Here is a 54,171-nt window from a genome sequence, read left to right on the forward strand (position 1 = left end):
CTTGCCGCGCCGGCTGGAGAGCATCCGGGCGTTGCCGGCCGCGACCGCGCGGGAGAGCGTGACCAGGCAGGCCACCGTGAGCGGCACGCCGACGACCGCGAACGCGACCGAGGCGCCGCCGCCGGCGCCGGCCAGTACGGCGCCGGTCACCAGCACCAGGTTGACCAGTGGCCCGGGCCCGATCAGCGCGGCCAGCAGGGTGCCCCGCAGCAGCGGACCGGGCCGCAGCGGCAGCATGGTGAGCCGGGTCGGGTCGGCGCTCTCGTCGCTGGAGAACAGGAACAGCGGCAGCGCGGCCCAGCCCAGGGTCAGCACGCCGAGCAGCATCACCCCGGCGTCCCCGGAGCCCGCGAAGCGGCCGTTCAGCGCGGCCATGGCGATGGCGACGCCGGACGCGAAGGCGAGGCCGGCGAGACCGCCGATCACGTAGACGGCGGTCCGGCCGGGGCTGCGCCGAAGGCCGTTGCGCAGCAGTCGCAGCTTGAGCGCCACCAGGGCCCGCACCACCGTCCGCCCGTCGGGGACGGCGTGGCCGAGGGCCGTACTCACTGTCCGCTCCCGAGCTGCTCGCCGACCGGCCCGCTCCCGCGCTGCCCGCCGACCCCTCCGCCGCCGAGCCAGCCGAGCGCCTGCCCGTCGTCCTCGCGGACGCCGATCAGGTCGAGGAAGGCCTCGTGCAGGCTGCGCCCGCCCCGCACCGTGTCCAGCGGCCCCTGGGCGATCACCCGGCCCGCGTTGACGACCGCCACCCAGTCGCAGAGCTGCTCGACCAGTTCCATCACGTGGCTGGAGAAGACGACGGTGGAGCCGGCCGCCGCGTACCGCTTGAGCACGCCGCGGATGGTCTGGGCGGAGACCGGGTCGACGCCCTCGAAGGGCTCGTCCAGGAACAGCACGTCGGGGTTGTGCAGCAGCGCCGCGGCCAGGCCGATCTTCTTGCGCATGCCGGTGGAGTAGTCGGCGACCAGCTTGTCGGCGTCCCGGCCGAGGTCCAGCACGGCCAGCAGCTCCTCGGCCCGGCGGTCCACCTCGGCGCCCGGCAGGCCGCGGAGCCGGCCGGTGTACTGCAGCAGCTCGCGCCCGCTGAGCCGCTCGAACATCCGCAGCCCCTCGGGCAGGATGCCGATCCGCGCCTTGACCGTGACCGGGTCGGCCCACACGTCGGTGCCGTGCACCAGGACGGCCCCCTGGTCGGGCCGCAGCAGCCCGGTGGCCATCGACAGCGTGGTGGTCTTGCCGGCGCCGTTGGGGCCGACCAGTCCGATGAAGGCGCCGGCCGGCAGCTCCAGGCTCAGCCCGGCCACGGCGGCCTGGGTGCCGAAGTGCTTCCACAGCCCTTGGATGCTGACGGCGGACGGGGTGCCCGGCCCGGGGAGGTCGGTGGACGGCGGTTCTGACGCCTGCATCGAGGCCTTCTCTGCTCGTGGTGGACGGATCGTGGCGGACGGATCGTGGCGGACGGAACGTCTCGGATCTCAGCCTGGCACTGCCCGGGCGGGCTGTCGCCCGAGTTGAGGATCCTCTGAGCGTGTGCGCCGTACGGGTGGGGCACGCCGTGCGGGATCCGCTTCCTGACGGCTGCTGGGCCGGATCGGCAACTACTCGGCCCGGCCGTTCGTCCTGCACTATGAGGAGCAGCGAGCGTGCGCGGGGGTGCCGCGGTACCGGGAGGTGGCGGATGTCCGTTCGACCGTGGGGCGAACCCGGTCCCGGCGACGGGTACGGGCGGGGCCACGGCCACCGGCCGCCCGTCGGCTGGCAGCCCGCCTCGGCGGTGTCCGCGCAGGCCGCGATGCGGGCGGGCCACGCGGACCGGGACCGGACGGTCGACGTGCTGAAGGCCGCGTTCGCCGAGGGCCGGCTCTCCGCCGAGGAGTTCGAGCAGCGTCACGAGGCCGTGGCCGCGGCGCAGACCTACGGTCAGTTGGCGGCGCTGGTGGTGGACCTGCCCGTCGGCCCGATGGCGACGCCGGCCCTCGCCCCGCTGGCCCCGCCGGTTCCGGTCACCTTCCTGCCCGCCCCGCCGCCCCCGCAGGTCCGCCCCACCAACGTGCTGGCCGTGGTCTCCCTGATGTGCGGCCTGACCGGGCTCTCCCTCCCGGCGGTGGTCACCGGACACGTCGCCCGCGCGCAGATCCGCCGCGACAACTCGGCCGGCGACTCGGCGGCCGTCCTCGGCCTGGTCATCGGCTACCTGGGCAGCGCGTTCTGGACCCTGATGCTCCTTCTCGGCTTGTTCTAGCGGGGGCGCACGGGACCGGGCCGGTTCGTGGCCGAAGCCGCCCGGCACGCCTTCACAAGATGAAGGACCTATGATGCCCGGGGCTGCCCCCGCGCACCTGAATCCCGTAGTTTCCGCGTCCGTCGGCGAAGTGGTGCCGGGCGGGCCGGGTGAGCAACCACGAGTCGAGGACCGTTCCAGTGACAGTCAGTGCCCAGGAGGGCTCCAGAGTTTCGCCGGCCCGGGGATCGGAGCGCCCGTCCGCCGCCCGGTTCTGGGCCTCCTCCCCGGTGCTGCTCGCGGGTGAGGCGCTGGTCGCCTTCCTGGCCGCGCTGGTCCTGCCCCTGCTGGCCCGTGGTTTCAAGCTCGACCCGCTGGACCGGATCGCCCAGGTGAGCGGGCTCGCCGCGCTGCAGCTGCGGTTCGCCCTGATCGGCCTGTTGCTGCTCGCCGCGGTCGTGGTCGCCATGCGCGTCCGGTCCGGACGGCACTTCGGCCTGGTCGCCCGCTTCTCCTCCGCCGGTCTGGCGGGCCTCGCCAGCGGCTTCGTCGCGGCCGGCGCGGTCATCGCCCTGCTCGGCACGCCCTGGCCGATGTTCGGCCTCAACGGCGACAGCGGACGCATCGTCGAGTGGGCCCACGCGGTGGCGAACGGTCAGCCCTCGGGTTCGCCGGTCTACCCGCCGGCGCCGCTGTACACCCTGGGCTACTACGCCGAGTGGTTCCACGGCGGCAACACCGCGTACGCCTTCAAGGACCTGCAGATCCTCGGCGCCGCCGCGTTCGGCCCGCTGGTCTACCTCTCCTGGCGGATGCTGCTCAGCCCGGTCCGCGCGCTGGCCTTCGGCGTGCTGCCGGCCTTCGCCCTGATCGACGCCTACAAGCCGTACAGCCAGACCGTGCTGGTCGTGCTGGTGCCGGTCCTGGTGGCGCTGGTGGTGCAGCTGCGGCGGAGCGGGACGGCGGCCTGGCGGTCGCTGCTGTCGAAGGCGGCCGGCTTCGGGGCGCTGCTCGGGCTGCTGTTCCTGACCTACTCCGGCTGGTTCCTGTGGAGCGCGGCGGGCGTGCTGGTCGCGGTGCTGATGTACTTCCCCTGGCGGGCCGACCGGCGCAAGGGCCTGGCCTTCCTCGCCACCACCGGCGCCGCCTTCCTGCTGGTCGGCGGCAGCTACCTGGTGACCATGCTGACGGAGGGCCAGGAGACCAAGGACTCCACCTTCCGGTTCGACAACCTCACCGACCCGGCGTACTTCCTGATGTGGCGCACGGACATGCCCGGCAAGGTCGGGGAGTGGCCGCTGCCGGGCGAGTTCGGCGGCATGGACCTGTTCGCCGTGGTGATGTTCGTCGCACTCGGTGCCGCGCTCTGGCTCGGCATCCGCAAGCCGCTGGTCGTCACCATCTGCTGCATGTTCGCGAGTGCCTGGGTGATGCGGATGTACATCGCCTCGCACATGTACGAGACCCAGACCGTGCAGCTCTACACCCGTACCAACAACCAGATGCTCTACTGCGGTCTGCTGCTCTGCGCCCTGGTGGCCCACCTGGTGTCGCTGCGGATCGCGGAGCGCCGACGGGCCGCCGAGGCCGGAGCGGGGGCCGCCGAGGGCGGCGGCCTGCCCGGGCCGCACGCCGCCGTGGTCGGTACGCTGTTCGCGCTGCTCTTCCTGTTCGGCACGGTCTCCTCGTCGATGTCGGACCGCTACATGCCGGCGAAGGAGAACACGTACCGCATCCTCCCCTGGGTGTCGCACACCGTTCGGAACCTCGACGGCAGCTGCCCGAAGTTCGCGCCGGGCGGGCAGTGTTCGAAGGACGGCGACCAGTCGTGGCTCAGCATGATCAAGTAGTGCCAGTTCCCGCCCGTGAGCTCGGACTGACCCCGAAGGCCCATTCCAGATGATGATCACCGCCGTCAAGTCCCTCGCCGACCGGCTCGCGTCCTCGCCGAGGCGGCTGTGGGCCGTGGCGTTCGCGATCCTGTTCGCCCTGAGCGCGTCCTGGTCGCTCAGCACGCCGATCGGCGGCTCGCCGGACGAGCACGCGCACCTCGTGCGGGCGGCAGCCGTCGCCCGCGGCCAGGTCGAGGGCCGGGAGGTGATGGTCCCGCACGTGGTCGGGGGCATCGAGGGCAGGTTCGCCGAGACCGGCGTCGAGCTGCCGCGCATCTACCAGGACCTGAAGGACGTCAACACCTGCTACGTCTTCAAGTCCGAGAAGTCCGCCTCCTGCGCCCCGACGCTGAAGGAGACCCCGGGGACGACCCTGGTGACCACGGCGGCGGGCCGCTACCACCCCGCGTACTACTTCGCGGTGGGCTGGCCCAGCCTCCTGGTCCACGGCGAGGCGGCCTTCTACCTGATGCGCCTGATGTCGGCGCTGATCTGCTCCGCCCTGGTGGCGAGCGCGGTGGTCTCGGCGGCGGAGTGGCGGCGGCGTTCCTTCACCCTGCTCGGCGTGACCACCGCGACCACGCCGATGGCCCTGTTCACCTTCGGCGTGGTCAACCCGAGCGGCCCGGAGATCGCGGCGGGCATCCTGGTCTGGAGCGCCGGCCTCCCGATGCTGATGAGCCCGGACCCGCACCTGCTGAACCGCCGGCTGGCCCGGCTGGGCGTCGGCGCCCTGGTGCTGATCAGCATCCGCCCGCTGGGGCTGATCTGGTTCGCCGGAGCGCTCTTCTTCGGGCTGCTGCTGGCGCGCAAGGGCGCGCTGGCGGGGGTGCTCGGCCGCAAGGCGACCTGGCTCTGGGGCGCACTGGCGGTCGTGGCGGCCGGGGCGGCCCTGCTCTGGTCGTCCGGCCACCCGGACAACTCGGTCATCGACACCCCGAGCGACCTCACCCCGCTGACGGCGGCCCGGAAGACCTTCGACAACGGCCTGCTGTACATGAAGCAGATGGTCGGCTACTTCGGCTGGCTGGACGCGGAGCCGCCGGCCGCGACCCTGCTGGTCTGGTGCGGCGTGGTGATCGCCCTGATGCTGTTCGCGCTCTGCTACGCGCGGTTGCGGGACACCCTGGCCATCGTCGGGGTGCTGGTCGGCATCGTCGTGATACCGATAGCGGCCCAGGCCATGCAGGCACGCCAGCTCGGCATGATCTGGCAGGGCCGCTACCTGCTGCCGTTCGCCGTCGGCCTGCCGATCATGGCCGCCGCGATCTGCCACGAGCGCCTGCCGTGGGGCGGCTTCGCCTGGCGCCGGCTGCTGGTGCTCTCGGGCTTCTCGCTCAGTGTGGTCAACGCCGCGGCGTTCCTCTGGGCGCTGCGCCGCAACGCGGTCGGGGTCGACGGCCCGCTGCTGATCAGCCCGGCCCACTGGTCGCCGCCCGGCGGCTGGGCGGTCTGGCTCGTCCTGTACTCGGTGGCCTCGCTCACAATGGGGCTGTTCATGGCCGTCTCCGACAACCGGGAGCGCGCCGTGCCGCAGTCGTCCGGGGTGTCCGGGAACGAGGGCCCGCAGGGCCTCGCCCGGCTCGCCGGGGCCCAGCTGGAGGCGTAGGGTTTCGCGGTGCGGGGGGTGTCCGGTTGTGGTAGGGGGCCCGGTTCCGGGCCGGCCCGGCCCCCGCTTCCGGTGCGGGCCCCGCGACCTGCGGCGTTGCATTTGTTTTGACCGAGCCCGATGCGCTAGGTACGCTCTGACCTTGTGCCTGGGGTGTCCCCGGGTCCTTGTGCGTGCATGCACACCGGTCGCCGCGCCGAGCCGGAGCGCTTCCCAGCGCGCCGCGCGTAGAGCGCCGTCGCTGTACATCAGCCATGGGATTCCGTGTCGTAACAAGCCCAACACACCCGACCGCGTGGGTCGACCACGGGGTTGTGTGTGAGGGAGACACCGCAGGTTAGTTCCACCAAGCCTTGGCACACAGAAAACGGAGAAACGGTGCCTACGATCCAGCAGCTGGTCCGAAAGGGCCGGCAGGACAAGGTCGAGAAGAACAAGACTCCCGCGCTGAAGGGCTCCCCGCAGCGCCGTGGGGTCTGCACGCGTGTGTACACGACCACCCCGAAGAAGCCGAACTCGGCGCTTCGTAAGGTCGCCCGTGTGCGCCTCACCAGCGGGATCGAGGTCACCGCTTACATTCCGGGCGAGGGCCACAACCTGCAGGAGCACTCCATCGTGCTGGTGCGCGGTGGTCGTGTGAAGGACCTTCCTGGTGTCCGCTACAAGATCATCCGCGGTTCGCTCGACACCCAGGGTGTCAAGAACCGCAAGCAGGCCCGCAGCCGCTACGGCGCCAAGAAGGAGAAGTAAGAATGCCTCGTAAGGGCCCCGCCCCGAAGCGCCCGGTCATCATCGACCCGGTTTACGGCTCCCCGGTCGTCACCCAGCTGGTCAACAAGATCCTGCTGCACGGCAAGCGCTCCACCGCCGAGCGGATCGTCTACGGCGCCCTCGAGGGCGTCCGCGACAAGACCGGCTCGGACCCGGTCGTGACGCTGAAGCGCGCGCTGGAGAACGTCAAGCCGGCCCTCGAGGTCAAGTCCCGCCGTGTCGGTGGCGCGACCTACCAGGTTCCGGTCGAGGTCCGTCCGGGCCGCGCCAGCACCCTGGCGCTGCGCTGGATGGTCGGTTACTCCCGCGCCCGTCGCGAGAAGACCATGACCGAGCGCCTGATGAACGAGATCCTCGACGCCAGCAACGGTCTGGGCGCTTCCGTGAAGCGTCGCGAGGACACCCACAAGATGGCCGAGTCCAACAAGGCCTTCGCGCACTACCGCTGGTAGTCCGTACCCCGTCACTAGACAGAGAGAGAACGAGCCACCATGGCTGCAACCTCCCTTGACCTCGCCAAGGTCCGCAACATCGGGATCATGGCGCACATCGACGCGGGCAAGACCACCACCACTGAGCGGATCCTGTTCTACACCGGTGTCTCGTACAAGATCGGTGAGGTCCACGATGGCGCTGCCACCATGGACTGGATGGAGCAGGAGCAGGAGCGCGGCATCACGATCACGTCGGCCGCGACGACCTGTCACTGGACGGTCGACGACGCCGACCACACCATCAACATCATCGACACCCCGGGTCACGTCGACTTCACCGTCGAGGTGGAGCGTTCGCTGCGCGTCCTCGACGGTGCCGTGACGGTGTTCGACGGTGTCGCCGGTGTCGAGCCCCAGTCCGAGACCGTGTGGCGGCAGGCTGACCGCTACGGCGTCCCGCGCATCTGCTTCATCAACAAGCTGGACCGCACGGGCGCCAACTTCTTCTTCTGCGTGCAGACCATCGTGGACCGCCTCGGCGCCACCCCGCTGGTCATGCAGCTCCCGATCGGTGCCGAGTCGGACTTCCAGGGCGTCGTCGACCTGGTCCGCATGAAGGCGCTGGTCTGGTCCGCCGAGGCGGCCAAGGGCGAGATGTACGACATCGTCGACATCCCGGCCGAGCTGCAGGAGCAGGCGGACGAGTACCGCGAGCAGCTGATCGACACCGTCTCGAACATCAGCGACGAGATCATGGAGCTCGCCCTGGAGGGCGAGGAGATCCCGGTCGAGCTGCTGCAGGACGCGATCCGCAAGGGCACCCTGAACTCGGACTTCACCCCGATCTTCTGCGGTACCGCCTTCAAGAACAAGGGCGTTCAGCCCCTGCTCGACGCGGTCGTCAAGTACCTGCCGTCGCCGCTGGACATCGAGTCGATCGAGGGCACCAAGCCCAACGACCCGGAGACCAAGATCTCCCGCAAGGCCTCGGACGACGAGCCCCTGGCCGCGCTGGCGTTCAAGATCATGTCCGACCCGCACCTGGGCAAGCTCACCTTCGTCCGGATCTACTCCGGCCGCCTGGAGTCCGGCACCTCGGTGCTGAACGCCGTGAAGGGCAAGAAGGAGCGCATCGGCAAGATCTACCGCATGCACGCGAACAAGCGTGAGGAGATCGAGTCGGTGGGCGCCGGCGACATCGTCGCCGTCATGGGCCTGAAGCAGACCACCACCGGTGAGACGCTGGCCGACGAGAAGAACCCGGTCATCCTGGAGTCCATGGACTTCCCGGCCCCGGTCATCCGCGTCGCCATCGAGCCCAAGTCCAAGGGTGACCAGGAGAAGCTGGGTGTCGCCATCCAGCGTCTCGCCGAGGAGGACCCGTCCTTCCAGGTCAACACGGACGACGAGACCGGCCAGACCATCATCGCGGGTATGGGCGAGCTGCACCTCGAGGTGCTGGTCGACCGTATGAAGCGTGAGTTCAAGGTCGAGGCCAACGTCGGCAAGCCGCAGGTCGCGTACCGCGAGACGATCCGTCAGGCCGTCGAGCGCATCGACTACACCCACAAGAAGCAGACCGGTGGTTCCGGTCAGTTCGCCAAGGTGCAGATCGCGATCGAGCCGCTCGAGCAGGCCGAGGGCTACGAGTTCGTCAACCAGGTCACCGGTGGTCGTGTGCCGCGGGAGTACATCCCGTCGGTCGACGCCGGCTGCCAGGAGGCCATGGAGTTCGGTATTCTCGCCGGCTACCCGCTGCAGGGTGTCCGCGTGAAGCTGCTCGACGGCCAGGCGCACGACGTCGACTCCTCCGAGCTCGCGTTCAAGATCGCCGGTTCGATGGCCTTCAAGGAAGGCGCGAGGAAGGCCAAGCCGGTCCTCCTCGAGCCGATGATGGCCGTCGAGGTCACCACGCCCGAGGACTACATGGGCGACGTGATCGGCGACATCAACTCTCGCCGTGGCCAGATCCGGTCCATGGACGAGCGTCACGGTGCCCGCGTCGTCTCGGCGCTGGTGCCCCTCTCCGAGATGTTCGGCTACGTCGGTGACCTGCGCAGCAAGACCTCTGGTCGCGCCAGCTACTCGATGCAGTTCGACTCGTACGCCGAGGTCCCCAAGGCCGTGGCTGAGGAGATCATCGCCAAGTCCAAGGGCGAGTAGGTCCGGCTCTGCCGGCCTCGGAACCAGTCCGACATTCGGGATGATTCCGACCCCTTAGGCTATTAGGAGGCGACCCGGGAGGATCCGGACGGATTCTCCCGGGGCCTCCGGCCCCTACCCCGCGGGACGGTGCGAGGTGCTTCCGGCACCACGGACCAAGCCCGATCAAGACCAACTGACGTCAGCACGGCGTACAGGATCTGTCCTCAGGAGGACTCAGTGGCGAAGGCGAAGTTCGAGCGGACGAAGCCCCACGTCAACATCGGCACCATCGGTCACATCGACCACGGCAAGACCACGCTGACCGCGGCCATCACCAAGGTGCTGCACGACGCGTACCCGGACCTGAACCCCTTCACGCCGTTCGACCAGATCGACAAGGCCCCGGAGGAGCGTCAGCGCGGTATCACCATCTCGATCGCGCACGTCGAGTACCAGACCGAGGACCGTCACTACGCGCACGTCGACTGCCCGGGTCACGCTGACTACATCAAGAACATGATCACCGGTGCCGCCCAGATGGACGGCGCCATCCTGGTGGTCGCCGCCACCGACGGCCCGATGCCGCAGACCAAGGAGCACGTCCTCCTGGCCCGCCAGGTCGGCGTTCCGTACATCGTCGTCGCCCTGAACAAGGCCGACATGGTGGACGACGAGGAGATCCTGGAGCTCGTCGAGCTCGAGGTCCGCGAGCTCCTCAGCGAGTACGAGTTCCCGGGCGACGACCTGCCGGTCGTCCGCGTCTCCGCGCTGAAGGCGCTGGAGGGCGACAAGGAGTGGGGCGAGAAGCTCCTCGGCCTGATGAAGGCTGTCGACGAGAGCATCCCGACCCCGGCCCGCGCCGTGGACCAGCCGTTCCTGATGCCGATCGAGGACGTCTTCACGATCACCGGTCGTGGCACCGTCGTCACCGGTCGTATCGAGCGTGGCATCCTCAAGGTCAACGAGACTGTCGACATCATCGGCATCAAGGAGACCAAGACCACCACCACGGTCACCGGCATCGAGATGTTCCGCAAGCTGCTCGACGAGGGCCAGGCCGGTGAGAACGTCGGTCTGCTCCTCCGTGGCATCAAGCGCGAGGACGTCGAGCGCGGCCAGGTCATCATCAAGCCGGGTTCGGTCACGCCGCACACCGACTTCGAGGCCCAGTCCTACATCCTGTCGAAGGACGAGGGTGGCCGCCACACCCCGTTCTTCAACAACTACCGCCCGCAGTTCTACTTCCGTACCACGGACGTGACCGGCGTCGTGACCCTCCCCGAGGGCACCGAGATGGTCATGCCGGGCGACAACACCGCCATGACGGTCGCGCTGATCCAGCCGATCGCCATGGAGGAGGGCCTGAAGTTCGCCATCCGTGAGGGTGGCCGCACCGTCGGCGCCGGCCAGGTCACCAAGATCATCAAGTAATTGGTGCTCTGACCTGCCTGCCCGTACAGGCTGAGTCCGAAGGGCCCCGCGCACCGCACGGTGCGCGGGGCCCTTCGGCGTCCACCGGCGACCCGTTCACGGGGCGCTCACCTGGGCACGTCGCCTTTCACCGCCCGCTCATGGCCGACTGTTATGGTCGGGCCACCAGCAAGCCCCGCCGTCGCGGAAAGTGGGACCAACGCATGTCAACGGCACCGCTGTTGTCGATCGTGATGCCGATCTACAACGAGCAGGAGGCGCTCCCGTTGACCGTCGAGCGGCTGCGGCCCCTCCTCGACGGGCTCGACGTGACCTACGAGGTGGTCGGCGTCGACGACGGCAGCACCGACGCGACGCCGGTGCTGATGCGGAAGATCCGTCAGGACTGGCCCGAGTTCCGCATCGTCCGCTTCGCCCGCAACTCCGGGCACCAGGCGGCCCTCAGCGCCGGCCTCCACCGCGCCTTCGGCGACTACGTCGTCTCGATCGACGCCGACCTGCAGGACCCGCCGGAGAAGATCCCCGAGATGCTGGCGCTCGCCCGCGAGCAGGGCCTCGACATCGTCTACGGCGTCCGCGGCGACCGCGGCACCGACACCTTCTTCAAGCGGCACACCGCCGGGGCGTACTACTGGCTGATGCGCAAGCTGGTCGGCAAGCGGATGCCCAGCCAGGCCGGTGACTACCGGCTGCTCAGCCGCGCGGCGGTGGACGCGCTCAAGGCGATGCCCGAGCACCAGCCGGTCTACCGGCTGCTGGTGCCGTGGCTGGGCTTCCCCAGCGGCGAGGTGGTCTACGTGCGGGAGGAGCGGGTCGCGGGCAGCACCCACTACCCGCTGTCCAAGATGGTCCGGCTCGCGCTGGACAGCGTCACCAACTTCTCCGCGTCGCCGCTGCGGCTGGCCACCTGGCTCGGGCTGACCAGCTTCCTGGTCTGCATCGCGCTCGCGGTCTACACCACGGTCGCGTACGCGGTCGGCTCCACCGTGCCCGGCTGGTCCTCGCTGTTCATAGGGATGCTGTTCATCGGGGCCGTCCAACTGGTCTGCGTCGGACTGCTCGGCGAGTACGTCGGCCGGATCTACTCGGCCGTCCAGGCGAGGCCGGCCTACTTCGTCGGCTACGACTCCGCCGAGGAGCAGGACCGGTACGGGACGGGCGAGTGAACGAGATCCTCTCCGCGGACCGGAACGAGCACGACGAGCCGGCCGCCCCGGCGTCCGGGATGCGGCGGCAACTGCCGGCCTTCCTGGCCATCGGGGTGCTGAGCACCCTCTTCTACCTGGCGCTGTTCGTCGTCCTGCGCCTGGTCGCGTCCTCGCAGGTGGCCAACCTGGTCGCCCTGGCCGTCAGCGCGGTGGCCAACACCGCGGCCAACCGCCGCTTCACCTTCGGCATCACCGGCTCGGTCGGCGCGGTGCGCCACCAGCTCCAGGGCGCGGTCGCGTTCCTGATCGGGCTCGGCCTCAGCAGCGGCGCCCTGGCGCTGCTCGGCGTGGCGGTGCCGCACGCGTCCCGGGTGGTCGAGGTGGCCGGGCTCGTCGTGGCGAACGGTCTCGCCACCGTGGCCCGGTTCGTGCTCCTCAAGCTCTGGGTGTTCAAGAAGCGCTGAGGCCCCCGGCCGCGGGGGCCGACGACGGAGGGGACGCGCGCCGCGGCACGCGTCCCCTCCGTCGTCGCGGCGCCGCCGCTACTGCTTCCGCAGCGACTCCGTGTAGGCCTTGCAGGCCTCGTAGTCCGGCAGCAGGCCGGTCGCGAGGGCCTCCGCGAGCGACGGCGCGACGGCGTCGCGGTCCGACAGCTGCGGGACGTCGGCCGGCCACTCGATGCCGAGGTCCGGGTCCAGCGGGTGCACGCCGTGCTCGCCGGTCGGGTTGTACGTCGCCGAGCAGAGGTAGGTCAGCGTGGCGTCGTCGGTGAGCGCGCAGAAGCCGTGGCCGAGGCCCTCGGAGATGTAGACGGCCTTGCGCTCCGTGTCGTCCAGCCGCACGCCCTCCCACCGGCCGAAGGTCGGCGAGCCGACCCGCAGGTCGACGATGACGTCCAGCACGGCGCCGCGGGTGCAGGCCACGTACTTGGCCTGGCCGGGCGGGACGTCGGCGAAGTGGATCCCGCGGACGACGTCCTTGGCGGACAGCGACAGGTTGGCCTGCGCCAGGTTCAGGGGGTGGCCGACGACCTCGGCGAGCCGGTCGAAGCGGTACCACTCGGTGAAGTGGCCCCGCGCGTCGCCGTGCACCTGCGGGGTGATCTCGAAGGCGCCCTCGATGGAGAGCTCGCGGAACTTCACCGGGCCGCCGCCTCGTCGAGCAGGCCCAGCAGGTACTGGCCGTAGCCGCTCTTCAGCAGCGGCTCGGCGAGCTCGCGCAGCTGCGCGTCGTCGATCAGGCCGGCCCGCCAGACCGCCTCCTCGATGCAGCCGATCTTGAAGCCCTGGCGCTCCTCGATGACCCGGACGAACTCCGAGGCCTGGACCATCGACACGAACGTGCCGGTGTCCAGCCAGGCGGTGCCGCGGTCGAGGATCGTGACGTGCAGGTCGCCGGTGCGCAGGTAGGCGTCGTTGACGGCGGTGATCTCCAGCTCGCCGCGGGCGCTCGGCTTCAGGTCGCGGGCGATCCCGACGACCCGGTTGTCGTAGAAGTACAGACCGGGGACGGCGTAACGGGACTTGGGCTCGGTCGGCTTCTCCTCGATCGAGATGACCTGGCCGCTCTCGTCGAACTCCACCACGCCGTACGCGGTCGGGTCCGCCACCGGGTAGGCGAACACCCGGCCGCCCTTGATGTCGGAGTGCTCCGTCAGCCGGGTGCCGAGGCCGCTGCCGTGGAAGATGTTGTCGCCGAGGATCAGGGCCACCGGCTCGTCGCCGATGAAGTCGGCGCCGAGGACGAAGGCCTGGGCGATGCCCTCGGGCTTCTCCTGGACGGCGTACTGGAGCTTCAGGCCGAACTGGGAACCGTCGCCCAGCAGCCGTTCGAACTGGTCCCGGTCGTTCGGGGTGGTGATGATCAGGATTTCGCTTATCCCGGCCATCACCAGGGTCGAGAGGGGGTAATAGATCATCGGCTTGTCGAAGACCGGGAGGAGTTGCTTCGACACCGCACGGGTCAGGGGCCACAGCCGCGAGCCGGTGCCGCCGGCCAGGAGGATTCCACGCATGGGTGCACCCTATTCGAGAACGCAGGGGCCGGTGGGGGGCGGGGCGGGGGGCCGCTCGGGCGGCGGTAGACTACGCGCATTATGCGCATCCTCGTGACCGGCGGCGCCGGATTCATTGGTTCGGAGTTCGTCCGTCAGCTCCTCGGAGCGGACGAGAGCGCCCGGATCACCGTCTTTGACAAACTCACCTACTCGGGCGTCCTGGAGAACCTGGCCCCGGTGGCGGACCACCCGGGCTACGCCTTCGTCCAGGGCGACATCTGCGACGCGGACGCCGTGGACCAGGTCATGCCGGGCCACGACGTGGTGGTGCACTTCGCCGCCGAGTCCCACGTGGACCGCTCGATCGCCGGCGCGGGCCCCTTCGTCCTCACCAACGTCGTCGGCACCCAGGTGCTGCTCGACGCGGCCCGCAAGCACGGCGTCGGCCGCTTCGTGCACATCTCCACCGACGAGGTGTACGGCTCGATCAGCGAGGGCTCCTGGACCGAGACCTGGCCGCTGGAGCCGAACTCCCCGTACTCGGCCTCCAAGGCCTCCTCCGACCTGCTGGCGCTGGCCTACCACCGCACCCACGGCATGGACGTCGTGGTGACCCGCTGCTCCAACAACTACGGGCACTACCAGTTCCCGGAGAAGGTCATCCCGCTGTTCACCACCAACCTGATCGACGGCAAGAAGGTGCCGCTGTACGGCGACGGCGGCAACGTCCGCGACTGGCTGCACGTCTCGGACCACTGCCGGGGCATCGAGCTGGTCATGCGCGGCGGCCGCGCGGGTGAGGTCTACAACATCGGCGGCGGCACCGAGGCCACCAACAAGGAGCTGACCGGTCTGCTGCTGGAGGCCGCCGGCGCCGGCTGGGACATGGTCGAGCACGTCGAGGACCGCAAGGGCCACGACCTGCGCTACTCGATCGACATCAGCAAGATCCGCGAGGAACTCGGCTACGAACCGCAGGTCCGCTTCGAGGACGGCCTCGCCGCGACCATCGCCTGGTACCGCGAGAACCGCGCCTGGTGGGAGCCGCTGAAGCAGAAGGCGGCCCTGGCCAAGTGACCGCGAACGCCGCCGGCCGGGTGCGCTGGCTGGTCACCGGCGCGGCCGGGATGCTCGGACGGGACCTGCTGTCGGTGCTCGCCGCCGACCCGACCGCCGAAGTCACCGCGCTGCGCCGGGCGGACCTCGACATCACCGACGCCGCGGCCGTGCAGGCCGCGGTCGAGGGCCACGACCTCGTGGTCAACTGCGCCGCGTGGACCGACGTCGACGGTGCGGAGACCGAGGAGGAGGCCGCCACCGCCGTCAACGGCACCGGCGTGCGCCACCTGGCCGCGGCCTGCGCCAAGACCGGCGCCCGGCTGCTGCACGTCTCCACCGACTACGTCCTGCCGGGCGACGCCACCGAGCCCTGCCCGGAGGACGCCGCGACCGTGCCGGTCAACGCGTACGGCCGCAGCAAGCTGGTCGGCGAGCGCGCCGTCGCCGAGCTCCTCCCCGAGCACGGCTACGTCGTGCGCACCGCCTGGCTGTACGGCGAGCACGGGCCGAACTTCGTGGCCACCATGCTCAAGCTGGCCGCCCAGCGGGACACCCTGGACGTGGTCGACGACCAGCACGGCCAGCCGACCTGGTCGTACGCGCTGGCCGGCCGCCTGGTCGAGCTGGGCCGCGCCGCGCTCGCCGGACAGGCCCCGGCCGGGGTCTACCACGGCACCGCGAGCGGCCGGACCACCTGGTTCGGGCTGGCCCGCGAGACCTACGCGCTGAGCGGGCTCGACCCCGAGCGGATCCGCCCCACCACCTCGGAGGCGTTCGTCCGCCCGGCCGTCCGCCCGGCCTTCAGCGTGCTGGCCCACGACCGCTGGGCCGCCGCCGGGCTGGCACCGCTGCCCGAGTGGCGGGCCATGCTGGCCGCGGCCCTGGACAAGCCCGTCTTCGCCGAACTGGCCGCCACGGCCCGGACCACCGAGAGCGACAGATCTCAGTGAAGAACGCACTGACGAAGGTGACGGCCGCGCTACCGCCGGGAACCCTGGCGGTGGCCGGCGGCACCGTCGTCCTGGGCGCCGCCTCCTACATCCACCTCGGAGTGGCGGGCCACAGCCTGTCCGTCGACGACATGGCGAACGTCTCCCTGCTGTGGACGATCGTGATGTCCGTCGGCATCGGCGTCTTCTTCCCGATCGAGCAGGAGCTCACCCGGATCGTCGCGGCCCGTGCGGCGCTCGGCCACGGGGCCGCGCCGGTGCTGCGCCGGGCGACCCTGCTCACCGGCGGGATCCTCGGCGCGACCCTGCTCGTCCTCGGCGCCGCGTCCGGCCCGATCGCCCGGACGATGTTCCACGGCGACCGCTCGCTGGTTCTGGCACTCGGCGGGGCGTTCACCGGCATGGCCGTCTGCTACCTCACCCGCGGCGTCCTGGCCGGCCTCGGCCGGTTCGGCGCGTACGGCACCCAGCTCGGCCTCGACGGCGGGCTGCGGATCGGCCTGGCGTTCGCCTTCGGCGCGGCCGGGGTGCACTCGGCGCTCGCGTTCAGCCTGATCCTGGCCGTCGCGCCGGTCCTCGCCGCGATCGCCACGCTGCCGCCGCTGCTGCGGGCGGTCAAGCCCGGCGAGCAGGTCGCCTGGTCGGAGCTCTGCTCCGGCCTGGGCCTGCTGATCTGTTCCACGCTGCTCTCGCAGGTCGTGGTCAACGCCGCGGTGGTCAGCACCAAGCTGCTCGCGCCGTCCGACTCCGCGTTGATCGCCGCCCTGCTCAACGCGCTGGTGCTGGCCCGGGTGCCGCTGTTCGTCTTCGGCTCGCTGCAGGCCTCGCTGCTGAACGGCCTCTCCGCGGCGATCGCGGTCGGCGACCGGGCCGCGTTTACCGGTATGCTCCGCCGGATCGGCGCGGTGGTGGGCCTGCTCGGGCTGCTCGGCGGGATCCCGGCGGTCGTCCTCGGCCCCCGGCTGATCCAGGTGCTGTTCGGTGCCAAGCCGGTGCTCGGCTGTCTCGACTTCTTCTGGTTGTCCGCCGGAACCGTGGCGTACATGTTCGCGATGGTGCTCGGCCAGGCGCTGATGGTATTCAAGCGGCACAACCTCCAACTGCTCTGCTGGGCGGTCGGCACCGCGGTCCTCGCGGGGGTGACCTTCCTGCCGGGCGAGGTGTCCACCCGCGTGATCCTGGCCTACACGGCCGGTTCCGTGGCCACCGTCGTCGGTATGCTGGCGGTCCTGAGGCAGAGCTTCGGCCGTTCGGCGACGAACTCGGCCGGTCTCGTCCAGCAGTCGGACGACTCGGGCACCGCGGTGTTGAGCAGCCGGACGGCCGGTGAGTGACCGTGTCCGCCCCCCATCTTCAGATCGCCGCGCAGCAGCGCGGGCCAGACCCCATTCATGGAGCCTCCGTGTCCCAGTACGACGATGTTTGGCTGGTGATCCCGGCCTACAACGAGGGCCAGGTGATCGCCGACGTTGTGGAGGGGGCGCGAAAGACGTTCCCGAACATCGTCGTGGTCGATGACGGCAGCGGCGACGACTCGGCGAAGCACATCATGCGGACGGGCGCCCACCTGGTGCGCCACCCGGTCAACCTCGGCCAGGGCGCGGCCCTGCAGACCGGCCTCGCGTACGCGCTGGCCCAGCCCGGGGCCAAGTACTTCGCCACCTTCGACGCGGACGGCCAGCACCAGACCGCGGACGTCGAGAAGATGGTGGCGCTGCTGCGCGAGGGCGAGACCGACGTGGTCCTCGGCTCGCGCTTCATCGAGCAGAACGGCCAGGTGCCGTGGATCAAGCGGGTCGTCCTGCGGACCGCGGCCACCGTGAGCCCGACGGCGCGCAAGCTCAAGCTGACCGATGCCCACAACGGTCTGCGCGTGCTGAACCGTGAGGCCGCGGGCCGCCTGCGGATCACCATGAACGGCATGGCGCACGCCTCGGAGATCGTCAGCTTCCTCGCCGGCTCCGACCTTCGGGTCGCCGAGCTGCCGGTGGACATCCTGTACACCGACTACTCACGCGCCAAGGGTCAGTCCCTGATCAACGGCGTCAACATCATCTTCGACATCTCGCTGCGGGAGCGTAGCCGCCGATGAAATTCTTCTGGATCCAGCTGGTTCTCATTCTCGGCTCGGTCACTCTCGCCTTCATGTTCATCCGGCGATGGGACCGTGCCAACACCCGCGCCTGGAAGCGGATCGCGTTCTCGGTCTTCGTGGTCGTGAACATCTACGCGGTGCTGCGCCCCACCGACGTCACCTGGCTCGCCCACCAGCTGGGCGTCGGCCGGGGCACCGACCTGGTGCTGTACGTCATGGTGCTGGCGATGGGCTTCCTGACCCTCAACACCTTCCTGCGGTTCCGCTCGCTGGAGAAGAAGCTCACCGACCTGGCGCGCACCGTGGCGATCAACGAGGGCGCCCGGCTGAACGAGGAGCGCTTCGACCTGGACCTCCCGGTCTCGGCGCCGGTCGACCGCAGCAAGGCCTGAGCCCGTGGCGACCTTCGAGTTCATGCTGCCGTACTACGGCGACGTGGCACTGATGCAGGCGGCGGTCCGCAGCATCCTCGCGCAGACCGACGGGGACTTCCGGCTGACCGTCATCGACGACGGCAAGGAGCCGGAGGTCCCGGGCTGGTTCGCCGGACTCGGCGACGACCGGGTGCACTACCAGCGCAACGAGCAGAACCTCGGCATCACCAAGAACTTCCAGAAGTGCGTGGAGCTGTCCCGGGCCGACCACGTGGTCATCATGGGCTGCGACGACCTGCTGCACCCGCACTACCTGGAGACCGTCCGGGCGATCCTGCGCGCCAACCCCGACGTGGGCATGGTGCAGCCGGGCGTCGAGGTGATCGACGGCAACGGCGCGCTCAGCGCCGGCCTGGCCGACAACGTGAAGGAGCGCATCTACGCCCCGACCGTCAAGGGCCGGCGCCTGATGGGCGGCGAGGAGCTGGCGGCGAGCGTGCTGCGCGGCAACTGGCTCTACTTCCCGTCGATCTGCTGGCGGGGCGAGGCGCTGCGCGCGGTCAACTTCCGTGACGAGTACTCGGTGATCCAGGACCTGGCCCTGGTCGTCGACCTGCTGGAGCGCGGCGAGCAGATGATCGTGGACAACACCACGGTCGTCTTCCAGTACCGTCGGCACGCGGTGAGCGAGTCCTCGGTGCAGGCCTTCTCCGGCACCCGCTTCTCCGAGGCGGAGCGCTACTTCAACGCCGTGGCGGAGCGGATGGACGCCCGCGGCTGGCCCAAGGCCGCCCGCGCGGCCCGGTTCCGCAGCGCCTCCCGCCTGCACGCGCTGACCATGCTGCCGGGCGCGCTGCGCCGGGGGCAGCGGGACGGCGCCAAGGTGCTGGTCCGGCACGCCCTGACGGCCGGGAAGCGGCACGAGGGCTGAGCCGTACGACCGGCTCCGGGCGCGGCACCGCAGGGTGAACCGCCGCCCCGGAGCCGGTCGTTGTCGTCTGTGGAGGACGGCCGGCGCTGGCTCCGCCGGAACGGCGCGTGGCAGACTTCCGGTGCGATCCGACGTGCGGTGGGGCGAGCCGGAGCTCGCGGCGCCACCCGGGTCGGCCATGACGAGAACGTCAACTCACACAAGGTAGGGATGTGTCCCGGTGCAGCCGCTGATCGACTCTGCCCAAGCGCCCGACGGGCGGAGGCCGGGGGAGGACGACGGCGAGAACGCGCCCGCCACCCCGCCTCCGGCCGCGCTGGTCCGCCTGCGGGCGCTCGCCGCCCACCGGTGGTTCTGGCCGGCGGCGCTGCTGCTCGGCTACCTCGGACAGACCGCGTTCCGGCTGGTGCTGTCGGTCCACAACTACTTCCCCTCGGTGCACGCGGACGAGGACTCGTACCTCGTGATAGCGAGGGTCCTGGCCGGCCGCCCGACCACCGAGATGCCGGTCGGCGTGGTCATCCCCGGCGGGTACCCGCTGCTGATCTCGCCGGCGCTGCGGATCGCCGAGAACCCGGCGACCGCGTACCACCTGATCATGGGCATCAACGCGGTGCTGAACGCCCTGGTCTTCCCGCTGGTCTTCCTGGCGGCGCGCCGACTGGGCCTGTCCCGGCCGCACGCGTACCTGTCGGCGACGGCCGTGGCGCTGGTGCCGCCGGTGGTCTTCTACTCCCAGTTCGTCATGTCGGACACCGTTCTCCCGGTGCTCCTGCTGGCCTGGCTGGTCACCATGCACGGCTGGCTCTCGCCCGGCTCGACGCGCCGTCGCTCGCTCTACGCGGCGGGTACGGGCCTGGCGGCCGGCTACGCGATGGCCACCCACGACCGCGGCGGCGTGGTGGTGGCGCTGACCGCCCTCGTCCTGGTGGTGGTGCTGGCCTTCGGGTGGGCGCCGAGGCTCTCCGCGCTGGCCGGGATCGGCGCGCTCGGGGTCTCCGTGCTGGGCGCCAAGCTGCTGGCGGGCTTCGTCGAGAACCAGTTCAAGGACGTGCCGCCGAGCACCGTCGGCAACAAGGTCTTCGAGAACCTCGAGAACAGCAAGTACATCGGCACGATCATCGCCCGCACCTTCGGGCAGCTCTGGTACTTCATGACCTCCACGTACGGCTTCGGGGCGGTCGCCTTCGTGCTGTGCGTGGTGGCCGTGTTCCGCCGGGGGTTCTCGGTGGCCGAGCGCGTGGTGGCGTTCTGCATGATCGCCATGCTGTTCGGCACCGCCCTGGCCTCCGCGGCCGGTCTGGCGGACACCGACCGCGTGGACAACTGGGTGTACGCCCGGTACTGCGCCGTGCTGGTGCCGCTGTTCCTGGTGGTCGGCCTGGCCGCGCTGTTCCGGGCCGGGACGCGCTCGCTGCTGCGGCTGGCCCTGGTCGGCGTGGTGGTGATCGGGGTCATCCAGGTGTCCGTCACCGCGTACGCGGGCTCGGCGCTGAAGGAATGGGCCCTCCCGTGGACCGTGCCGGACGCGATGTTCCTCGCCTCGACCTGGGACAACCTGCACATGGGCCGTACGACGGTCGGTGCGCTGGCGGTGCTGGCCGCCTGCCTGCTGCTGCGGGTGGCGGGTGGTCGCCGGGTGGTCGCGGCCGTGGTGGGCTGCGTGACGCTCTTCGCCGCCTACGCGACCGTGGCGATCACCGACAACATCGCCGAGCCGCACGCCAGGACCCGTACGTACGAGGCCGTCGGCCTGGCCAAGGAGGCCGGCCTGCGCAAGGGCGACAGCGTGGTCCTGGACTGGGACTTCGACTGGGGCGCCCGGATGGCGCTGGCCTACGAGGTCTACTGGGGCCGGGTCTGGACGGACAACGTGAAGGCCGGCAACACCCCGCCGGAGAAGGCCACCGCCGTGCTGCTGTCGGCCGTCAAGGGCGCCGCGCCGGAGGCCAGCTGGCCGAAGCCGCAGCCGGGCTGGCACGTCGCGAAGTACAGCAAGGACCACGGCTGGGTGCTCTGGCGCAAGGGCTGATCCGCGCGATCACCCCATCGGGGCCGGTGAGGAGGACCTCACCGGCCCCGATTGGCATCCGGGCTGCTCCATGTGGCAGTATGTCCAAGTTGCTCGGTTGAGTGCCGATGCTGCGCGCCTCCCGCCGGGAGGACCGGAAGCGAGTCCCACGTACTCGTCGTTCCCGTGATGGCCGTCAAGCGTGAGTTCTACGCCACGGCAGCTGCGGGGCGAAAGTACGGGAATCTTCCGGGAAGCGTGAGCGGGGTCTCGGCCCGGCACCCCCCACCCCGAAGTTCGAAACCGACGAGTTTCTTCGCCGGTTTTTTGCAAGCGCGAAGGCGACACGCCCGAGCGCGGGGGTCGGAGGGGAAGTCGTGAAGTAACTAAGGACAAAGGACTACTGAGTAGCCATGGCGGGACAGAAGATCCGCATCCGGCTCAAGGCCTACGACCACGAGGTCATCGACTCCTCGGCGAAGAAGATCGTCGAGACGGTGATCCGTACTGGTGCGCAGGTCGCAGGCCCGGTGCCGCTGCCCACTGAGAAGAACGTGTACTGCGTCATCCGCTCGCCGCACAAGTACAAGGACTCGCGCGAGCACTTCGAGATGCGTACTCACAAGCGTCTGATCGACATCCTCGACCCCACGCCGAAGACGGTTGACTCGCTCATGCGTCTCGACCTGCCGGCTGGCGTCGACATCGAGATCAAGCTCTGAGAGGCGCACCGAAGATGGCTAAGCAGATTAAGGGCATCCTGGGCGAGAAGCTCGGCATGACCCAGGTCTGGGACGAGAACAACCGGATCGTTCCGGTGACCGTCGTCAAGGCTGGGCCCAATGTCGTGACCCAGGTCCACACCGCCGACAGCCCGGCCGGCTACAGCGCCGTCCAGCTCGGCTTCGGCGAGATCGACCCCCGCAAGGTGAACAAGCCCCTCGCGGGCCACTTCGCCAAGGCCGGTGTCACCCCCCGCCGCCACCTGGTCGAGCTGCGTACCTCGGACGCGTCCGAGTACACCCTGGGCCAGGAGATCACCGCCGAGCTGTTCGAGGCGGGTGTCAAGGTCGACGTGACCGGCACCTCCAAGGGCAAGGGCTTCGCCGGTGTCATGAAGCGTCACAACTTCAAGGGCCTCGGCGCCGGCCACGGCACCCAGCGCAAGCACCGCTCGCCCGGTTCCATCGGTGGCTGCGCCACCCCGGGCCGCGTGTTCAAGGGCCTGCGCATGGCGGGTCGGATGGGCCACGAGCGTGTGACCACCCAGAACCTGACCGTGCACGCGGTCGACGCGGAGAAGGGCCTGCTCCTCATCAAGGGCGCCGTCCCGGGCCCGAACGGCGGCCTCGTCCTCGTCCGCACCGCGGCGAAGGGGCTGTGAAAATGAGTACCATTGACATCCTGTCGCCGGCTGGCGACAAGACCGGCAGCATCGAGCTGCCGGCCGAGATCTTCGACGCGAAGGTCAGCGTTCCGCTGATGCACCAGGTCGTCGTGGCGCAGCTCGCTGCGGCCCGTCAGGGCACCCACAAGACCAAGACTCGTGGCGAGGTCCGCGGTGGCGGCAAGAAGCCGTACCGCCAGAAGGGCACCGGCCGCGCCCGTCAGGGCTCGACCCGTGCGCCGCAGTTCGCCGGCGGTGGCGTCGTGCACGGTCCCGTGCCGCGCGACTACTCGCAGCGGACCCCGAAGAAGATGATCGCCGCCGCCCTGCGCGGTGCGCTCACCGACCGGGCCCGCCACAACCGCATCCACGTCATCACCGACGTGACCGCGACCGAGGCGCCGTCGACCAAGGCCGCCAAGAGCCTGTTCGGCAAGATCACCGAGCGCAAGAACGTCCTCCTGGTCGTCGAGCGCGAGGACGAGCTGGGCCTGAAGTCCGCTCGCAACCTGCCGCACGTGCACATCCTGGACGCCGGTCAGCTGAACACCTACGACGTGCTCGTCTCCGACGATGTGGTCTTCACCCAGGCTGCCTTCGAGCGTTTCGTGGCCGGTCCGGCCGCGTCCGCCAAGGCTGTGGCTGCTGAGGGCGAGCTCGAAGGGAGCGCCGCCTGATGGCTGCAGAGATCACGAGCAAGACGTTCACGGACCCCCGTGACGTCCTGGTGAAGCCGGTTATCTCGGAGAAGAGCTACTCGCTCCTCGACGAGAACAAGTACACGTTCATCGTGTCGCCGGGCGCCAACAAGACCCAGATCAAGCAGGCCGTCGAGGCGGTCTTCTCGGTCAAGGTCGAGGCTGTCAACACGATCAACCGTCAGGGCAAGCGCAAGCGCTCCAAGACGGGCATGGGCAAGCGCAAGGACACCAAGCGCGCCATCGTGACGCTGGCCGAGGGCAACCGCATCGACATCTTCGGTGGTCCGGTCTCCTGAACAAGGAGATCGTGATCGTCGATTAGGACGAGGACGAGAGAGCCAAATGGGCATCCGCAAGTACAAGCCGACTACGCCGGGCCGTCGCGGCTCCAGCGTGGCCGACTTCGTAGAAATCACGCGGTCCACGCCGGAGAAGTCGCTGGTTCGCCCCCTGCACAGCAAGGGCGGCCGTAACAACGCCGGTCGTGTCACTGCTCGCCACCAGGGTGGCGGTCACAAGCGCGCCTACCGCGTGATCGACTTCCGTCGTCACGACAAGGACGGCGTGCCGGCCAAGGTCGCGCACATCGAGTACGACCCGAACCGCACCGCGCGCATCGCGCTCCTGCACTACGCGGACGGCGAGAAGCGCTACATCATCGCGCCGCGCGGCATCGCGCAGGGTGACCGGATCGAGAACGGCGCTGGCGCCGACATCAAGCCGGGCAACAACCTGCCGCTGCGCAACATCCCGGTTGGTACCACCATCCACGCGGTGGAGCTGCGTCCCGGCGGCGGGGCCAAGCTGGCCCGCTCGGCCGGCTCCGGCATCCAGCTGCTGGCGCGTGAGGGCAAGATGGCGCACCTGCGCATGCCCTCCGGTGAGATCCGCCTGGTGGACGCGCGCTGCCGCGCGACCGTCGGCGAGGTCGGCAACGCCGAGCAGTCGAACATCAACTGGGGCAAGGCCGGCCGTATGCGCTGGAAGGGCGTCCGCCCGACCGTGCGTGGTGTCGCCATGAACCCGATCGACCACCCGCACGGTGGTGGTGAGGGTAAGACCTCCGGTGGTCGCCACCCGGTCTCGCCGTGGGGTAAGCCCGAGGGCCGCACCCGTCGCCCGAACAAGGCGTCGGACAAGCTCATCGTGCGCCGCCGCAAGACCAACAAGAAGCGCTAGGAGCAGGTCAGATGCCGCGCAGTCTTAAGAAGGGCCCCTTCATCGACGGCCACCTCATCAAGAAGGTGGACGTTCAGAACGAGGCGGGTACCCAGAACGTCATCAAGACCTGGTCCCGTCGTTCCGTGATCAGCCCGAGCATGCTCGGTCACACGATCGCGGTGCACGATGGCCGCAAGCACGTCCCGGTGTTCGTCACCGAGTCGATGGTCGGCCACAAGCTCGGCGAGTTCGCTCCGACCCGCACGTTCCGCGGTCACGTCAAGGACGACCGCAAGTCGAAGCGTCGCTAAGTCGCCTGAGCTTCAGCGCCAGAACGACTCAATGACTTACTCCATTAAGGGGACAACCATGGAAGCCAGGGCCCAGGCGCGGTACATCCGCGTCACGCCCATGAAGGCCCGCCGCGTGGTGGACCTCATCCGTGGCCTGAACGCCACGGAGGCCCAGGCCGTCCTGCGTTTCGCTCCGCAGGCCGCCACCGTGCCGGTCGGCAAGGTGCTCGACAGCGCCATTGCCAACGCCGCGCACAACTACAACCACTCCAACGTGGACGACCTCTACATCTCCGAGGCGTACGTTGACGAGGGCCCGACCCTGAAGCGGTTCCGTCCGCGTGCCCAGGGCCGCGCCTACCGGATCCGCAAGCGGACCAGCCACATCACCGTGGTCGTCAGCAGCAAGGAAGGGACCCGGTAATGGGCCAGAAGGTTAACCCGCACGGGTTCCGCCTCGGCATCAGCACGGACTTCAAGTCCCGCTGGTACGCCGACAAGCTGTACAAGGACTACGTCAAGGAAGACGTTGCCATTCGTCGCATGATGACGAAGGGCATGGAGCGCGCCGGCATCTCCAAGGTCGAGATCGAGCGCACCCGCGACCGCGTCCGCGTCGACATCCACACCGCCCGCCCCGGCATCGTCATCGGTCGCCGTGGCACCGAGGCCGACCGCATCCGCGGCGACCTGGAGAAGCTGACCGGCAAGCAGGTCCAGCTGAACATCCTCGAGGTCAAGAACCCCGAGCTGGACGCCCAGCTCGTGGCTCAGGGCGTCGCGGAGCAGCTGTCCTCCCGCGTCTCCTTCCGCCGTGCCATGCGCAAGTCGATGCAGGGCACCATGAAGTCCGGCGCCAAGGGCATCAAGGTCCAGTGCTCCGGTCGTCTCGGCGGCGCCGAGATGAGCCGTTCGGAGTTCTACCGCGAGGGCCGTGTGCCGCTGCACACCCTGCGCGCGAACGTCGACTACGGCTTCTTCGAGGCCAAGACGACCTTCGGCCGCATCGGCGTGAAGGTCTGGATCTACAAGGGCGACGTCAAGAACATCGCCGAGGTCCGCGCTGAGAACGCCGCTGCCCGCTCGGGCAACCGCCCGGCCCGTCCCGAGGGTGGTCGTCCCGCCCGCGGTGGCGAGCGCCGTGGTGGCGAGCGCGGTGGCCGTGGCCGTCGCCCCGCCGCTGCCGAGGCTCAGGCCCCGGTCGCCGCCGAGGCTCCGGCTGCTGAGAACACCGGAACGGAGGCCTGACCCCAATGCTGATCCCCCGTCGGGTCAAGCACCGCAAGCAGCACCACCCGAAGCGCCGTGGCGCTGCCAAGGGTGGCACCGAGCTGGCGTTCGGCCAGTTCGGCATCCAGGCCGTCACCCCGGCCTACGTGACGAACCGTCAGATCGAGTCCGCTCGTATCGCGATCACCCGTCACATCCGCCGTGGCGGCAAGGTCTGGATCAACATCTACCCGGACCGTCCGCTCACCAAGAAGCCGGCCGAGACCCGCATGGGTTCCGGTAAGGGTTCGCCGGAGTGGTGGATCGCGAACGTGCACCCGGGTCGGGTCATGTTCGAGCTGTCGTACCCGAACGAGAAGGTTGCTCGCGAGGCGCTCACCCGCGCCGCGCACAAGCTGCCGATGAAGTGCCGGATTGTCCGGCGCGAGGACGGTGAGAGCTGATGTCGGCCGCTACCAAGGCTGCTGAGCTTCGCTCGCTGGACAACGAGGGTCTCGTTGCCAAGCTTCGCGAGGCCAAGGAGGAGCTGTTCAACCTCCGCTTCCAGGCGGCGACCGGGCAGCTCGACAACCACGGACGGCTCAAGCTCGTCCGTAAGGACATCGCGCGGATCTACACCCTGATGCGCGAGCGCGAGCTGGGCATCGAGACGGTGGAGAACGCCTGATGACTGAGAACACCAACGAGACGCGCGGTTTCCGCAAGACCCGTGAGGGTCTCGTCGTCAGCGACAAGATGGACAAGACCGTCGTCGTCGCCGTCGAGGACCGCGTCAAGCACGCTCTGTACGGCAAGGTCATCCGCCGTACGAACAAGCTGAAGGCGCACGACGAGGCCAACGCCTGCGGCATCGGCGACCGGGTCCTCCTCGCGGAGACCCGCCCGCTGTCCGCGACGAAGCGCTGGCGCGTCGTCGAGATCCTCGAGAAGGCCAAGTAACGAAGCCGATGTGGTACGGCCGTATGTGCAGCGGGTCCCCCGGGGACGCCGATGTGAGCAGCGGCCGGCCCGTCGACTCTCGTTGACGATCAGGAGAAAGCTGTGATCCAGCAGGAGTCGCGACTGCGTGTTGCCGACAACACTGGTGCCAAGGAGATCCTTTGCATCCGTGTTCTCGGTGGCTCCGGTCGCCGCTACGCCGGAATCGGGGACGTCATCGTCGCGACCGTCAAGGACGCGATCCCCGGTGGTTCGGTGAAGAAGGGTGACGTCGTCAAGTGCGTCGTCGTCCGCACCGTCAAGGAGCGTCGTCGTCCGGATGGCTCGTACATCCGCTTCGACGAGAACGCCGCTGTCGTGCTGAAGAACACCGAGGGTGACCCCCGTGGCACCCGCATCTTCGGCCCGGTCGGCCGCGAGCTGCGCGACAAGAAGTTCATGAAGATCATCTCGCTGGCGCCGGAGGTGCTCTAACCCATGGCGAACAGCATGAAGATCAAGAAGGGTGACCTGGTTCAGGTCATCACCGGCAAGGACAAGGGCAAGCAGGGCAAGGTCATCCAGGCCATGCCGGCTGAGAACAAGGTCCTGGTCGAGGGTGTGAACCGGGTCAAGAAGCACACCAAGCCGGGTCCGGGCACTCAGGGTGGCATCGTCACCGTCGAGGCCCCGGTTCACGTCTCCAACGTCCAGCTGGTCGTGGAGAAGGACGGCAAGAAGGTCGTCACCCGCGTTGGCTACCGCTTCGACGACGAGGGCAACAAGATCCGCGTTGCCAAGCGAACCGGTGAGGACATCTGATGTCTGAGACGTCTGTTGAGAAGGTGACCCCCCGTCTCAAGGAGCGTTACAACTCCGAGATCAAGGGTCAGCTGCACGAGCAGTTCTCGTACGAGAACGTCATGCTGGTCCCCGGCCTGGTCAAGGTCGTGGTCAACATGGGTGTCGGCGAGGCCGCCCGTGACAGCAAGCTGATCGAGGGCGCGATCCGCGACCTGACCGCGATCACCGGTCAGAAGCCGGCCGTGACCAAGGCTCGCAAGTCCATCGCGCAGTTCAAGCTGCGCGAGGGCCAGCCGATCGGCACGCACGTCACCCTCCGTGGTGACCGCATGTGGGAGTTCCTGGACCGTCTGGTGTCGCTGGCCCTGCCGCGTATCCGTGACTTCCGCGGCCTCTCCCCGAAGCAGTTCGACGGCCGTGGCAACTACACCTTCGGTCTGACCGAGCAGGTTATGTTCCACGAGATCGACCAGGACAAGGTCGACCGTCAGCGCGGTATGGACATCACCGTCGTGACCACCGCTCAGACCGACGACGAGGGCCGGGCGCTCCTGCGCGCTCTGGGCTTCCCGTTCAAGGAGGCGTGAGCCAATGGCGAAGAAGTCCCTCATTGCGAAGTCCGAGCGCAAGCCGAAGTTCGGCGTCCGGGCCTACACCCGGTGCCAGCGCTGCGGCCGTCCGCACTCGGTGTACCGCAAGTTCGGCCTCTGCCGTGTGTGCCTCCGTGAGATGGCGCACCGCGGCGAGCTGCCGGGCGTGACCAAGAGCTCCTGGTAGTCCTCTCCCCGTAGAGGGCCAGCACTCTAGGCACAGCTAACAGAGCAGAGGTGCCCGATCCCACACCGGCTCGTTTTGGGCCTCCTTGCGGAATCCCGTAAGGTTGTGGGGTCGGGCCCCCTGCCACGGCCTCCCCATGGATGTCCGTGGTCCTCTTCTGGGAGGGCTCGCACCCAGTCTTACTACGTCGTAGGTCCCCTGCGCTTGTGCCCCTGACGAACTCGCGAGAGTGCGACGGGGGGACCTGGTGCGGAGAAACCACGGCGAGAGAGGCCTGAGGCCATCATGACCATGACCGACCCCATCGCAGACATGCTCACGCGTCTGCGTAACGCGAACTCGGCGTACCACGACACCGTGGCGATGCCGGCTAGCAAGATCAAGGCGCACGTCGCCCAGATCCTGCAGCAGGAGGGGTACATCTCCTCCTACAAGGTTGAGGAGCCCGTCGAGGGCGAGGTCGGCAAGAAGCTGACCATCGAGCTCAAGTTCGGCCCCAACCGTGAGCGCTCCATCGCCGGCATCAAGCGCATCAGCAAGCCGGGTCTGCGCGTTTACGCAAAGTCCACCAACCTGCCGAAGGTGCTCGGCGGCCTGGGCGTGGCGATCATCTCCACGTCCTCCGGTCTCCTCACCGACAAGCAGGCTGCCAAGAAGGGCGTAGGCGGAGAAGTTCTCGCCTACGTCTGGTAATTCGGGAAACGGAGGTACAGCAATGTCGCGCATTGGACGGCTGCCCATCCCGGTTCCCGCCGGCGTGGACGTCACCATCGATGGCCAGGCGGTCTCGGTGAAGGGCCCCAAGGGCACCCTCACCCACCACGTCGCCGCGCCGATCGAGATCGGCAAGGGCGAGGACGGCACGCTGCTCGTCACCCGCCCCAACGACGAGCGTCAGTCGAAGGCCCTGCACGGCCTTTCCCGCACGCTGGTGGCGAACATGATCACCGGCGTGACCGCGGGCTACCGCAAGTCGCTGGAGATCAGCGGTGTTGGCTATCGAGTCCTGGCGAAGGGCTCCGACATGGAGTTCCAGCTCGGCTACAGCCACCCGATCCTGGTCGAGGCCCCGGAGGGCATCACCTTCGTCGTCGAGTCGGCCACCAAGTTCCACGTGGACGGCATCGACAAGCAGAAGGTCGGCGAGGTCGCCGCGAAGATCCGCAAGCTGCGCAAGCCCGACCCGTACAAGGCCAAGGGCGTCAAGTACGCGGGCGAGGTCATCCGCCGCAAGGTCGGAAAGAGTGGTAAGTAAGCGATGAGCGTCTCTGTCAAGATCGGCAAGGGCAACGCCTACAAGAGCGCCGCTCGTAAGCGCCGCGCGATCCGCGTTCGCAAGCGCGTCGTCGGCACCGAGGTGCGTCCGCGCCTCGTGGTGACGCGCTCGAACCGTCACATGGTCGCCCAGGTCATCGACGACGCCAAGGGTCACACCCTGGCGTCGGCGTCCACCCTCGACGTGTCCATCAAGGGCGCCGAGGGCGACAAGACCGAGCTGGCCAAGAAGGTCGGGAGCCTGGTCGCCGAGCGCGCCAAGGCCGCCGGCATCGAGGCGGTCGTCTTCGACCGCGCGGGCAACCGGTACGCAGGCCGCATCGCCGCTCTGGCCGATGCTGCCCGTGAGGCCGGGCTCGACTTCTAAGCCGCTCGTCGGCTCAGTCGACGGACGTAATCGAGAGAGGTAATTCCAATGGCTGGACCCCAGCGCCGCGGTAGCGGCGCCGGCGGCGGCACCGGCGGTGGCGAGCGGCGCGACCGTAAGCGCGACGACCGGGGCAACGCCCCCGCCGTCGAGAAGACCGCTTACGTCGAGCGTGTCGTTGCGATCAACCGTGTCGCCAAGGTTGTCAAGGGTGGTCGTCGTTTCAGCTTCACCGCGCTGGTCGTGGTGGGCGACGGTGACGGCACCGTAGGTGTCGGCTACGGGAAGGCGAAGGAGGTTCCGGCCGCCATCGCCAAGGGTGTTGAGGAGGCCAAGAAGAACTTCTTCAAGGTCCCCCGTATCCAGGGCACCATCCCGCACCCGATCCAGGGTGAGAAGGCCGCCGGCGTCGTGCTGCTGAAGCCCGCCGCCCCCGGTACCGGTGTTATCGCCGGTGGTCCGGTGCGCGCCGTCCTGGAGTGCGCCGGCATCCACGACATCCTGTCGAAGTCGCTCGGCTCGGACAACGCGATCAACATCGTGCACGCCACCGTGGCCGCTCTGAAGGGCCTCGTGCGCCCCGAGGAGATCGCCGCCCGCCGTGGCCTGCCGCTGGAGGACGTTGCTCCCGCCGCTCTGCTGCGGGCTCGTGCTGCAGGGGTGAGCGCCTGATGGCTCGCCTGAAGATCACGCAGACCAAGTCGTACATCGGCAGCAAGCAGAACCACCGTGACACCCTGCGTTCGCTTGGTCTCAAGCGCATGCACGACGTCGTGGTGAAGGAGGACCGTCCCGAGATCCGCGGGATGGCCCACACGGTCCGTCACCTGGTGACGGTTGAGGAGGTGGACTGATCATGGGCGACAACCCGATCAAGATCCACAACCTGCGTCCCGCCCCGGGTGCCAAGACCGACAAGATCCGCGTGGGTCGTGGTGAGGGTTCCAAGGGCAAGACCGCCGGTCGTGGTACCAAGGGCACCAAGGCCCGCTACCAGGTTCCGCAGCGCTTCGAGGGTGGCCAGATGCCGCTCCACATGCGCCTGCCGAAGCTGAAGGGCTTCAAGAACCCGTTCAAGATCACGTTCCAGGTTGTCAACCTCGACAAGCTGGCCGAGCTCTACCCGCAGGGTGGCGAGGTCACCGTCGAGGACCTGGTCGCCAAGGGCGCGGTTCGCAAGAACTCCCTCGTCAAGGTGCTCGGCACCGGCGAGGTCTCGGTTGCGCTGCAGGTGACGGTCGACGCCGTCTCCGGCTCGGCCGCCGAGAAGATCAAGGCCGCCGGCGGTACGGTCAACGAGCTCATCTGAGCCCGCTGACACCCGGCTTCGAGCCCCGCACCTCCTCCGGGAGGTGCGGGGCTCGCGCCTTTTCCGGCACCGTGCGGGTGCCGACGGCCCGATTCCGCCGCGCCGAGGTCGCGGCGGGACACCCGGCGGTCGCGCCCCCGCGGGGCCGTCGTTCTTTTGTGTGGCAAACCCGGGCATCCCGTACCCCGTGAGTGGGGGACGGGCCGTACGCGCTTCTTAGGAGTGGCCGCGCACTGTTAGAGTCCGTGGAGTTCCCTTGTAGGCTGCGCGTAGGCTCGCCTGTGCCGTCTGTACGGGAGCCCGTACCGCAAACTCCCATTCAGGACCGACCCTCCCGCCGACGACGTGCGGGAGGCGCAGGAGGCACCGTGCTCAGTGCGTTCGCGCGGGCGTTCCAGACGCCCGACCTGCGCAAGAAGCTGCTGTTCACGCTGGGCATCATGGTGCTGTTCCGGCTGGGCTCGCACATTCCGATGCCGGGCGTGAGTTTCACGGCCGTGAACGAGTGTGTGAAGGAGACCAAGAACAGCGGCCTCTTCGGGCTCGTCAACCTGTTCAGCGGTGGCGCGCTCCTCCAGTTGACGATCTTCGCCCTCGGCATCATGCCGTACATCACGGCGAGCATCATCCTCCAGCTCCTCACCGTCGTGATCCCGCGGCTCGAGGCGCTGAAGAAGGAGGGCCAGGCCGGCCAGGCCAAGATCACCCAGTACACCCGCTACCTCACCATCGCGCTCGCCGTGCTCCAGGGCACCGGCATCATCGCGACGGCCTCCAGCGGTGCCCTGTTCTCCGGTTGCCCGGTGGCCAACCAGATCGTCCCCGACACCGGGGTGTTCCGGATCGCCGTCATGGTCCTCACGATGACCGCCGGCACCAGCGTGATCATGTGGCTGGGCGAGCTGATCACCGACCGCGGCATCGGCAACGGCATGTCGCTGCTGATCTTCACCTCGATCGCGGCCCAGTTCCCGTCCTCGATGTGGGCGATCAAGCAGTCCGGCACCATCGGCGGCGGCTGGGTCGAGTTCCTCTCGGTGGTCGCGGTCGGCATCATCGTCGTGATGCTGGTCATCTTCGTCGAGCAGGCCCAGCGCCGGATCCCGGTCCAGTACGCGAAGCGGATGATCGGCCGCCGGGCGTTCGGCGGGACCTCGACCTACATCCCGCTCAAGGTGAACCAGGCCGGTGTCATCCCGGTCATCTTCGCCTCGTCGCTGCTGTACATCCCGGCCCTGGTGGTCCAGCTGACCAACAGCCAAGCGGGTTGGGCCACGTGGATCCGGACGAACTTCGTCAAGGGTGACCACCCGATCTACATGGCGACCTACTTCCTGCTGATCGTCTTCTTCGCCTTCTTCTACGTCGCGATCTCCTTCAACCCCGAAGAAGTTGCCGACAATATGAAGAAGTATGGTGGGTTCATCCCGGGCATCCGGGCCGGCCGGCCGACGGCCGAGTACCTGAACTACGTGCTGACCCGAATCACGTGGCCGGGTTCGCTCTACCTGGGCCTGATCGCGTTGATCCCGATGATCGCCCTGGTCGCCTTCGGACAGCAGACCAACTTCCCGTTCGGCGGCACCAGCGTGCTCATCGTCGTCGGCGTCGGACTCGAAACTGTGAAGCAGATCGAGAGCCAGCTCCAGCAGCGCAATTACGAAGGGTTCCTCCGCTGATGCGAATCGTCCTCGTTGGTCCTCCCGGGGCCGGGAAGGGTACTCAGGCGCACCTGCTCGCCAAGACCCTGTCCATCCCCCATATCTCCACCGGAGACCTGTTCCGCGCCAACATCGGCCAGGGCACCCCGCTGGGGCTCGAGGCCAAGGGCTACATGGATGCGGGCCGGCTCGTGCCGGACGAGGTCACCATCGGGATGGCCAAGGACCGGATGCTCCAGTCCGACGCCGCCAACGGCTTCCTGCTCGACGGCTTCCCGCGCAACCTGGGGCAGGCCAAGGCGCTCGACGAGTTCCTCGCCGAGCAGGGCATCAAGCTGGACGGCGTCCTGGACCTGGAGGTCCCCGAGGACGAGGTCGTGAAGCGGATCGCGGGCCGTCGCCTGTGCCGCAACAACGGCAGCCACGTGTTCCACGTGGCGTACAACCCGCCGAAGGCCGAGGGCGTCTGCGACGAGTGCGGCGGCGAGCTGTTCCAGCGCTCGGACGACACCGAGGAGGCCGTGCGGGTCCGGCTGGAGGAGTACCACTCCAAGACCGAGCCGATCATCGGCTACTACCAGGACCAGGGGCTGCTGGTGACCATCCCGGCCCTCGGCACGGTGGACGAGGTCACCGCGCGCGCGATCGAGGCGCTGAAGCAGGACAGCTGAGTCTCTCGGCGAACGTACGACGGTACGGCCGGGTCGCCCGCCCAGCGGGCGGCCCGGCCGTTTCGGCGTCGTACGGTGGTAGGCAGTGGCAATCCGGACTTGGAAGGCGTGACCAGATGGTGGAGATCAAGACCCCCGAGCAGATCGCGAAGATGCGAGCGGCCGGGCTGGTCGTCGCCGAGGCCCTCAAGGCCTGCCGCGAGGCGGTCGCTCCGGGGGTGACCACCCAGGAGCTCAACGACATCGCGGACAAGGTCATCACCGACCACGGCGCCACCTCGAACTTCCGTGCCCACCACGGCGGCCTCTGGTTCCCGGGAGTGATCTGCGCCTCGGTGAACAACGAGGTCGTGCACGGCATCCCGGGTGACCGGGTGCTGCAGGAGGGCGACCTCATCTCGATCGACTGCGGCGCCATCCTGGACGGCTGGCACGGCGACTCGGCCATCTCCGTGGCCGTCGGCGAGGTCCGCCCCGAGGTCGAGATGCTGAGCCGGGTCACCGAGGGCTCCATGTGGGCCGGCATCGCGCAGATGAAGAAGAACAACCGCCTGGTCGACGTCTCCAAGGCGATCGAGGGCTACATCCGCCGCCAGCCGCTGCCGCCGAAGGGCAAGTGGGGCATCACCGAGGGCTACGGCGGCCACGGCATCGGCACCGCGATGCACATGGAGCCGCACGTGCTGAACTACGTCGAGCGCGGCCGCGGCAAGGGCCCGAAGCTGGTCCCCGGCACCGTGCTGGCGATCGAGCCGATGGTCTCGCTGGGCACTCCGCACACCACCGTGCTGGACGACGAGTGGACGGTCGTCACCAACGACGGCACCTGGGCCTCGCACTGGGAGCACTCGGTGGCCGTCACCGAGGAGGGCCCGCTGGTGCTGACCGCCTTCGACGGCGGCAAGGCCGAACTGGCGAAGCTGGGCATCACCGCAGCTCCGGACCCGCTCGCGTAGTCGAGGCGCGGCCCGGGCGCCGTCGCGGCAAGGGGGCAGAGCCCTGGAGGTTTGGACCTCCAGGGCTTTTGTCCTATTTTTATCGGCTGACAGTGGTCCACTGTGACCCGACTGGTTCACGAGCGATGCAGGAGAGAGCAAGTGCTCAAGGGATTCCGCGACTTCATGATGCGCGGCAACGTCGTCGACATGGCCGTCGGTGTGGTCATCGGTGCGGCGTTCACCGCGGTCGTGACCGGTTTCGTGTCCGCCTTCCTCACCCCGCTCGTCGGCGTGGTGGTCGGCGCGGCCGGCGACTTCAGCTCGTACAAGGCGACGGTGGCCGGAGTCACCTTCCCCTACGGTCAGTTCCTCAACGTGCTGATCGCGTTCGTGATGACCGCCGCGGTGCTGTACTTCTTCGTGGTGCTGCCGATCACCAAGGCGACCGCGCGCTACCTGCCGAAGAAGCCGAAGGCCCCGAAGCGCCCCTGCCCCGAGTGCCTGACGGAGATCCCCCAGGCCGCCCGCCGCTGCTCGGCCTGCACCGCCCAGGTCGAGCCGCTGAGCGCCCCCGTCGGAGTCTGACGCGGCGCGAGCCGCGCACCGCTCCGCGGGACCTCCGTTTTGGTCCACCGGACGCGCTGGCGTAGGATGGACCGTCGGCTCACTCGTAGCGTGCTTCAGCGCGCCCTCTTCCCCTCGGGGACGGGGTGAACCCAGGTTCGCACGAGCGTTCCGCATACGGTAGCCGGTCCCGGAAGGTGGATCTCGCAGTTCATGGCTAAGAAGCAAGGCGCCATTGAGATCGAGGGCACCGTGATCGAGTCTCTTCCGAACGCGATGTTCAAGGTCGAGCTGCAGAACGGTCACAAGGTCCTCGCGCACATCAGTGGCAAGATGCGCATGCACTACATCCGCATCCTGCCGGACGACCGGGTCGTCGTGGAGCTCAGCCCCTACGACCTCACGCGCGGGCGGATCGTCTACCGCTACAAGTAAGAACGTCAGACTCTAGACCCGGAGAACCTGAACATGAAGGTCAAGCCGAGCGTCAAGAAGATCTGCGACAAGTGCAAGGTGATCCGCCGTCACGGCCGGGTCATGGTGATCTGCGACAACCTGCGTCACAAGCAGCGCCAGGGCTGATCTCTCCCCAGCATTTCTCGTAGTACTTCGCGCGACGCGAAAACGTCATAAGCGGGCTACCCGATCCGTCCCCCGTGGACGGACTGCCGCCCCCGGTCAGAGGCCGGGGCTCCATCGTCGAGAGGCGAAGGGGTAGGTAGCACGCAAGACCTCTGAAGAACCACAGGAGCCTTGAATGGCACGCCTCGCCGGCGTTGATCTCCCCCGTGAGAAGCGGATCGAGATCGCCCTTACCTACGTGTACGGCATCGGTCGTACCCGCGCCCAGCAGACCCTGGCCGAGACCGGCGTCAACCCGGATGTCCGCGTTCGCGACATCTCCGAGGAAGACCTCGTCAAGCTGGGCCAGTACATCGACGCCAACTACACGGTCGAGGGTGACCTCCGCCGTGAGGTGGCCGCCGACATCCGCCGCAAGGTCGAGATCGGCTGCTACGAGGGTCTGCGTCACCGCCGTGGCCTGCCGGTCCGCGGCCAGCGCACCCACACCAACGCGCGTACCCGCAAGGGCCCGCGTCGCGCGATCGCCGGCAAGAAGAAGCCGGGCAAGAAGTAGTCCGTCCCGTCACCGGACATCCCTCCGGCCCGCGGGTCAGCGGACCGACCACCTCAGTAGGAGAACAGACTTATGCCCCCCAAGGGTCGTCAGGCTGCCGGCGCGAAGAAGATCCGCCGCAAGGAAAAGAAGAACGTCGCTCACGGCCACGCGCACATCAAGAGCACGTTCAACAACACCATCGTTTCGATCACCGACCCCGCGGGCAACGTGATCTCCTGGGCCTCCGCCGGCCACGTCGGCTTCAAGGGCTCGCGCAAGTCCACCCCGTTCGCCGCGCAGATGGCCGCCGAGGCCGCTGCCCGTCGCGCGCAGGAGCACGGCATGCGCAAGGTTGACGTCTTCGTGAAGGGTCCGGGCTCCGGCCGCGAGACCGCGATCCGTTCGCTCCAGGCCACCGGCCTGGAGGTCGGCTCGATCCAGGACGTCACCCCCACCCCGCACAACGGCTGCCGTCCGCCGAAGCGCCGCCGCGTCTGACGCAGCGCCTTCGGGCACGCTGGGTTTGCTTCAAAACCTCGTACGGGCTCCCACGTAGTGATTCGTCGCTGCTCGCGGGAGCCCGTACGCTTGGTCCTGTCGGCATCAAATAGTGGGTGCCGAAGACAATCGGAGGAACATCCCCCATGCTTATCGCTCAGCGCCCCTCGCTGACCGAAGAGGTCGTCGACGAGTTCCGCTCGCGGTTCGTGATCGAGCCGCTGGAGCCGGGCTTCGGCTACACCCTCGGCAACTCCCTGCGCCGCACGCTCCTGTCGTCGATCCCGGGTGCCGCTGTCACCAGCATCCGCGTCGACGGCGTCCTGCACGAGTTCACCACCGTGCCGGGCGTCAAGGAGGACGTGACCGACCTCATCCTCAACATCAAGCAGCTGGTCGTCTCCTCGGAGCACGACGAGCCGGTCGTGATGTACCTGCGCAAGCAGGGCCCGGGTGTCGTCACCGCCGCCGACATCGCCCCGCCGGCGGGTGTCGAGGTGCACAACCCGGAGCTGGTCCTCGCCACGCTCAACGGCAAGGGCAAGCTGGAGATGGAGCTGACCGTCGAGCGCGGTCGCGGCTACGTCTCCGCCGTCCAGAACAAGGCCTCCGGCCAGGAGATCGGCCGGATCCCGGTCGACTCGATCTACAGCCCCGTGCTGAAGGTCACCTACAAGGTCGAGGCCACCCGTGTCGAGCAGCGCACCGACTTCGACAAGCTGATCGTCGACGTCGAGACCAAGCCCGCCATGCGTCCCCGCGACGCCATGGCCTCGGCCGGCAAGACCCTGGTGGAGCTGTTCGGCCTCGCCCGCGAGCTGAACATCGACGCCGAGGGCATCGACATGGGCCCGTCCCCGACGGACGCCGCCCTGGCCGCCGACCTGGCGCTGCCGATCGAGGAGCTGGAGCTCACCGTCCGCTCCTACAACTGCCTCAAGCGCGAGGGCATCCACACCGTGGGTGAGCTCGTCGCCCGCTCCGAGGCCGACCTGCTCGACATCCGCAACTTCGGTGCGAAGTCGATCGACGAGGTCAAGGCGAAGCTGGCCGGCATGGGCCTGGCCCTCAAGGACAGCCCGCCCGGGTTCGACCCGACCGCGGCCGCCGACGCCTTCGGCGCCGACGACCTGGACGACGCGGGCTACGCGGAGACCGAGCAGTACTAAGAGACTTGGCCGCGGGGGCGGTTCCCCGGAACCGCCCCCGTCGTCCTGGAAGTCGTGCGGGCACAGTGCCCGTACGCCCGCTGCGGTACCTGATACGGCCGTAGTCGGAGATTCGAGGAGTAATCCATGCCGCGTCCCACCAAGGGTGCCCGCCTCGGCGGCGGCCCGCACCACGAGCCGCTGCTGCTCGCCGGTCTGTGCCGGGAGCTGTTCCAGTACGGCCGCATCACCACGACCGAGGCGAAGGCCCGTCGGATGCGCCCGCTGGCGGAGAAGCTGATCACCAAGGCGAAGAAGGGCGACATCCACAACCGTCGCCTGGTGCGCAAGACGATCACCGACATCGCCGTGCTGCACACCCTCTTCACCGAGATCGCGCCGCGCTACGAGAACCGCCCGGGTGGCTACACCCGCATCACCAAGATCGGTCCCCGTCGTGGCGACAACGCCCCGATGGCCGTGATCGAGCTGGTCGAGGCGCTGACCGTCGCGCAGAACGCCGTCGGCGAGGCCGAGGCCGCCACCAAGCGTGCCGTCAAGGAGGCCGACGAGGCCAAGGCTGCCGAGACCAAGGCCGACGAGGCCGAGGCCGCCGAGCAGGCCTGACACCTCCAGGTGTTGCGGGCCCGTTCCCCCATTCGTGGGGGAGCGGGCCCGTTCCTCGTCCCAGGGAGAAGAGAAGCAGTGGTCAACGATTGCGCCGAGCAGCCGCCGGTGAAGGACGGCCCGGCCGACGGGCGCGTCCGGGTCCGGCTCGACCTCGCCTACCACGGCGCCGAGTTCTCCGGCTGGGCCCGGCAGAAGGGCGGCCGCCGGACGGTCCAGGAGGAGATCGAGACCGCGCTGCAGATCGTCACCCGCAGCCCGGAGCTGTTCCCGCTGACCGTGGCCGGCCGCACCGACGCCGGGGTGCACGCCCGCGGCCAGGTCGCGCACGTCGACCTGCCGGCCGAACTGTGGCAGGCGCACCGGGAGAAGCTGCTGCGCCGGCTGGCCGGCCGGCTGCCCGGGGACGTCCGGATCTACCGGGTCGGCGAGGCGCCGGCCGGGTTCGACGCCCGCTTCTCGGCGATCTGGCGCCGGTACGCCTACCGGGTCGCCGACCACCCGGGCGGGGTGGACCCGCTGCTGCGCGGGCACGTGCTCTGGCACGACCGCCCGCTGGACCTGGAGAAGATGAACGAGGCGGCGCGACTGCTGCTCGGCGAGCACGACTTCGCCGCGTACTGCAAGAAGCGCGAGGGCGCCACCACCATCCGCACCCTGCTGGAACTGCACTGGGACCGCGTCCCGGTGGACCCCTACGCCGCCCAGGAGGGCTCGCTCGCGGTCGCCACCGTCCGGGCCGACGCCTTCTGCCACAACATGGTCCGGGCGCTGGTCGGCGCGATGCTGCTGGTCGGCGACGGGCACCGGCCGGTGGAGTTCCCCGGTGAGGTGCTGGCCGGCGGGGTGCGCAACTCCGCCGTCAACGTGATCCGGCCGTACGGCCTCACGCTGGAGGAGGTCGGCTACCCGCCGGACGACCAGCTGGCCGAGCGCAACCGCCAGGCCCGGCGGATGCGCACCCTGCCGGGGCAGCCCGCTGCTGCCACCGGGCAGGAGTCCGAAGGCGCCGCCTAAATCGGTTTTGGCCCGGCGCGTCCGCTTGGGACAATCGTCCCCATGGGACACGTCGAGATTTCGCACCTGGAGTACTACCTGCCGGACGGGCGGGTGCTGTTCGACGACGCGTCCTTCCGGGTCGGCGAGGGCGCCGCGGTCGCCCTGGTCGGCGCGAACGGCGCCGGCAAGACCACGCTGCTGCGGATGATCGCCGGGGACCTCCAGCCGCACGGCGGCTCGGTGACGATCAGCGGCGGGCTCGGCGTGATGCGCCAGTTCGTCGGCACCACCGGCCGCGAGGACCAGCAGTCCACCCCGGGGGCGCTGCCCGCGGACGCCTCGGTGCGCGACCTGCTGGTGTCCGTCGCCCCCGAGCGGATCGCGGTGGCCGCCCGCGCGGTGGACGCCGCCGAGCTGGCGATGATCGCCCAGGACGACGAGAAGACGCAGATGGCCTACGCCCAGGCGCTCTCCGACTGGGCCGACGTCGGCGGCTACGACTACGAGACCGACTGGGACGTCTGCACGATGGCGGCCCTCGGCATGCCCTTCGACAAGGCCCAGTGGCGCGGCCTCAACACCCTCTCCGGCGGCGAGCAGAAGCGGCTCGTGCTGGAGGCCCTGCTGCGCGGCCCCGACGAGGTGCTGCTGCTGGACGAGCCCGACAACTACCTGGACGTCCCCGCCAAGCGCTGGCTGGAGGAGGCGATCAAGGCCACCTCGAAGACCGTGCTGTTCATCTCGCACGACCGTGAGCTGCTGTCCGAGACCGCCGACAAGATCATCGCCGTCGAGACCGGCGCCACCGGCAGCAGCGTCTGGGTGCACGGCGGCGGGTTCGACACCTTCCACGAGGCCCGCAAGGCCCGCTTCGAGCGGTTCGAGGAGCTGCGCCGCCGCTGGGACGAGGAGCACGCCAAGCTCAAGAAGCTGGTCGTCACCCTGCGCCAGGCCGCCGCCGTCAGCCACGAGATGGCCTCCCGGTACGCCGCCGCCCAGACCAGGCTGAAGAAGTTCGAGGACGCCGGCCCGCCGGAGACGCCGCCGCGTGAGCAGAGCATCACCATGCGGCTCAAGGGCGGCCGCACCGGGGTGCGGGCCTTCACCATGGAGCGGTTGGAGCTCACCGGCCTGATGAAGCCCTTCGACCTGGAGGTCTTCTACGGCGAGCGGGTCGCGGTGCTCGGCTCGAACGGCTCCGGCAAGTCGCACTTCCTGCGGCTGCTGGCCGGCGACGGGACGGTCGCGCACACCGGCGAGTGGAAGCTGGGCGCCCGGGTCGTCCCCGGTCACTTCCGGCAGACCCACGCGCACCCGGAGCTGTTCGGCCGCACCGTGCGCTCGATCATCGAGGAGGAGCACGCGCTCGGCCGCGGCGCCGCGATGGGCGCGTTGCGCCGGTACGAGCTGGACCGCCAGGAGGAGCAGAAGTTCGAGTCGCTGTCCGGTGGGCAGCAGGCCCGGCTGATGATCCTCAAGCTCGAACTCTCGGGCGTGACGGCCCTGTTGCTCGACGAGCCGACCGACAACCTGGACCTGGAGAGCGCCGAGGCACTGCAGGCCGGACTGGAGGCCTTCGACGGCACCGTGCTGTGCGTCACCCACGACCGCTGGTTCGCCAAGAGCTTCGACCGCTTCCTGGTGTTCGGCGCGGACGGCCGGGTGTACGAGTCGTCGGAGCCGGTCTGGGACGTCGCCCGGGTGGAGCGCGAACGCTGAGTGACGGCGGAGGGGGTTCCAGGCGATTTTTGACCCCTTCGGGCCTGGCCGGTAACCTGGATGCTTGATGTGCGTATTGGCTCGCTCTATCTCACGTGAGAGGTCGGTACGCCGGAGACATCAGGTCGTCGACCAGCGGTCCCCCTTGAATTGCGTCCAAGGTTGGCCAGGCTGCTCTTCCGTCCGGGTGCTCCTGTCAGGACTCACTCACTGAAAAGCGAAGGCTACGACCGTGCGTACGTACAGCCCCAAGCCCGGCGACGTCCAGCGTCAGTGGCACGTCATCGACGCGACCGACGTCGTGCTCGGCCGCCTGGCCTCCCAGGCCGCCAACCTCCTCCGGGGCAAGCACAAGGCGATCTACGCGCCGCACGTTGACACTGGTGACTTCGTCATCATCATCAACGCCGACAAGGTGCACCTGTCCGGTAACAAGAAGACCCAGAAGCTGGCCTACCGCCACTCGGGCTTCCCGGGCGGTCTGCGCTCGGTGCGCTACGACGACCTGCTGGCGAACAACCCGGAGAAGGCCGTCGAGAAGGCCATCAAGGGCATGATCCCCAAGAACAGCCTGGGCCGTCAGATGCTCTCGAAGCTGAAGGTCTACTCGGGCGACCAGCACCCGCACGCTGCCCAGCAGCCGGTGCCGTTCGAGATCACCCAGGTCGCGCAGTAATTCGGCCACCAAGCCCCCCAACACTGAAAAGAGCTGAGGAACATCGTGGCCGAGACCACTGAAACCCTTGAGGTCGACTTCGACGAGACCGTCGTCGAGGGCGAGTACACCTCCGAGGAGAGCTACACCTCCGAGTCGCTGGCCGGCCGCTTCGGCGAGGCCGTCCCCGGCGCCGGCCTGGGCCGTCGCAAGGAGGCGATCGCCCGCGTGCGCATCGTCCCCGGCACCGGCGTCTGGAAGATCAACGGTCGCACCCTCGAGGGCTACTTCCCCAACAAGGTGCACCAGCAGACCGTGAACGAGCCCTTCAAGCTCCTCGAGCTGGACGGCCGTTACGACGTCGTCGCCCGCATCACCGGCGGCGGCGTGTCCGGCCAGGCCTACGCGCTGCGCCTCGGCGTGGCCCGTGCCCTGAACGAGGCCGACGTGGACAACAACCGCGGCGCGCTGAAGAAGGCCGGCTTCCTGACCCGTGACGCCCGCGCCGTCGAGCGCAAGAAGGCCGGTCTGAAGAAGGCCCGCAAGGCGCCGCAGTACAGCAAGCGCTAATCGCGTCCCCGGGGGTGCGGCCCGCCCTGGCGGTGCACCCCCTGGATGCGCGAAACCGTCGCCCCGGAGTACCACGTGTACTCCGGGGCGACGTGTTCCCCGGCTACTGTGCGGCGGCCGGGATCATCGGTTGGGTTCCGAACAGTGGTGATGGAGGACGGACAGTGGGACGACTCTTCGGTACGGACGGCGTACGCGGGGTGGCCAACGAGGGACTGACGGCGGAGCTCGCGCTCGGACTGTCGGTCGCGGCCGCGCACGTGCTCGGCGAGGCCGGTGCCTTCGACGGCCACCGGCCGGTCGCGGTGGTCGGCCGTGACCCGCGTGCCTCGGGGGAGTTCCTGGAAGCCGCCGTCATCGCCGGTCTGGCCAGCGCCGGCGTCGACGTGCTGCGGGTCGGCGTCCTGCCCACCCCGGCCGTGGCCTACCTCACCGGCGCGCTCGGCGCCGACTTCGGCGTGATGCTGTCCGCCAGCCACAACGCCATGCCGGACAACGGCATCAAGTTCCTCGCGCGCGGCGGCCACAAGCTGGACGACCGGATCGAGGACGCGATCGAGGCCCACTACCGCAAGCACACGCTGGGCGAGGAGGACTGGAACCGCCCGACCGGCGCCGCCGTCGGACGGGTCCGCGAGTACACCGAGGGCTTCGACAAGTACGTCGCCCACCTGATCGGCGTACTGCCCAACCGCCTGGACGGCGTGAAGGTCGTCATCGACGGCGCCCACGGCGCGGCCGCCTACGTCGCCCCCGAGGCCTTCGCCCGGGCCGGCGCCGAGGTCGTCCACACCCTGGGGGCCGAGCCCACCGGCCTCAACATCAACGACGGCGTCGGCTCCACCCACCTGGACCGGCTGCGCGTCGCGATGAAGGAGTACCAGGCCGACTTCGGCATCGCCCTCGACGGCGACGCCGACCGCTGCCTGGCCGCCGACGCCGACGGCAACGAGGTGGACGGCGACCAGATCATCGCCATCCTCGCGGTCTCGATGAAGGAGGCCGGCACCCTGCGCGGCAACACCGCGGTGGCCACCGTCATGTCCAACCTCGGCTTCAAGCTGGCGATGGAGCGCGAGGGCATCGACCTGGTGGAGACCGCCGTCGGCGACCGCTACGTGCTGGAGGCGATGAAGGAGCACGGCTTCGCGCTGGGCGGCGAGCAGTCCGGCCACGTCATCCTGCTGGACCACGCCACCACCGGCGACGGCACCCTCACCGGCCTGATGCTGGGCGCCCGCCTGGCCGCGACCAAGCAGCCGCTGGCCGACCTGGCCGCCGTGATGACCCGGCTGCCGCAGGTGCTGATCAACGTCAAGGGCGTCGACAAGAGCCGGGTCGCCACCAGCCCCGAGCTGGCGGCCGCCGTCGCCGCGGCCGAGGTCCAGCTGGGCGCCACCGGCCGGGTGCTGCTGCGCTCGTCCGGCACCGAGCCGCTGGTCCGGGTGATGGTCGAGGCCGCCGACGCGGTGCAGGCCGAGGCCGTCGCGCAGCGGCTGGCCGAAGCGGTGCGCACCCACCTGGGCTGAGCTCCCGCACACGCCGAAGGCCCCCGCCGCTCGGCGGGGGCCTTCGCGGTGCTCGGGGCCGGTGCTCGGGGCTGGTGCTCGGGTCCGGTGCCAAGAGCCGGGGCTCGGGGCCCCGGGAGCGCGGCGGCTGACGGCGGCTCAGAGCTTGCGCAGCAGCGCCCGGCGGACCTTGTGGTCCCCGCCCTTCTGCAGGATCAGGGTGGCCCGGCCGCGGGTCGGCAGCACGTTCTCCAGCAGGTTGGGCTTGTTGATGGTGCGCCAGACCTGACGGCCGTACTCCATCGCTTCCTCCTCCGGCACTTCGGTGAAGCGGCGGAAGTAGGAGTTCGGGTCCTGGAAGGCCGTCTCCCGCAGCTTGCGGAAGCGGTCCAGGTACCAGTGCTCGATGTCGTCCGTCCGGGCGTCGACGTAGATCGAGAAGTCGAAGTAGTCGGCGACCGCGAGGCGGGTGCGGCCGTCGGTGCCGGGCAGCGCCGGCTGGAGGACGTTCAGGCCCTCGACGATCAGGATGTCCGGGCGCTCCACCGTCAGCCGCTCGTCCGGCACGATGTCGTACACCAGGTGCGAGTAGACCGGGGCGCTGAGCCGCTCCTTGCCGGCCTTCACGTCCGCGACGAAGCGCGTCAGCGCCCGGCGGTCGTACGACTCGGGGAAGCCCTTGCGGGCCATCAGGCCGCGGCGGCGCAGTTCGGCGTTGGGGAGCAGGAAGCCGTCGGTGGTGACCAGCTCGACCCGGGGGTGCTCGGGCCAGCGGGCGAGCAGGGCCTGCAGGAGGCGGGCGGTGGTCGACTTGCCGACGGCGACGGAGCCGGCCACGCCGATGATGAACGGCGTGCGGGTGCGCTCGGTGTCCGGGGTGTCGAGGAACGTGCCCAGCGTGCCGCGCAGTTCGTGCGTGGCGTGGATGTACAGGTTCAGCAGCCGGGACAGCGGCAGGTAGACGTCACGGACCTCGTCCAGGTCGAGGGCTGTGCCGAGGCCGCGCAGCTGCTCCACCTCCTCGGCGGTCAGCGGCAGCGGCGTACGCTCGCGCAGCGCGCTCCACTCGGCCCGGCTGAGGTCCACGTAGGGGGACGGCGACGGGCCGGGCGTGGTGGCGCCCCGCGTACACAGTTCGGTCAGCACATGCTCCATTGTGAGCCGTCGCGGCGTTCACGGTCGTTGTGGTGTCGGTCACGCAGCGTTCTCCCCGGACGGGAAAACGGCCACAGAACCGCCCTTATGCTGGCACGCATGTGCGGAATTGTTGGATACGTGGGCGCGCAGTCCGCCCTCGACGTAGTAATCGCAGGCCTGCAGCGCCTGGAATACCGGGGTTACGACTCGGCCGGTGTCGCGGTGCAGGTACAGGACTCCGACGGGCAGTGGGGCCTGTCCACCGACAAGCGGGCCGGAAAGCTCGCCAACCTGCAGAAGTCGCTCGCCGAGTCCCCTCTGCCCGGCGGCACCACCGGCATCGGCCACACCCGCTGGGCCACCCACGGCGGCCCGACGGACGCCAACGCCCACCCCCACCTGGACGACGAGCAGCGGGTCGCGGTGGTGCACAACGGCATCATCGAGAACTTCGCCCAGCTGCGCGCCGAGATCGCCGAGCGCGGCCACACCCTCCGGTCCGAGACCGACACCGAGGTCGTCGCCCACCTGCTGGGCGAGGCCTACCAGGGCGACCTCGCCGAGGCCATGCGGGTGGTCTGCCGTCAGCTGGAGGGTGCCTTCACCCTGGTGGCCGTGCACGCCGACGCGCCGGACGTCGTCGTGGGCGCCCGCCGCAACTCGCCGCTGGTCGTCGGCCGCGGCGTGGGCGAGAACTTCCTCGCCTCGGACGTCGCCGCCTTCATCGCGCACACCCGCGAGGCGATCGAGCTGGGCCAGGACCAGGTCGTCGAGCTGCGCCCCGAGGGCGTGACCGTCACCGACTTCGACGGTGCCCCGGCCGAGGTGCGCGAGTACCACGTCGACTGGGACGCCTCCGCCGCCGAGAAGGGCGGCTACGACTACTTCATGCTCAAGGAGATCGCCGAGCAGCCGAAGGCCGTGGCCGACACCCTGCTGGGCCGCATCGGCACCGACGGCCGGCTCACCCTGGACGAGCTGCGGATCTCCGACGCCGACCTGCGGTCCGTCGACAAGGTCGTCATCGTCGCCTGCGGCACCGCCTTCCACGCCGGCATGATCGCCAAGTACGCGATCGAGCACTGGACCCGCATCCCCTGCGAGGTCGAGGTCGCCTCCGAGTTCCGCTACCGCGACCCGATCATGGGCCCCGGCACGCTCGTCATCGCCATCTCGCAGTCCGGCGAGACCATGGACACCCTGATGGCCCTGCGCCACGCCCGCGAGCAGGGCGCCAAGGTGCTGGCGATCTGCAACACGAACGGCTCCACCATCCCGCGCGAGTCGGACGCCGTGCTGTACACGCACGCCGGGCCGGAGGTCGCGGTCGCGTCCACCAAGGCGTTCCTGACCCAGCTGGTCGCCTGCTACCTGGTCGCCCTCTACCTGGGCCAGGTGCGCGGCACCAAGTGGGGCGACGAGATCTTCGCCGTCATCAAGGAGCTCGGCGACGCGCCGAAGCAGGTCGAGCAGGTCCTGGAGACCATGGAGCCGGTGCGCGAGCTGGCCCGCTCGCTGGCCGACGCCCGCTCGGTGCTGTTCCTCGGCCGCCACGTCGGCTTCCCGGTGGCCCTGGAGGGCGCGCTCAAGCTCAAGGAGCTGGCGTACATGCACGCCGAGGGCTTCGCGGCGGGCGAGCTCAAGCACGGCCCGATCGCGCTGATCGAGGAGGGTCTGCCGGTCGTGGTCGTCGTGCCCTCGCCGCGCGGCCGGTCGATCCTGCACGACAAGATCGTCTCCAACATCCAGGAGATCCGGGCCCGCGGCGCCCGCACGATCGTGATCGCGGAGGAGGGCGACGAGGCCGTCGTCCCGTACGCGGACCACCTGATCCGCATCCCGGTCACCCCGACCCTGCTCCAGCCGCTGGTCTCCACCGTCCCGCTGCAGGTCTTCGCCTGCGAGCTGGCCACGGCCAAGGGCCACGAGGTCGACCAGCCGCGCAACCTGGCGAAGTCGGTCACCGTCGAGTAGTCCCGCGCTCGTCGGCAACGGCGCCCCTGCGGTGGCTGCGTCCTACCGCAGGGGCGCCGTGTCGAGCGCGAAGGAGAACGGGGCGGGCAGGTCGATCGACGTGCCGAACTCGACCTGGGTGCGGGTGGGGTAGTCCTCGCCCTCGGGCCGGGTGACCAGGGTGACCAGGCCGTCGCTGCGGTCGATCAGCAGACAGCACGGGACACCGGCGGCGGCGCAGCCGCGGCGCTTGGCTTCGCGGTCCTTGTGCGGGTCGGTCGACGTGGGTGTCACTCGAAAGTGTGGCGCAGGCCCGGCTCCCGCAGGGCGGTGACGCGGGCTAGCGTCGGCGGTAGCCGCGCCTGCCGAAGGAGTTCTCCCCATGCGTCATGCACACCCTGTGGAAACCGTCCGGGCCGCCGAGGCCGCGCTGATGGCGCGCCTGCCGGAGGGCACCCTGATGCAGCGGGCGGCCGCCGGGCTGGCGGCGACCTGCGCCCGGCTGCTCACCGGGCGTCGGGGGCGGGTGTACGGCAGCCGGGTGGCGGTGCTGGCGGGCAGCGGGGACAACGGGGGTGACGCCCTCTACGCCGGGGCCGCGCTGGCCCGGCGCGGGGCCCGGGTGACGGCGGTGCTGCTGACGCCGGAGAAGGCGCACCCGGGCGGTCTGGCCGCGCTGCGGGCGGCGGGCGGTCGGGTGACGGCGGAGCAGGAAGTCGGCCTGGCCGACTTCTCGCGCGCGGACCTGGTGCTGGACGGGATCGTCGGCATCGGCGGCCGGGGCGGGCTGCGCCCCGAGGCCGTGCCGTACGCCCGGGCCGCGCGGCGCGGCGTCGTGGTCGCGGTGGACCTGCCCAGCGGGGTCGACGCCGACACCGGTGAGGTGCCCGGCGAGGCGCTGCGTGCCGACGTCACGGTCTGCTTCGGCACGTACAAGCCCGGGTTGCTGGTCGACCCGGGGGCCGCGTACACGGGCGCCGTCCAACTGGTCGACATCGGGATCGAACTGCCGGAGGCGGACGTGACGGCCCTCCAGCACACCGACGTGGCCGCGCTGCTGCCGCTGCCGGGCGCGGAGAGCGACAAGTACCGGCGCGGTGTGGTCGGGGTGGCGGCCGGTTCGGCGCGGTACCCCGGGGCGGCGCTGCTGGCGGTCGCCGGGGCGCTGCGGGGCGGCGCGGGCGCCGTCCGGTACGTCGGCACGGCGGCCGAGGAGGTCGTACGGCGGCACCCGGAGACGCTGGTCACCGAGGGCGGGCCGGCCGGGGCCGGGCGGGTGCAGGCCTGGGTGGTCGGGCCGGGCGGCGGCGAGGGCGCACGGCAGGCACTGACCGAGGCGCTGTCCGCCGACGTCCCGGTGCTGGTGGACGCCGACGGGCTGACCGAACTGGGCCGGCTCGGCCCCGACGCCCTGGCCGGCCGCACCGCCCCCACCCTGCTCACCCCGCACACCGGCGAGGCCGCCCGGCTGCTCGCGGGCGCCGACGGCACCCCGCCGCCGGCCGCTGACGACCTGGCCGCCGCGCGGCTGGCCACCGCCCGCCGGCTGGCGGCCGCCTACCGCGCGACCGTGCTGCTGAAGGGCTCGACCACGGTGGTCGCCGACCCGGGCGGCGCCGTCCGGGTCAACCCCACCGGCACCTCCTGGCTGGCCACCGCCGGCAGCGGCGACGTCCTGGCCGGCCTGGCGGGCTCGCTCCTGGCGGCGGGCCTCCCGCCGCTGGACGCCGCGTCGGTGGCCGCCTACCTGCACGGCCTGGCGGGCCGCGAGGCGGCGGGCGAGCCGGGCGCCCCGGTGACGGCCCTGGCGGTGGCCGAGGCATTGCCCGCCGTGTGGCGGGCGGTGCGCGGGGCCTGACGGGGCGGGTCCGGGCCGACGGGCCGGGCGGCGGCGGGCGGCGGCGGGGCGGCCGGGCAGCCGGGCAGCCGGGCAGCCGGGCGGCGGCGGGCGCGCGGAACCGGGCGGTCCGCATCCGGCGTCCGAACGAGGAGGTGACGAGCGGTTCGCCGCCGGTCGGCGCGGAGGGGGCCCCGGCCGTCGGCCGCCGCGCCGATGGGCCGTTCGGCGAGGACTCCGGGACGTCTGGGAGACTGACCCTGATGACAACTGCGAACACGACCGGCACAGCCACCCTGACCGACGGCGTCCGTGCCGAGGCGACCATCGATCTCGCCGCCCTGCGCGGCAACCTCGCGGCGCTGCGCGAGCGCGTCGGCAGCGCGGCGGTGATGCTCGCGGTCAAGGCGGACGCCTACGGCCACGGCGCGGTCGAGTGCGCCCGGGAGGCGGTCGCCGACGGGATCGGCTGGCTCGGCTGCGCGACGCCCGACGAGGCGCTGGCGCTGCGGGCCGCGGGCATCGGCCCGGAGCGCGCCCGCATCCTGTGCTGGCTGTGGACGCCCGGCGGGCCGTGGGCCGAGGCGCTGCGCGCGGACCTGGACATCTCGGTCAGCGGCCAGTGGGCGCTGGAGGAACTGCTGTCGGCCGTCCGCGGGACCGGTCTCCCGGCCCGCGTGCACCTGAAGGTCGACACCGGCCTCGGCCGCAACGGCTGCCAGCCGCACGACTGGCCGCAGCTGGTGGCCGCCGCCCGTCGCGCCGAGGCCGAGGGGCTGCTCAGGGTCGTCGGCGTCTGGTCGCACTTCGCCGCCGCCGACGAGCCCGGCCACCCGTCGATCCGGGCCCAGCTGGACTCCTACCGCGCCGCGCTGGCCGCGGTCGAGGCGGCCGGGCTGCGCCCCGAGGTCAGGCACCTGGCGAACTCGCCGGCCGCCCTGCTGCTGCCGGAGTCGCACTTCGACCTGGTGCGTACGGGCCTGGCCGCGTACGGGCTGTCACCGGTGCCGGGGGTGGGCTCGCCGGCCGACTTCGGGCTGCGCCCGGTGATGTCGCTGTCCGCGCGGCTGGCGCTGGTCAAGCAGGTCCCCGGCGGGCACGGGGTCAGCTACGGCCACCACTACACGACGCCCGGCCCGACCACCCTGGGCCTGGTCCCGATCGGTTACGGCGACGGCGTGCCCCGGCACGCCAGCGGTACCGGTCCGGTGCAGATCGACGGCAAGTGGCGCACGGTGGCCGGCCGGGTGGCGATGGACCAGTTCGTGGTGGACCTGGGCGGCGACACCCCGGCGGTCGGCGACGAGGCGCTCCTGTTCGGCAACGGCGAGCGCGGCGAGCCGACCGCCGAGGACTGGGCCCGCGCCTGCGGCACCATCTCGTACGAGATCGTCACCCGGATCGGTGCCCGGGTGCCCCGCCGGTACCTGGGCGGCAGCCACGCCGAGGGCCTCCCGGCATGACCGACGCACCGACCGGGGACGGAGCGGTCGCGGCGGTGGCCAAGGCGGCCGGCGCGGCCACCGGGGTGAGCCGGGCGGGCGTGATCGGGATCTCCGTCGGCGTGCTGGCGGCCGGGGCGGCCGCCGGGGTGGCGATAGAGCGGCTGACCGTCGGCCGGGCGACGCGCCGCCGGGCCCGCGCCGAGCTGGACGCGAGCGCCCCGTACGGCTCGCTGCGCGGACGCCCGAGGACGGTGGCGGCGCCGGACGGCACCGAGCTGTACGTCGAACTGGACGGCACCGGCTGGGCGGAGCCCGAGACCCCCGACAGCGCGGACGGCGCCGACAGGCCCGACAGCGCCGAGAGTTCCGACGGCCCGGAGCGCCCCGGAGGCGGCCCGGCGGGTGGCGGCGCCGAGCCGCTGACCGTGGTGTTCTGCCACGGCTACTGCCTCAACCAGGACAGTTGGCACTTCCAGCGGGCCGCGCTGCGCGAGGGCATGCGGTTGGTCTTCTGGGACCAGCGCAGCCACGGCCGCTCCGAGCGCTCCCGCTCGTTCCTGGCGGGCGAGCCGGCCGGCATCGACCAGTTGGGCGGCGACCTCAAAGCGGTGATCGACGCCGTCGCGCCGACCGGCCCGCTGGTGCTGGTGGGCCACTCGATGGGCGGCATGACGGTGATGGCGCTGGCCGACCAGTACCCGGAGCTGTTCCGGGAGAGGGTCGCCGGGGTCGCCCTGATCGGCACGCTCGCGGGGGACTGGAACTCGGTGAGCCTGGGACTGCCGGCGGTCGGCGCCAAGCTGTTCAAGCGGGTCGCGCCCGGCGTGGTGAGGCTGCTCGGCCGCCAGGTCGACCTGGTGGAGGCGACCAGGCGGCTGGGCTCGGACGTGACGTCCCTCTTCTACCGCAGGTTCTCCTTCGGGAGCCGGGACGTCGACCCCGGGGTGGTGCGCTTCGCCGAGCAGCTGCTGGACGCCACCCCGATCGACGTGGTCGCCGAGTTCTACCCGGTGTTCGGCGTACACGAGAAGTTCGAGGCGCTGGCCGCCCTGCTCGGCCTGCCGACCCTGGTGCTGGCCGGGACGAAGGACCTGCTGACGCCCTCGGCGCACAGCGAGGTGATGGCCGCGCGGCTGCCGGGCGCCGAACTGGTCCTCGCCGACGGCGCCGGACACCTGGTGATGCTGGAGCGGCCGGAGCAGGTCGACCGCGAACTCGCACTGCTGCTGCGCCGGGCCGCCGACCACGCCGGGGCCGCGCCGCTGCCCGCGGCCGTCCTCGACCTGGCCCGGGAACGGCCCGCCGAACAGGCCGCCGACCCCGCCTGAGGCTCCGCCGCACCGCCCCGACGCTCCGCCCGCCACCCCGCCCGCCGCACCGGGGCGCGGTGATGTGGCACGGTAGCGGTGGCGGCCGGTGGTCGGCACGCCGGTACGGACCGAAGGGCAAGACACGCGCATGGGCTCGCACGCCACTCTCACCGTCCCCACCCCGGAGCGGATGGGCCGGCTCGGCCGGGAGCTGGCCGCGCTGCTGCGGCCGGGGGACCTGGTGCTGCTCTCCGGCGAGCTGGGGGCGGGGAAGACCACGCTCACCCGGGGCCTGGGGGAGGGGCTGCAGGTCCGCGGGGCGGTGACCTCGCCGACCTTCGTGATCGCCCGGGTGCACCCCTCCCTGGTCGGCGGCCCGGCCCTGGTCCACGTGGACGCGTACCGGCTGGGCGGGGACCTCGACGAGATGGAGGACCTCGACCTGGACGTCTCGCTGCCGGAGTCGGTGGTCGTGGTCGAGTGGGGCGAGGGCAAGGTCGAGCGCCTGTCCGAGGACCGGCTGGAGGTCCGGATCGAGCGGGCCCTGGGCGGCGCCGACGACGCCGGGGACGACCAGGACCCGCGCCGGGTGCTGCTGACCGGCATCGGCCCGCGCTGGGCGGACGCCGGGCTGGCGGCGCTGGCCGAGTAGGAGCGCCGGCGGCCGCGGCGCGTCGCGACTCGCCGACACCTTGCCGACAGGCTGTCGGCAAGATGTTGCGGGCGGGGCGCCGGGCGTGGTGGGATGGGTGCTGCGGTTAGGTCTGCCTAACTAGGGAGGCGCCATGTCGAGCACCACCCCCGACCCGGAGCGCACCGTCCGCGCCGCCGGGGCCGGAGAGCCGGCCCGCAGTGCCGCGGGGGAGCCCATGCGGGCCCTGCTGGCCGCCTGCGCGGCCGCCGAGGCGGTGTCCACCCCGCCCGAGCCGAAGCCGAGGCAGGCCGAGGGGCCCGAGGCGCAGTCGCCCCGGGCCGCGTGAGCCGCCTCAGGCGACCACGACCACCTTGGTGTCCTTCGGCGCGAAGTCCCAGAGCAACTGGCCCTCGGCGCGGCCGCTGCGGATGCCGCCGGTCTTGGCCTTCGGGTCGGCGGTCGGGGTCGCGCCGTCCACCGCCGCGCTGAAACCGAACACCACGCCGTTCTGCTGCGCGAAACGCACCACGTGCTCGATCTGACGTCCGTCCGTCCCGGTGGTCGTCGCGGTGCGGCTGTACACCGCGTAGCTGCCGGGGGTCGGCTCGACCGTGCCCGGGGCGACCGGGAAGGCGGCGGCGACCTGCGGGTTCTTCTTCGGGTCGACCAGCCAGACGTAGTGGCTGCCGACCGAGTAGACGACCCGGAGACCGGTGCCCGAGGTGGCCGGCAGCGGCGGGACGGTCGGGGTGGCCGAGGCGCTCGGCGCCGCGGTGGGGGCCGTGCCGGTCGCCGCGACGGGGGCGGTGGGCTTGGCGGCGCCCGCCCGGCTCTGGGCGCCGTTGGCCTGGAAGGCCAGCAGGCTCACCACCGCCAGGGCCCCCAGGGTCAGCCCGGTGACCACCACTCCAGGACCCATCTTCGCCACGTGCCGCTCCCGCCGCCGTCCCTTTTCGTACGGCCCCATCGTGCCAGGTCCGTCCGTCCGGGTCGCAGCGCCTCGGATGTGTGTTCCCGGACGGCACACCCGGCCGATCGGCCGGTCGGCCCAACGTCGGTCTAACCTTGACCCGTGCTGCTGCTCGCGTTCGACACCGCTACCCCCGCCGTCACCGCCGCCGTCCACGACGGCACCGCCGTCCTGGCCGAGACCCACCAGGTCGACGCCCGGCGCCACGGCGAACTGCTGCTGCCCGCGATCGACGGCGTCCTGCGGGCGGCCGGGGTCGACAAGCACCGGCTGACCGCCATCGCGGTCGGCGTCGGCCCGGGCCCGTACACCGGCCTGCGGGTCGGCCTGGTGACCGCCGCCGCGCTCGGCCACGCCCTCGGGCTGCCGGTGCACGGCGTCTGCACCCTGGACGCGATCGCCTTCCAGGCCCGCGCCGAGGGCCTGGCCGGGCAGCCGTTCACGGTGGCCACCGATGCGCGCCGCAAGGAGGTCTACTGGGCCTCGTACGACGCCGAGGGCCGCCGCACCGAGGGGCCGGGCGTGGACCGGCCGGCCGAGTCGGCCCCGCAGCCGCGCTCCGTCGGCGCCGGCGCCCTGCTCTACCCCGAGGCCTTCCCGGGCGCGCACGGTCCCGAGCACGTGTCGGCCGGCGCCCTGGCCGGCTTCGCCGCCGCCGAGCTGGCCGCCGGGCGCGAACTGCTGCCCAACGTCCCGCTGTACCTGCGCCGCCCGGACGCCCAGGTGCCCGTCGGCTACAAGACCGTTCTGGGGGGCAAGGCGGTGCTCCCGGCGTGAACCACGGCACCACCCTGCGCCCGATGCGCTGGTGGGACATCGCGCCGGTGGTGGAACTGGAGCGGAGGCTCTTCCCCGAGGACGCCTGGTCCACCGGGATGTTCTGGTCCGAGCTGGCCGACGCCCACCCCGGCGGCACCC

The 54,171-nt window shown here is 70.3% G+C and carries 67 protein-coding genes (2 of these 67 only partly in view); 60 read left to right on the forward strand and 7 right to left on the reverse strand.

Annotation, left to right across the window (positions count from 1 at the left end):
- Both IF30_RS0104850 and IF30_RS0104855 read right to left on the reverse strand, forming a co-directional pair.
- A protein-coding gene (locus IF30_RS0104850; protein WP_037898968.1) for a hypothetical protein crosses the window boundary here: on the reverse strand, positions 1–549 show its start. 1,074 nt of this gene lie to the left of the window's left edge; only the first 549 of its 1,623 coding nucleotides appear in the window; it begins with the start codon at positions 547–549; its stop codon lies off the left edge, out of view.
- Positions 546–1,406, reverse strand: a complete 861-nt coding sequence (locus IF30_RS0104855) for an ABC transporter ATP-binding protein (RefSeq protein WP_051709240.1) — start codon at positions 1,404–1,406, stop codon at positions 546–548. The genes IF30_RS0104850 and IF30_RS0104855 overlap by 4 nt, the downstream gene beginning before the upstream one ends.
- Before the next feature lie 272 nt (positions 1,407–1,678).
- On the opposite strand from IF30_RS0104855, the gene IF30_RS0104860 reads away from it, so the two are divergent.
- The 9 genes from IF30_RS0104860 (at position 1,679) to IF30_RS0104900 (ending at position 12,115) form a co-directional block, all read left to right on the forward strand.
- Positions 1,679–2,242, forward strand: a complete 564-nt coding sequence (locus IF30_RS0104860) for a DUF1707 and DUF4190 domain-containing protein (protein ID WP_234322583.1) — start codon at positions 1,679–1,681, stop codon at positions 2,240–2,242.
- Positions 2,243–2,421: 179 nt separating this feature from the next.
- Entirely contained in the window at positions 2,422–4,071 is a 1,650-nt protein-coding gene (locus tag IF30_RS0104865; RefSeq protein WP_158834749.1) for a hypothetical protein, read from the forward strand.
- Positions 4,072–4,120: 49 nt separating this feature from the next.
- Positions 4,121–5,722: a DUF2142 domain-containing protein gene (locus IF30_RS0104870; RefSeq protein WP_030232415.1), complete on the forward strand. Its 1,602-nt coding sequence runs from the start codon at positions 4,121–4,123 to the stop codon at positions 5,720–5,722.
- A gap of 378 nt (positions 5,723–6,100) precedes the next feature.
- Complete coding sequence (gene rpsL, locus IF30_RS0104875; protein WP_014144289.1) at positions 6,101–6,472, forward strand: 30S ribosomal protein S12; 372 nt, start codon at positions 6,101–6,103, stop codon at positions 6,470–6,472.
- Between the two features lie 2 nt (positions 6,473–6,474).
- Positions 6,475–6,945 (forward strand): 30S ribosomal protein S7, encoded by a 471-nt coding sequence (gene rpsG, locus IF30_RS0104880; protein WP_030232420.1) that lies wholly within the window; start codon positions 6,475–6,477, stop codon positions 6,943–6,945.
- A gap of 39 nt (positions 6,946–6,984) precedes the next feature.
- Complete coding sequence (fusA, locus tag IF30_RS0104885) at positions 6,985–9,090, forward strand: elongation factor G (protein ID WP_030232423.1); 2,106 nt, start codon at positions 6,985–6,987, stop codon at positions 9,088–9,090.
- A 219-nt stretch (positions 9,091–9,309) separates the two neighbouring features.
- Complete coding sequence (gene tuf, locus IF30_RS0104890) at positions 9,310–10,503, forward strand: elongation factor Tu (protein WP_030055805.1); 1,194 nt, start codon at positions 9,310–9,312, stop codon at positions 10,501–10,503.
- Between the two features lie 203 nt (positions 10,504–10,706).
- On the forward strand, positions 10,707–11,669 hold the full coding sequence (locus IF30_RS0104895; protein WP_037898970.1) for a glycosyltransferase family 2 protein: 963 nt from the start codon (positions 10,707–10,709) through the stop codon (positions 11,667–11,669).
- Positions 11,666–12,115, forward strand: coding sequence for a GtrA family protein (locus tag IF30_RS0104900; RefSeq protein WP_030232428.1), 450 nt, complete (start codon positions 11,666–11,668; stop codon positions 12,113–12,115). Before IF30_RS0104895 ends, IF30_RS0104900 begins: the two co-directional genes overlap by 4 nt.
- A gap of 78 nt (positions 12,116–12,193) precedes the next feature.
- On the opposite strand, the gene rfbC is transcribed toward IF30_RS0104900, so the two are convergent.
- Together rfbC and rfbA are read right to left on the reverse strand one after the other, a co-directional pair.
- The gene (rfbC, locus tag IF30_RS0104905; RefSeq protein ID WP_030232431.1) at positions 12,194–12,793 is read right to left on the reverse strand and encodes a dTDP-4-dehydrorhamnose 3,5-epimerase; all 600 of its coding nucleotides are present in this window, start codon (positions 12,791–12,793) and stop codon (positions 12,194–12,196) included.
- The gene (gene rfbA, locus IF30_RS0104910; protein ID WP_030232434.1) at positions 12,790–13,665 is read right to left on the reverse strand and encodes a glucose-1-phosphate thymidylyltransferase RfbA; all 876 of its coding nucleotides are present in this window, start codon (positions 13,663–13,665) and stop codon (positions 12,790–12,792) included. The genes rfbC and rfbA overlap by 4 nt, the downstream gene beginning before the upstream one ends.
- An 81-nt stretch (positions 13,666–13,746) precedes the next feature.
- Between rfbA and rfbB the strand changes: the two genes are divergently transcribed.
- The 43 genes from rfbB (at position 13,747) to glmM (ending at position 43,988) form a co-directional block, all read left to right on the forward strand.
- Positions 13,747–14,724, forward strand: a complete 978-nt coding sequence (gene rfbB, locus IF30_RS0104915; RefSeq protein ID WP_030232436.1) for a dTDP-glucose 4,6-dehydratase — start codon at positions 13,747–13,749, stop codon at positions 14,722–14,724.
- Positions 14,721–15,656: a dTDP-4-dehydrorhamnose reductase gene (gene rfbD / locus IF30_RS0104920; protein WP_267884501.1), complete on the forward strand. Its 936-nt coding sequence runs from the start codon at positions 14,721–14,723 to the stop codon at positions 15,654–15,656. Before rfbB ends, rfbD begins: the two co-directional genes overlap by 4 nt.
- Positions 15,653–16,990: a lipopolysaccharide biosynthesis protein gene (locus IF30_RS0104925; protein WP_199807822.1), complete on the forward strand. Its 1,338-nt coding sequence runs from the start codon at positions 15,653–15,655 to the stop codon at positions 16,988–16,990. Before rfbD ends, IF30_RS0104925 begins: the two co-directional genes overlap by 4 nt.
- Positions 16,991–17,058: 68 nt before the next feature.
- Positions 17,059–17,748 (forward strand): glycosyltransferase family 2 protein, encoded by a 690-nt coding sequence (locus tag IF30_RS0104930; protein WP_030232444.1) that lies wholly within the window; start codon positions 17,059–17,061, stop codon positions 17,746–17,748.
- Positions 17,745–18,143, forward strand: coding sequence for a DUF2304 domain-containing protein (locus IF30_RS0104935; RefSeq protein WP_030232447.1), 399 nt, complete (start codon positions 17,745–17,747; stop codon positions 18,141–18,143). The genes IF30_RS0104930 and IF30_RS0104935 overlap by 4 nt, the downstream gene beginning before the upstream one ends.
- A 4-nt stretch (positions 18,144–18,147) precedes the next feature.
- The gene (locus IF30_RS0104940) at positions 18,148–19,056 is read left to right on the forward strand and encodes a glycosyltransferase family 2 protein (RefSeq protein ID WP_107054321.1); all 909 of its coding nucleotides are present in this window, start codon (positions 18,148–18,150) and stop codon (positions 19,054–19,056) included.
- Between the two features lie 220 nt (positions 19,057–19,276).
- Entirely contained in the window at positions 19,277–21,088 is a 1,812-nt protein-coding gene (locus IF30_RS0104945) for a phospholipid carrier-dependent glycosyltransferase (protein ID WP_030232451.1), read from the forward strand.
- Positions 21,089–21,480: 392 nt separating this feature from the next.
- Entirely contained in the window at positions 21,481–21,789 is a 309-nt protein-coding gene (rpsJ, locus tag IF30_RS0104950; RefSeq protein ID WP_012785157.1) for a 30S ribosomal protein S10, read from the forward strand.
- Positions 21,790–21,803: 14 nt separating this feature from the next.
- Positions 21,804–22,451, forward strand: coding sequence for a 50S ribosomal protein L3 (gene rplC, locus IF30_RS0104955; protein WP_030232459.1), 648 nt, complete (start codon positions 21,804–21,806; stop codon positions 22,449–22,451).
- A gap of 2 nt (positions 22,452–22,453) precedes the next feature.
- A complete protein-coding gene (gene rplD, locus IF30_RS0104960) occupies positions 22,454–23,131 on the forward strand; it encodes a 50S ribosomal protein L4 (RefSeq protein ID WP_030232461.1) in 678 nt (225 codons plus the stop codon).
- Positions 23,131–23,451: a 50S ribosomal protein L23 gene (rplW, locus tag IF30_RS0104965; RefSeq protein WP_030232464.1), complete on the forward strand. Its 321-nt coding sequence runs from the start codon at positions 23,131–23,133 to the stop codon at positions 23,449–23,451. Before rplD ends, rplW begins: the two co-directional genes overlap by 1 nt.
- A gap of 46 nt (positions 23,452–23,497) precedes the next feature.
- Positions 23,498–24,334 (forward strand): 50S ribosomal protein L2, encoded by an 837-nt coding sequence (gene rplB / locus IF30_RS0104970; RefSeq protein WP_030232466.1) that lies wholly within the window; start codon positions 23,498–23,500, stop codon positions 24,332–24,334.
- An 11-nt stretch (positions 24,335–24,345) separates the two neighbouring features.
- Complete coding sequence (gene rpsS, locus IF30_RS0104975; protein ID WP_030232469.1) at positions 24,346–24,627, forward strand: 30S ribosomal protein S19; 282 nt, start codon at positions 24,346–24,348, stop codon at positions 24,625–24,627.
- Positions 24,628–24,685: 58 nt separating this feature from the next.
- Positions 24,686–25,033, forward strand: a complete 348-nt coding sequence (gene rplV / locus IF30_RS0104980; protein WP_030232471.1) for a 50S ribosomal protein L22 — start codon at positions 24,686–24,688, stop codon at positions 25,031–25,033.
- Positions 25,033–25,857, forward strand: coding sequence for a 30S ribosomal protein S3 (gene rpsC / locus IF30_RS0104985; protein ID WP_030232473.1), 825 nt, complete (start codon positions 25,033–25,035; stop codon positions 25,855–25,857). Before rplV ends, rpsC begins: the two co-directional genes overlap by 1 nt.
- Before the next feature lie 5 nt (positions 25,858–25,862).
- Positions 25,863–26,282, forward strand: coding sequence for a 50S ribosomal protein L16 (gene rplP, locus IF30_RS0104990; RefSeq protein ID WP_030232476.1), 420 nt, complete (start codon positions 25,863–25,865; stop codon positions 26,280–26,282).
- The gene (gene rpmC, locus IF30_RS0104995; RefSeq protein WP_030232478.1) at positions 26,282–26,506 is read left to right on the forward strand and encodes a 50S ribosomal protein L29; all 225 of its coding nucleotides are present in this window, start codon (positions 26,282–26,284) and stop codon (positions 26,504–26,506) included. Before rplP ends, rpmC begins: the two co-directional genes overlap by 1 nt.
- Positions 26,506–26,778 carry a 30S ribosomal protein S17 gene (rpsQ, locus tag IF30_RS0105000; protein ID WP_030055826.1) on the forward strand — a complete coding sequence of 91 codons (273 nt, stop codon included), beginning with the start codon at positions 26,506–26,508 and terminating at the stop codon, positions 26,776–26,778. The genes rpmC and rpsQ overlap by 1 nt, the downstream gene beginning before the upstream one ends.
- A 102-nt stretch (positions 26,779–26,880) precedes the next feature.
- Positions 26,881–27,252 (forward strand): 50S ribosomal protein L14, encoded by a 372-nt coding sequence (rplN, locus tag IF30_RS0105005; protein ID WP_030232481.1) that lies wholly within the window; start codon positions 26,881–26,883, stop codon positions 27,250–27,252.
- Between the two features lie 15 nt (positions 27,253–27,267).
- The gene (gene rplX, locus IF30_RS0105010) at positions 27,268–27,579 is read left to right on the forward strand and encodes a 50S ribosomal protein L24 (protein ID WP_030232484.1); all 312 of its coding nucleotides are present in this window, start codon (positions 27,268–27,270) and stop codon (positions 27,577–27,579) included.
- Complete coding sequence (gene rplE, locus IF30_RS0105015) at positions 27,579–28,148, forward strand: 50S ribosomal protein L5 (protein WP_030232486.1); 570 nt, start codon at positions 27,579–27,581, stop codon at positions 28,146–28,148. The genes rplX and rplE overlap by 1 nt, the downstream gene beginning before the upstream one ends.
- Before the next feature lie 4 nt (positions 28,149–28,152).
- On the forward strand, positions 28,153–28,338 hold the full coding sequence (locus IF30_RS0105020; protein WP_030055830.1) for a type Z 30S ribosomal protein S14: 186 nt from the start codon (positions 28,153–28,155) through the stop codon (positions 28,336–28,338).
- 285 nt (positions 28,339–28,623) lie between these two features.
- Complete coding sequence (gene rpsH, locus IF30_RS0105025) at positions 28,624–29,031, forward strand: 30S ribosomal protein S8 (protein WP_030232489.1); 408 nt, start codon at positions 28,624–28,626, stop codon at positions 29,029–29,031.
- 22 nt (positions 29,032–29,053) lie between these two features.
- Entirely contained in the window at positions 29,054–29,593 is a 540-nt protein-coding gene (rplF, locus tag IF30_RS0105030) for a 50S ribosomal protein L6 (protein WP_030232491.1), read from the forward strand.
- Between the two features lie 3 nt (positions 29,594–29,596).
- Positions 29,597–29,980 carry a 50S ribosomal protein L18 gene (rplR, locus tag IF30_RS0105035; RefSeq protein ID WP_030232494.1) on the forward strand — a complete coding sequence of 128 codons (384 nt, stop codon included), beginning with the start codon at positions 29,597–29,599 and terminating at the stop codon, positions 29,978–29,980.
- A gap of 48 nt (positions 29,981–30,028) precedes the next feature.
- On the forward strand, positions 30,029–30,652 hold the full coding sequence (rpsE, locus tag IF30_RS0105040) for a 30S ribosomal protein S5 (protein ID WP_030055834.1): 624 nt from the start codon (positions 30,029–30,031) through the stop codon (positions 30,650–30,652).
- Positions 30,652–30,834 carry a 50S ribosomal protein L30 gene (gene rpmD, locus IF30_RS0105045; protein WP_030055835.1) on the forward strand — a complete coding sequence of 61 codons (183 nt, stop codon included), beginning with the start codon at positions 30,652–30,654 and terminating at the stop codon, positions 30,832–30,834. Before rpsE ends, rpmD begins: the two co-directional genes overlap by 1 nt.
- Before the next feature lie 2 nt (positions 30,835–30,836).
- Positions 30,837–31,289 (forward strand): 50S ribosomal protein L15, encoded by a 453-nt coding sequence (gene rplO / locus IF30_RS0105050; protein ID WP_030232497.1) that lies wholly within the window; start codon positions 30,837–30,839, stop codon positions 31,287–31,289.
- Between the two features lie 368 nt (positions 31,290–31,657).
- Positions 31,658–32,968 carry a preprotein translocase subunit SecY gene (gene secY / locus IF30_RS0105055; RefSeq protein ID WP_030232500.1) on the forward strand — a complete coding sequence of 437 codons (1,311 nt, stop codon included), beginning with the start codon at positions 31,658–31,660 and terminating at the stop codon, positions 32,966–32,968.
- Positions 32,968–33,621 carry an adenylate kinase gene (locus tag IF30_RS0105060; protein ID WP_030232502.1) on the forward strand — a complete coding sequence of 218 codons (654 nt, stop codon included), beginning with the start codon at positions 32,968–32,970 and terminating at the stop codon, positions 33,619–33,621. The genes secY and IF30_RS0105060 overlap by 1 nt, the downstream gene beginning before the upstream one ends.
- Before the next feature lie 116 nt (positions 33,622–33,737).
- Positions 33,738–34,577 (forward strand): type I methionyl aminopeptidase, encoded by an 840-nt coding sequence (gene map, locus IF30_RS0105065; RefSeq protein WP_030232505.1) that lies wholly within the window; start codon positions 33,738–33,740, stop codon positions 34,575–34,577.
- Between the two features lie 141 nt (positions 34,578–34,718).
- Entirely contained in the window at positions 34,719–35,144 is a 426-nt protein-coding gene (gene mscL, locus IF30_RS0105070) for a large conductance mechanosensitive channel protein MscL (protein ID WP_030232507.1), read from the forward strand.
- A 192-nt stretch (positions 35,145–35,336) separates the two neighbouring features.
- A complete protein-coding gene (infA, locus tag IF30_RS0105075; RefSeq protein WP_003956442.1) occupies positions 35,337–35,558 on the forward strand; it encodes a translation initiation factor IF-1 in 222 nt (73 codons plus the stop codon).
- 33 nt (positions 35,559–35,591) lie between these two features.
- Positions 35,592–35,705 (forward strand): 50S ribosomal protein L36, encoded by a 114-nt coding sequence (rpmJ, locus tag IF30_RS0105080; RefSeq protein WP_003956441.1) that lies wholly within the window; start codon positions 35,592–35,594, stop codon positions 35,703–35,705.
- A gap of 175 nt (positions 35,706–35,880) precedes the next feature.
- Complete coding sequence (gene rpsM / locus IF30_RS0105085; protein ID WP_030232510.1) at positions 35,881–36,261, forward strand: 30S ribosomal protein S13; 381 nt, start codon at positions 35,881–35,883, stop codon at positions 36,259–36,261.
- Positions 36,262–36,333: 72 nt separating this feature from the next.
- On the forward strand, positions 36,334–36,741 hold the full coding sequence (gene rpsK / locus IF30_RS0105090) for a 30S ribosomal protein S11 (RefSeq protein WP_030232513.1): 408 nt from the start codon (positions 36,334–36,336) through the stop codon (positions 36,739–36,741).
- 146 nt (positions 36,742–36,887) lie between these two features.
- Positions 36,888–37,910, forward strand: coding sequence for a DNA-directed RNA polymerase subunit alpha (locus IF30_RS0105095; protein ID WP_030232516.1), 1,023 nt, complete (start codon positions 36,888–36,890; stop codon positions 37,908–37,910).
- 126 nt (positions 37,911–38,036) lie between these two features.
- Complete coding sequence (gene rplQ, locus IF30_RS0105100; RefSeq protein ID WP_030232519.1) at positions 38,037–38,516, forward strand: 50S ribosomal protein L17; 480 nt, start codon at positions 38,037–38,039, stop codon at positions 38,514–38,516.
- A 78-nt stretch (positions 38,517–38,594) separates the two neighbouring features.
- Complete coding sequence (truA, locus tag IF30_RS0105105; RefSeq protein WP_051709242.1) at positions 38,595–39,533, forward strand: tRNA pseudouridine(38-40) synthase TruA; 939 nt, start codon at positions 38,595–38,597, stop codon at positions 39,531–39,533.
- 42 nt (positions 39,534–39,575) lie between these two features.
- Positions 39,576–41,234, forward strand: coding sequence for an ABC-F family ATP-binding cassette domain-containing protein (locus IF30_RS0105110; RefSeq protein ID WP_030232523.1), 1,659 nt, complete (start codon positions 39,576–39,578; stop codon positions 41,232–41,234).
- 232 nt (positions 41,235–41,466) lie between these two features.
- On the forward strand, positions 41,467–41,910 hold the full coding sequence (rplM, locus tag IF30_RS0105115) for a 50S ribosomal protein L13 (protein WP_030055846.1): 444 nt from the start codon (positions 41,467–41,469) through the stop codon (positions 41,908–41,910).
- A gap of 45 nt (positions 41,911–41,955) precedes the next feature.
- Positions 41,956–42,459 (forward strand): 30S ribosomal protein S9, encoded by a 504-nt coding sequence (rpsI, locus tag IF30_RS0105120; RefSeq protein WP_030232526.1) that lies wholly within the window; start codon positions 41,956–41,958, stop codon positions 42,457–42,459.
- A gap of 164 nt (positions 42,460–42,623) precedes the next feature.
- Positions 42,624–43,988, forward strand: a complete 1,365-nt coding sequence (gene glmM / locus IF30_RS0105125) for a phosphoglucosamine mutase (RefSeq protein WP_030232529.1) — start codon at positions 42,624–42,626, stop codon at positions 43,986–43,988.
- 138 nt (positions 43,989–44,126) lie between these two features.
- Here the strand turns inward: glmM and coaA are convergent, their stop codons facing one another.
- Complete coding sequence (gene coaA / locus IF30_RS0105130) at positions 44,127–45,122, reverse strand: type I pantothenate kinase (protein ID WP_030232532.1); 996 nt, start codon at positions 45,120–45,122, stop codon at positions 44,127–44,129.
- A gap of 99 nt (positions 45,123–45,221) precedes the next feature.
- Here coaA and glmS point away from each other — a divergent pair, with 99 nt between their 5' ends.
- On the forward strand, positions 45,222–47,078 hold the full coding sequence (glmS, locus tag IF30_RS0105135) for a glutamine--fructose-6-phosphate transaminase (isomerizing) (protein ID WP_078891145.1): 1,857 nt from the start codon (positions 45,222–45,224) through the stop codon (positions 47,076–47,078).
- 42 nt (positions 47,079–47,120) lie between these two features.
- Here the strand turns inward: glmS and IF30_RS0105140 are convergent, their stop codons facing one another.
- Positions 47,121–47,351 (reverse strand): Uma2 family endonuclease, encoded by a 231-nt coding sequence (locus tag IF30_RS0105140; protein WP_051709243.1) that lies wholly within the window; start codon positions 47,349–47,351, stop codon positions 47,121–47,123.
- A gap of 88 nt (positions 47,352–47,439) precedes the next feature.
- Between IF30_RS0105140 and IF30_RS0105145 the strand changes: the two genes are divergently transcribed.
- The 5 genes from IF30_RS0105145 to IF30_RS40980 all read left to right on the forward strand — a co-directional run bounded on the left by IF30_RS0105145 (position 47,440) and on the right by IF30_RS40980 (position 52,629).
- Positions 47,440–48,915, forward strand: coding sequence for a bifunctional ADP-dependent NAD(P)H-hydrate dehydratase/NAD(P)H-hydrate epimerase (locus IF30_RS0105145; protein WP_030232539.1), 1,476 nt, complete (start codon positions 47,440–47,442; stop codon positions 48,913–48,915).
- A gap of 242 nt (positions 48,916–49,157) precedes the next feature.
- The gene (gene alr / locus IF30_RS0105150) at positions 49,158–50,357 is read left to right on the forward strand and encodes an alanine racemase (protein WP_051709277.1); all 1,200 of its coding nucleotides are present in this window, start codon (positions 49,158–49,160) and stop codon (positions 50,355–50,357) included.
- Positions 50,354–51,667, forward strand: coding sequence for an alpha/beta fold hydrolase (locus tag IF30_RS0105155; protein WP_107054325.1), 1,314 nt, complete (start codon positions 50,354–50,356; stop codon positions 51,665–51,667). The genes alr and IF30_RS0105155 overlap by 4 nt, the downstream gene beginning before the upstream one ends.
- Positions 51,668–51,797: 130 nt before the next feature.
- On the forward strand, positions 51,798–52,301 hold the full coding sequence (gene tsaE, locus IF30_RS0105160; protein WP_030232544.1) for a tRNA (adenosine(37)-N6)-threonylcarbamoyltransferase complex ATPase subunit type 1 TsaE: 504 nt from the start codon (positions 51,798–51,800) through the stop codon (positions 52,299–52,301).
- Positions 52,302–52,434: 133 nt separating this feature from the next.
- Positions 52,435–52,629, forward strand: a complete 195-nt coding sequence (locus IF30_RS40980; protein ID WP_037898978.1) for a hypothetical protein — start codon at positions 52,435–52,437, stop codon at positions 52,627–52,629.
- 6 nt (positions 52,630–52,635) lie between these two features.
- Here IF30_RS40980 and IF30_RS0105170 read toward each other — a convergent pair whose 3' ends face one another.
- Complete coding sequence (locus IF30_RS0105170) at positions 52,636–53,202, reverse strand: hypothetical protein (RefSeq protein ID WP_037899056.1); 567 nt, start codon at positions 53,200–53,202, stop codon at positions 52,636–52,638.
- 153 nt (positions 53,203–53,355) lie between these two features.
- Between IF30_RS0105170 and tsaB the strand changes: the two genes are divergently transcribed.
- On the forward strand, positions 53,356–54,030 hold the full coding sequence (gene tsaB / locus IF30_RS0105175) for a tRNA (adenosine(37)-N6)-threonylcarbamoyltransferase complex dimerization subunit type 1 TsaB (RefSeq protein WP_030232547.1): 675 nt from the start codon (positions 53,356–53,358) through the stop codon (positions 54,028–54,030).
- Between the two features lie 23 nt (positions 54,031–54,053).
- Positions 54,054–54,171, forward strand: partial view of a ribosomal protein S18-alanine N-acetyltransferase gene (gene rimI / locus IF30_RS0105180; RefSeq protein ID WP_037899058.1) — the start only. 371 nt of this gene lie beyond the right edge of the window; the window shows 118 of its 489 coding nt (coding positions 1–118); it begins with the start codon at positions 54,054–54,056; its stop codon lies beyond the right edge, outside the window.

Source organism: Streptomyces sp. NRRL S-350 (genome assembly GCF_000719705.1).
Taxonomy (GTDB): domain Bacteria; phylum Actinomycetota; class Actinomycetes; order Streptomycetales; family Streptomycetaceae; genus Kitasatospora.

Bases quoted from the DNA above. Each gene is read 5' to 3' on its own strand.
- rfbA (WP_030232434.1), bottom strand. From the start codon at position 13,665: ATGCGTGGAATCCTCCTGGCCGGCGGCACCGGCTCGCGGCTGTGGCCC.
- tsaE (WP_030232544.1), top strand. From the start codon at position 51,798: ATGGGCTCGCACGCCACTCTCACCGTCCCCACCCCGGAGCGGATGGGC.
- rpmC (WP_030232478.1), top strand. From the start codon at position 26,282: ATGTCGGCCGCTACCAAGGCTGCTGAGCTTCGCTCGCTGGACAACGAG.
- rpsS (WP_030232469.1), top strand. From the start codon at position 24,346: ATGCCGCGCAGTCTTAAGAAGGGCCCCTTCATCGACGGCCACCTCATC.
- IF30_RS0104870 (WP_030232415.1), top strand. From the start codon at position 4,121: ATGATGATCACCGCCGTCAAGTCCCTCGCCGACCGGCTCGCGTCCTCG.
- rplB (WP_030232466.1), top strand. From the start codon at position 23,498: ATGGGCATCCGCAAGTACAAGCCGACTACGCCGGGCCGTCGCGGCTCC.
- IF30_RS0105145 (WP_030232539.1), top strand. From the start codon at position 47,440: ATGCGTCATGCACACCCTGTGGAAACCGTCCGGGCCGCCGAGGCCGCG.
- rpsE (WP_030055834.1), top strand. From the start codon at position 30,029: ATGGCTGGACCCCAGCGCCGCGGTAGCGGCGCCGGCGGCGGCACCGGC.
- rpsK (WP_030232513.1), top strand. From the start codon at position 36,334: ATGCCCCCCAAGGGTCGTCAGGCTGCCGGCGCGAAGAAGATCCGCCGC.
- rpmD (WP_030055835.1), top strand. From the start codon at position 30,652: ATGGCTCGCCTGAAGATCACGCAGACCAAGTCGTACATCGGCAGCAAG.
- IF30_RS0104935 (WP_030232447.1), top strand. From the start codon at position 17,745: ATGAAATTCTTCTGGATCCAGCTGGTTCTCATTCTCGGCTCGGTCACT.
- rpsJ (WP_012785157.1), top strand. From the start codon at position 21,481: ATGGCGGGACAGAAGATCCGCATCCGGCTCAAGGCCTACGACCACGAG.
- rpsH (WP_030232489.1), top strand. From the start codon at position 28,624: ATGACCATGACCGACCCCATCGCAGACATGCTCACGCGTCTGCGTAAC.
- rplV (WP_030232471.1), top strand. From the start codon at position 24,686: ATGGAAGCCAGGGCCCAGGCGCGGTACATCCGCGTCACGCCCATGAAG.
- IF30_RS0105170 (WP_037899056.1), bottom strand. From the start codon at position 53,202: ATGGGTCCTGGAGTGGTGGTCACCGGGCTGACCCTGGGGGCCCTGGCG.
- IF30_RS0104895 (WP_037898970.1), top strand. From the start codon at position 10,707: ATGTCAACGGCACCGCTGTTGTCGATCGTGATGCCGATCTACAACGAG.
- IF30_RS0105060 (WP_030232502.1), top strand. From the start codon at position 32,968: ATGCGAATCGTCCTCGTTGGTCCTCCCGGGGCCGGGAAGGGTACTCAG.
- IF30_RS0105155 (WP_107054325.1), top strand. From the start codon at position 50,354: ATGACCGACGCACCGACCGGGGACGGAGCGGTCGCGGCGGTGGCCAAG.
- IF30_RS40980 (WP_037898978.1), top strand. From the start codon at position 52,435: ATGTCGAGCACCACCCCCGACCCGGAGCGCACCGTCCGCGCCGCCGGG.
- IF30_RS0105110 (WP_030232523.1), top strand. From the start codon at position 39,576: ATGGGACACGTCGAGATTTCGCACCTGGAGTACTACCTGCCGGACGGG.
- coaA (WP_030232532.1), bottom strand. From the start codon at position 45,122: ATGGAGCATGTGCTGACCGAACTGTGTACGCGGGGCGCCACCACGCCC.
- rplD (WP_030232461.1), top strand. From the start codon at position 22,454: ATGAGTACCATTGACATCCTGTCGCCGGCTGGCGACAAGACCGGCAGC.
- rplO (WP_030232497.1), top strand. From the start codon at position 30,837: ATGGGCGACAACCCGATCAAGATCCACAACCTGCGTCCCGCCCCGGGT.
- fusA (WP_030232423.1), top strand. From the start codon at position 6,985: ATGGCTGCAACCTCCCTTGACCTCGCCAAGGTCCGCAACATCGGGATC.
- IF30_RS0104860 (WP_234322583.1), top strand. From the start codon at position 1,679: ATGTCCGTTCGACCGTGGGGCGAACCCGGTCCCGGCGACGGGTACGGG.
- IF30_RS0104855 (WP_051709240.1), bottom strand. From the start codon at position 1,406: ATGCAGGCGTCAGAACCGCCGTCCACCGACCTCCCCGGGCCGGGCACC.
- rplQ (WP_030232519.1), top strand. From the start codon at position 38,037: ATGCCGCGTCCCACCAAGGGTGCCCGCCTCGGCGGCGGCCCGCACCAC.
- rpsQ (WP_030055826.1), top strand. From the start codon at position 26,506: ATGACTGAGAACACCAACGAGACGCGCGGTTTCCGCAAGACCCGTGAG.
- rpsM (WP_030232510.1), top strand. From the start codon at position 35,881: ATGGCACGCCTCGCCGGCGTTGATCTCCCCCGTGAGAAGCGGATCGAG.
- rplR (WP_030232494.1), top strand. From the start codon at position 29,597: ATGAGCGTCTCTGTCAAGATCGGCAAGGGCAACGCCTACAAGAGCGCC.
- IF30_RS0105095 (WP_030232516.1), top strand. From the start codon at position 36,888: ATGCTTATCGCTCAGCGCCCCTCGCTGACCGAAGAGGTCGTCGACGAG.
- rplE (WP_030232486.1), top strand. From the start codon at position 27,579: ATGTCTGAGACGTCTGTTGAGAAGGTGACCCCCCGTCTCAAGGAGCGT.
- alr (WP_051709277.1), top strand. From the start codon at position 49,158: ATGACAACTGCGAACACGACCGGCACAGCCACCCTGACCGACGGCGTC.
- rplX (WP_030232484.1), top strand. From the start codon at position 27,268: ATGAAGATCAAGAAGGGTGACCTGGTTCAGGTCATCACCGGCAAGGAC.
- rpsC (WP_030232473.1), top strand. From the start codon at position 25,033: ATGGGCCAGAAGGTTAACCCGCACGGGTTCCGCCTCGGCATCAGCACG.
- rplC (WP_030232459.1), top strand. From the start codon at position 21,804: ATGGCTAAGCAGATTAAGGGCATCCTGGGCGAGAAGCTCGGCATGACC.
- rpsG (WP_030232420.1), top strand. From the start codon at position 6,475: ATGCCTCGTAAGGGCCCCGCCCCGAAGCGCCCGGTCATCATCGACCCG.
- rplW (WP_030232464.1), top strand. From the start codon at position 23,131: ATGGCTGCAGAGATCACGAGCAAGACGTTCACGGACCCCCGTGACGTC.
- infA (WP_003956442.1), top strand. From the start codon at position 35,337: ATGGCTAAGAAGCAAGGCGCCATTGAGATCGAGGGCACCGTGATCGAG.
- glmS (WP_078891145.1), top strand. From the start codon at position 45,222: ATGTGCGGAATTGTTGGATACGTGGGCGCGCAGTCCGCCCTCGACGTA.
- rpmJ (WP_003956441.1), top strand. From the start codon at position 35,592: ATGAAGGTCAAGCCGAGCGTCAAGAAGATCTGCGACAAGTGCAAGGTG.
- map (WP_030232505.1), top strand. From the start codon at position 33,738: ATGGTGGAGATCAAGACCCCCGAGCAGATCGCGAAGATGCGAGCGGCC.
- IF30_RS0105020 (WP_030055830.1), top strand. From the start codon at position 28,153: ATGGCGAAGAAGTCCCTCATTGCGAAGTCCGAGCGCAAGCCGAAGTTC.
- rplP (WP_030232476.1), top strand. From the start codon at position 25,863: ATGCTGATCCCCCGTCGGGTCAAGCACCGCAAGCAGCACCACCCGAAG.
- rfbB (WP_030232436.1), top strand. From the start codon at position 13,747: ATGCGCATCCTCGTGACCGGCGGCGCCGGATTCATTGGTTCGGAGTTC.
- rplF (WP_030232491.1), top strand. From the start codon at position 29,054: ATGTCGCGCATTGGACGGCTGCCCATCCCGGTTCCCGCCGGCGTGGAC.